General features: G+C 37.1%; 45 protein-coding genes, 1 rRNA gene and 1 pseudogene. 18 read left to right on the top strand and 29 right to left on the bottom strand.

Annotation, left to right across the window (positions count from 1 at the left end; translation table 11 throughout):
- A partial coding sequence (locus M1V25_RS08220; protein ID WP_498842964.1) for a hypothetical protein occupies positions 1-259 on the bottom strand: 259 nt, incomplete at its 3' end.
- Positions 260-384: 125 nt separating this feature from the next.
- Here M1V25_RS08220 and M1V25_RS08215 point away from each other — a divergent pair.
- Positions 385-486, top strand: a complete 102-nt coding sequence (locus tag M1V25_RS08215; RefSeq protein WP_420810631.1) for a type II toxin-antitoxin system HigB family toxin — start codon at positions 385-387, stop codon at positions 484-486.
- Between the two features lie 50 nt (positions 487-536).
- Here M1V25_RS08215 and lolD read toward each other — a convergent pair whose 3' ends face one another.
- The 7 genes from lolD to rpmH form a co-directional block, all read right to left on the bottom strand.
- Positions 537-1,226 (bottom strand): lipoprotein-releasing ABC transporter ATP-binding protein LolD, encoded by a 690-nt coding sequence (gene lolD / locus M1V25_RS08210; RefSeq protein WP_116964447.1) that lies wholly within the window; start codon positions 1,224-1,226, stop codon positions 537-539.
- Entirely contained in the window at positions 1,219-2,469 is a 1,251-nt protein-coding gene (locus tag M1V25_RS08205; RefSeq protein ID WP_116964446.1) for a lipoprotein-releasing ABC transporter permease subunit, read from the bottom strand. Before M1V25_RS08205 ends, lolD begins: the two co-directional genes overlap by 8 nt.
- Before the next feature lie 89 nt (positions 2,470-2,558).
- Positions 2,559-2,673, bottom strand: a 5S ribosomal RNA gene (rrf, locus tag M1V25_RS08200).
- A gap of 131 nt (positions 2,674-2,804) precedes the next feature.
- Complete coding sequence (gene yidC / locus M1V25_RS08195; RefSeq protein WP_498842963.1) at positions 2,805-4,481, bottom strand: membrane protein insertase YidC; 1,677 nt, start codon at positions 4,479-4,481, stop codon at positions 2,805-2,807.
- 4 nt (positions 4,482-4,485) lie between these two features.
- Complete coding sequence (gene yidD / locus M1V25_RS08190) at positions 4,486-4,752, bottom strand: membrane protein insertion efficiency factor YidD (protein WP_116964444.1); 267 nt, start codon at positions 4,750-4,752, stop codon at positions 4,486-4,488.
- Positions 4,707-5,054, bottom strand: a complete 348-nt coding sequence (gene rnpA / locus M1V25_RS08185; protein WP_498842962.1) for a ribonuclease P protein component — start codon at positions 5,052-5,054, stop codon at positions 4,707-4,709. The genes yidD and rnpA overlap by 46 nt, the downstream gene beginning before the upstream one ends.
- The gene (rpmH, locus tag M1V25_RS08180; RefSeq protein WP_116964442.1) at positions 5,044-5,178 is read right to left on the bottom strand and encodes a 50S ribosomal protein L34; all 135 of its coding nucleotides are present in this window, start codon (positions 5,176-5,178) and stop codon (positions 5,044-5,046) included. The genes rnpA and rpmH overlap by 11 nt, the downstream gene beginning before the upstream one ends.
- A 237-nt stretch (positions 5,179-5,415) precedes the next feature.
- Between rpmH and M1V25_RS08175 the strand changes: the two genes are divergently transcribed.
- Positions 5,416-6,732, top strand: coding sequence for an MFS transporter (locus tag M1V25_RS08175; RefSeq protein WP_116964441.1), 1,317 nt, complete (start codon positions 5,416-5,418; stop codon positions 6,730-6,732).
- Positions 6,733-6,740: 8 nt separating this feature from the next.
- The gene (gene zapE / locus M1V25_RS08170; RefSeq protein ID WP_116964440.1) at positions 6,741-7,802 is read left to right on the top strand and encodes a cell division protein ZapE; all 1,062 of its coding nucleotides are present in this window, start codon (positions 6,741-6,743) and stop codon (positions 7,800-7,802) included.
- Between the two features lie 27 nt (positions 7,803-7,829).
- Here the strand turns inward: zapE and M1V25_RS08165 are convergent, their stop codons facing one another.
- The 7 genes from M1V25_RS08165 to M1V25_RS08135 form a co-directional block, all read right to left on the bottom strand.
- Positions 7,830-8,495, bottom strand: a complete 666-nt coding sequence (locus M1V25_RS08165) for a phosphoribosyltransferase (RefSeq protein WP_116964439.1) — start codon at positions 8,493-8,495, stop codon at positions 7,830-7,832.
- Between the two features lie 110 nt (positions 8,496-8,605).
- On the bottom strand, positions 8,606-10,390 hold the full coding sequence (locus M1V25_RS08160) for an SET domain-containing protein (protein ID WP_116964438.1): 1,785 nt from the start codon (positions 10,388-10,390) through the stop codon (positions 8,606-8,608).
- 185 nt (positions 10,391-10,575) lie between these two features.
- Entirely contained in the window at positions 10,576-11,979 is a 1,404-nt protein-coding gene (locus M1V25_RS08155) for a nicotinate phosphoribosyltransferase (protein WP_498842961.1), read from the bottom strand.
- Between the two features lie 145 nt (positions 11,980-12,124).
- Positions 12,125-12,724, bottom strand: a complete 600-nt coding sequence (locus M1V25_RS08150) for a DUF3261 domain-containing protein (protein WP_116964436.1) — start codon at positions 12,722-12,724, stop codon at positions 12,125-12,127.
- Positions 12,724-13,638 carry a lysophospholipid acyltransferase family protein gene (locus M1V25_RS08145; RefSeq protein ID WP_116964435.1) on the bottom strand — a complete coding sequence of 305 codons (915 nt, stop codon included), beginning with the start codon at positions 13,636-13,638 and terminating at the stop codon, positions 12,724-12,726. Before M1V25_RS08145 ends, M1V25_RS08150 begins: the two co-directional genes overlap by 1 nt.
- 143 nt (positions 13,639-13,781) lie before the next feature.
- The gene (locus M1V25_RS08140) at positions 13,782-15,059 is read right to left on the bottom strand and encodes an LbtU family siderophore porin (protein WP_498842960.1); all 1,278 of its coding nucleotides are present in this window, start codon (positions 15,057-15,059) and stop codon (positions 13,782-13,784) included.
- Positions 15,060-15,208: 149 nt separating this feature from the next.
- Entirely contained in the window at positions 15,209-15,814 is a 606-nt protein-coding gene (locus M1V25_RS08135) for a peroxiredoxin (RefSeq protein ID WP_116964433.1), read from the bottom strand.
- A gap of 143 nt (positions 15,815-15,957) precedes the next feature.
- Between M1V25_RS08135 and M1V25_RS08130 the strand changes: the two genes are divergently transcribed.
- The gene (locus M1V25_RS08130; protein WP_116964432.1) at positions 15,958-16,590 is read left to right on the top strand and encodes an HAD family hydrolase; all 633 of its coding nucleotides are present in this window, start codon (positions 15,958-15,960) and stop codon (positions 16,588-16,590) included.
- Here M1V25_RS08130 and M1V25_RS08125 read toward each other — a convergent pair.
- Positions 16,587-17,321: a hypothetical protein gene (locus M1V25_RS08125; RefSeq protein WP_157966649.1), complete on the bottom strand. Its 735-nt coding sequence runs from the start codon at positions 17,319-17,321 to the stop codon at positions 16,587-16,589. The genes M1V25_RS08130 and M1V25_RS08125 overlap by 4 nt on opposite strands.
- Before the next feature lie 120 nt (positions 17,322-17,441).
- On the opposite strand from M1V25_RS08125, the gene M1V25_RS08120 reads away from it, so the two are divergent.
- Positions 17,442-18,029, top strand: coding sequence for a D-sedoheptulose-7-phosphate isomerase (locus M1V25_RS08120; RefSeq protein WP_116964430.1), 588 nt, complete (start codon positions 17,442-17,444; stop codon positions 18,027-18,029).
- 26 nt (positions 18,030-18,055) lie between these two features.
- A complete protein-coding gene (locus M1V25_RS08115; RefSeq protein ID WP_116964429.1) occupies positions 18,056-18,406 on the top strand; it encodes an outer membrane protein assembly factor BamE in 351 nt (116 codons plus the stop codon).
- A 62-nt stretch (positions 18,407-18,468) separates the two neighbouring features.
- Here the strand turns inward: M1V25_RS08115 and M1V25_RS08110 are convergent, their stop codons facing one another.
- The 6 genes from M1V25_RS08110 to M1V25_RS08085 all read right to left on the bottom strand — a co-directional run bounded on the left by M1V25_RS08110 (position 18,469) and on the right by M1V25_RS08085 (position 22,744).
- Positions 18,469-18,741 (bottom strand): hypothetical protein, encoded by a 273-nt coding sequence (locus M1V25_RS08110; protein ID WP_116964428.1) that lies wholly within the window; start codon positions 18,739-18,741, stop codon positions 18,469-18,471.
- Positions 18,742-18,876: 135 nt separating this feature from the next.
- Positions 18,877-19,764 carry a succinate--CoA ligase subunit alpha gene (gene sucD / locus M1V25_RS08105; protein WP_116964427.1) on the bottom strand — a complete coding sequence of 296 codons (888 nt, stop codon included), beginning with the start codon at positions 19,762-19,764 and terminating at the stop codon, positions 18,877-18,879.
- Positions 19,761-20,936, bottom strand: a complete 1,176-nt coding sequence (gene sucC / locus M1V25_RS08100; RefSeq protein ID WP_116964426.1) for an ADP-forming succinate--CoA ligase subunit beta — start codon at positions 20,934-20,936, stop codon at positions 19,761-19,763. Before sucC ends, sucD begins: the two co-directional genes overlap by 4 nt.
- Before the next feature lie 242 nt (positions 20,937-21,178).
- Positions 21,179-21,808 carry a DNA-3-methyladenine glycosylase gene (locus M1V25_RS08095; RefSeq protein WP_498842959.1) on the bottom strand — a complete coding sequence of 210 codons (630 nt, stop codon included), beginning with the start codon at positions 21,806-21,808 and terminating at the stop codon, positions 21,179-21,181.
- Positions 21,809-21,853: 45 nt separating this feature from the next.
- A complete protein-coding gene (locus M1V25_RS08090) occupies positions 21,854-22,105 on the bottom strand; it encodes a hypothetical protein (RefSeq protein ID WP_116964425.1) in 252 nt (83 codons plus the stop codon).
- 9 nt (positions 22,106-22,114) lie between these two features.
- Positions 22,115-22,744, bottom strand: coding sequence for an LOG family protein (locus M1V25_RS08085; protein ID WP_116964451.1), 630 nt, complete (start codon positions 22,742-22,744; stop codon positions 22,115-22,117).
- A 288-nt stretch (positions 22,745-23,032) separates the two neighbouring features.
- Here M1V25_RS08085 and M1V25_RS08080 point away from each other — a divergent pair, with 288 nt between their 5' ends.
- The 7 genes from M1V25_RS08080 to M1V25_RS08050 all read left to right on the top strand — a co-directional run bounded on the left by M1V25_RS08080 (position 23,033) and on the right by M1V25_RS08050 (position 28,947).
- Positions 23,033-23,818 carry an enoyl-ACP reductase FabI gene (locus M1V25_RS08080; protein WP_116964424.1) on the top strand — a complete coding sequence of 262 codons (786 nt, stop codon included), beginning with the start codon at positions 23,033-23,035 and terminating at the stop codon, positions 23,816-23,818.
- A gap of 241 nt (positions 23,819-24,059) precedes the next feature.
- Positions 24,060-24,755: a protein TolQ gene (gene tolQ, locus M1V25_RS08075; RefSeq protein ID WP_498842958.1), complete on the top strand. Its 696-nt coding sequence runs from the start codon at positions 24,060-24,062 to the stop codon at positions 24,753-24,755.
- Positions 24,755-25,186: a protein TolR gene (tolR, locus tag M1V25_RS08070; RefSeq protein WP_239986775.1), complete on the top strand. Its 432-nt coding sequence runs from the start codon at positions 24,755-24,757 to the stop codon at positions 25,184-25,186. Before tolQ ends, tolR begins: the two co-directional genes overlap by 1 nt.
- Positions 25,170-26,162: a hypothetical protein gene (locus M1V25_RS08065; protein WP_116964422.1), complete on the top strand. Its 993-nt coding sequence runs from the start codon at positions 25,170-25,172 to the stop codon at positions 26,160-26,162. The genes tolR and M1V25_RS08065 overlap by 17 nt, the downstream gene beginning before the upstream one ends.
- 3 nt (positions 26,163-26,165) lie before the next feature.
- Positions 26,166-27,485 (top strand): Tol-Pal system beta propeller repeat protein TolB, encoded by a 1,320-nt coding sequence (gene tolB / locus M1V25_RS08060; RefSeq protein ID WP_498842957.1) that lies wholly within the window; start codon positions 26,166-26,168, stop codon positions 27,483-27,485.
- Between the two features lie 60 nt (positions 27,486-27,545).
- Positions 27,546-28,226: an OmpA family protein gene (locus M1V25_RS08055; RefSeq protein WP_498842956.1), complete on the top strand. Its 681-nt coding sequence runs from the start codon at positions 27,546-27,548 to the stop codon at positions 28,224-28,226.
- A 13-nt stretch (positions 28,227-28,239) separates the two neighbouring features.
- Positions 28,240-28,947 (top strand): tetratricopeptide repeat protein, encoded by a 708-nt coding sequence (locus tag M1V25_RS08050; protein ID WP_498842955.1) that lies wholly within the window; start codon positions 28,240-28,242, stop codon positions 28,945-28,947.
- Positions 28,948-29,286: 339 nt separating this feature from the next.
- On the opposite strand, the gene tdh is transcribed toward M1V25_RS08050, so the two are convergent.
- Positions 29,287-30,336, bottom strand: a complete 1,050-nt coding sequence (gene tdh / locus M1V25_RS08045) for an L-threonine 3-dehydrogenase (RefSeq protein WP_498842965.1) — start codon at positions 30,334-30,336, stop codon at positions 29,287-29,289.
- A 12-nt stretch (positions 30,337-30,348) separates the two neighbouring features.
- Positions 30,349-31,542, bottom strand: coding sequence for a glycine C-acetyltransferase (locus tag M1V25_RS08040; protein ID WP_498842954.1), 1,194 nt, complete (start codon positions 31,540-31,542; stop codon positions 30,349-30,351).
- Between the two features lie 279 nt (positions 31,543-31,821).
- On the opposite strand from M1V25_RS08040, the gene M1V25_RS08035 reads away from it, so the two are divergent.
- A complete protein-coding gene (locus M1V25_RS08035; protein ID WP_498842953.1) occupies positions 31,822-32,751 on the top strand; it encodes an RluA family pseudouridine synthase in 930 nt (309 codons plus the stop codon).
- On the opposite strand, the gene aroE is transcribed toward M1V25_RS08035, so the two are convergent.
- From aroE to ocd, 4 genes are read right to left on the bottom strand one after another with little or no spacing between them, the layout of a single operon-like run.
- Positions 32,748-33,545, bottom strand: coding sequence for a shikimate dehydrogenase (aroE, locus tag M1V25_RS08030; RefSeq protein WP_498842952.1), 798 nt, complete (start codon positions 33,543-33,545; stop codon positions 32,748-32,750). The two genes, M1V25_RS08035 and aroE, sit on opposite strands and share 4 nt — an antisense overlap.
- Positions 33,546-33,562: 17 nt before the next feature.
- Positions 33,563-34,480, bottom strand: coding sequence for a citrulline utilization hydrolase CtlX (gene ctlX, locus M1V25_RS08025; RefSeq protein WP_116964415.1), 918 nt, complete (start codon positions 34,478-34,480; stop codon positions 33,563-33,565).
- A 17-nt stretch (positions 34,481-34,497) separates the two neighbouring features.
- On the bottom strand, positions 34,498-35,778 hold the full coding sequence (locus tag M1V25_RS08020; RefSeq protein ID WP_498842951.1) for an arginine deiminase: 1,281 nt from the start codon (positions 35,776-35,778) through the stop codon (positions 34,498-34,500).
- A 41-nt stretch (positions 35,779-35,819) separates the two neighbouring features.
- Positions 35,820-36,902: an ornithine cyclodeaminase gene (ocd, locus tag M1V25_RS08015; protein ID WP_116964414.1), complete on the bottom strand. Its 1,083-nt coding sequence runs from the start codon at positions 36,900-36,902 to the stop codon at positions 35,820-35,822.
- Positions 36,903-37,177: 275 nt separating this feature from the next.
- Here ocd and ubiG point away from each other — a divergent pair, with 275 nt between their 5' ends.
- Genes ubiG through M1V25_RS07995 form a run of 4 tightly spaced genes read left to right on the top strand, consistent with a single transcriptional unit; the run spans position 37,178 to position 40,330 of the window.
- Positions 37,178-37,876 (top strand): bifunctional 2-polyprenyl-6-hydroxyphenol methylase/3-demethylubiquinol 3-O-methyltransferase UbiG, encoded by a 699-nt coding sequence (gene ubiG / locus M1V25_RS08010; protein ID WP_116964413.1) that lies wholly within the window; start codon positions 37,178-37,180, stop codon positions 37,874-37,876.
- On the top strand, positions 37,839-38,525 hold the full coding sequence (locus M1V25_RS08005) for an HAD family hydrolase (RefSeq protein WP_157966648.1): 687 nt from the start codon (positions 37,839-37,841) through the stop codon (positions 38,523-38,525). Before ubiG ends, M1V25_RS08005 begins: the two co-directional genes overlap by 38 nt.
- Positions 38,501-39,265, top strand: a complete 765-nt coding sequence (locus M1V25_RS08000; RefSeq protein WP_116964411.1) for a hypothetical protein — start codon at positions 38,501-38,503, stop codon at positions 39,263-39,265. Before M1V25_RS08005 ends, M1V25_RS08000 begins: the two co-directional genes overlap by 25 nt.
- 60 nt (positions 39,266-39,325) lie before the next feature.
- Positions 39,326-40,330 (top strand): hypothetical protein, encoded by a 1,005-nt coding sequence (locus tag M1V25_RS07995; protein ID WP_498842950.1) that lies wholly within the window; start codon positions 39,326-39,328, stop codon positions 40,328-40,330.
- 349 nt (positions 40,331-40,679) lie between these two features.
- On the opposite strand, the pseudogene M1V25_RS07990 reads toward M1V25_RS07995, so the two are convergent.
- Positions 40,680-40,786: pseudogene (locus tag M1V25_RS07990) on the bottom strand (IS5/IS1182 family transposase); the annotation flags it as partial.

Raw genomic sequence — 40,786 nt, 5'->3', positions numbered from 1 at the left:
GACTTTCTGTCTGATTGGCATGTTCATTTTCGGCAAGCGCCGCTAACACGTAGTTTTGTTCATCGGCGTTTACTCCATCCATGATATCGACTGTGGCAATTGCTGCACCATCAAACATAATGCGAGGTTCTAACTCTTGCAACAATGAAGGCTGAGGTTGATAGAACATCATATTATCTTTTTTATTTTTATTGGTTTTATTTGCTGAAACAAGCGTATGTAATTGGCTCTGTACGACTTTATATAATTGCTTAATCATGATAGGTTATCCTTTTTCTTTTCTTTTTAAGTCTGCATTAAGGATAGTCCATCACTAAATTTAAGAATTAAGACAATCTATAATTTAGCGGTAAGCTTTTTCGCTTTTTTTGTGAGAGTTTTGATATTATGAGAAAAACATTCCCTAGTGTCGACAAAATTAGAAAATACTATGTGTTTAACATTGGTGGAAATAAGTTAAGACTAATAGATTCAACGTCAGCATAGATACTTTTTTATGACCTTCCACTTAAGAACAGGCAAAATGGTAACTACTTTTAAAAATTTAGCTTTCCATCTTCTATGCGATAAATATAGTCCATTTCTTTAGCAAACTGCTTATCATGCGTGACGACCACAAATGCCGTTTTAAATTGTGTGCTTAATTCGTGCATAAGTCGCAAAATATTTTCAGAATTATGTGCATCTAAGTTTCCCGTTGGTTCGTCTGCCAATATACAGCTTGGCTTTGTGACCAATGCTCTTGCAATAGCAACACGTTGGCGCTCACCACCTGAAAGCGTACCGGGTTTATGCTTGACACGATGCGCTAATCCTACGGCACAAAGCATATCAATTGCAGCTTGATGGGCTTCTTTTTTAAGGATTTTCTTACGCATCATCATCGGGAGCATCACATTATCCAAAGCACTAAACTCTGGCAACAAATGATGAAGTTGATAGATAAAACCTAAATGAGTATTACGCATTAAAGCTCGCTTATTCGCCGATAGACAATCTATACGCTTTCCAGCCAGATAGACCTCTCCTTTTGTTGGTGAATCAAGACCTGCTAACATATTCAAAAGCGTTGTTTTTCCAGAACCAGATTGTCCCAAAACTGCTACTTTTTGACCATGCTTAACTGCAAAGTTAATCTCGTGCAACACCTGTGTTTGAAGCTTACCGTCTTTGTAGGTTTTATCTAAATTTCGACAGCAAATCGCGTAGTTATCTAGATTACTCATAGCGCAACGCCTCCGCAGGTTGAACGCGCGATGCGCTCCATGCTGGATACAAAGTCGCCAAAAGACTCAATAAAAGCGAAGCAATCCCAACATGGAGAATATCATTTGAAATAAGCTTGGAGGGAATAAAGTCAATTTGATAGACGCTTGGACTTAAGAATTGAACGTGAAAGACAACTTGGATCCAGTTGACAATTTCAGTCGCATTTATTGACAAAATTACACCCAAAATGACGCCAATTAAAGTCCCAATGATTCCTATTGCTAAGCCTTGAATGATAAATGTCATAATAATCTGCCTTGATGACATGCCCAAGGTGCGCATAATGGCAATATCAGAACGCTTATCAGTCACCACCATTACCAAAGATGAAAGGAGATTAAAAATTGCCACTGCGATAATCAGCATTAAAATAAAAAACATCATCGTTTTTTCCATCTGTAGAGCTTGGAAGAAGCTTTTATTTTCGTCCGTCCAGTCTCGTGCAATATAAAAGTCAGATAGTATGGAATGATTTAAAGTTTGCTTTAAAAAAGGCGCTTGGTAAATATCTTTAACACCAAGTTGTAATGCGCTCACTGCATTTCCCATTTGAAAAAGCTTGGCTGCATCTTCAATATTAACAAGTGCATAGTAACTGTCGTATTGATAGCTCACCGAAAAAATACCTGATACTTTAAATTGTTTTAAGCGTGGCATCATTCCCGCCGGTGTTAAATTGGCTTGTGGTACAATCAATGTCACCTTATCACCGACTTTTACATCAAGCGACTGTGCTAAATATTTGCCCAAGATGATATTGAATTTCCCTGATTGTAATGAATTTAACTCTCCCTGTTCCATATGATCGGCAATCGGCACAACTGAGTTTTCATACTGTGGTTCAATTCCTTGAATTGCAGCAAAAGCATTAGTGTCATTAACTGAGAGCATTCCTTGACCTTCAATAATCGGTGCTACACCTGAAATACGTTTATCTTTTTGTGTCAAGTCTTCTGAAAATGCTTGCCAATAATAGAGTTTACCGCCTGCTTGATAGACTTTAATCGGTGGAACCATCATTAAAATTCTATCCTTTATTTGCTCATCAAAACCATTCATCACCGACATAACGGTAATCAAAACAGCAACACCCAGCGCAATCCCAATAAATGAAATCGCAGAGATAATAGAGATAAACTGATTACGCTTTTTTGCTCGCAGGTAACGCAACCCAATAAATAGGGGTAATGGTCGATACATCTAGCTAAAATCCTTAAAACAAAACTCGCCGTATCATAGCATAATTCTGCTTGATCAAATATTTTAAAAACGGGAAATTATACATAGATGCCTGACGATGTCTTACTTTCACATAGCGAATACTACACTATCATCAGCGCTCAGTTGTTTCACTTCTGAGTTCGGAATGGATTCAGGTGGGACCAACTTGCTATTATCGTCAAGCAAGCGGCATTTTAACTACTGCCATGACGAATGTCCATTATTTTTTTAACTGATTTTTTGGATTTCTCTATTATCATTCAAAAACAGAAGCTATTAAGTAAGCTTTGATTGTATTAGGCAAATGTTTGGAATTAAGCACGCTTTGCTTTATAGATTGCGGTATATTTTCTTGTAATATACCATTGTTGCGCAATACTGATCACATTGTTGGTTAACCAATACAATACTAAACCTGATGGGAAAGAAGCAAAGAAAACTGTAAAGATAACAGGCATCAACATCATGATTCTAGCTTGCATTGGATCGGCTGAAGTTGGGCTAATTTTTTGCTGCACAAACATCGAAATACCCATTAGAATTGGCAAAATAAAGTATGGATCTTTCGATGCCAAGTCATGTAGCCAGAAAACAAATGGTGCTTGACGCAATTGCACACTTTCCAATAACACCCAATAAAGTGCAATGAATACTGGAATTTGAATCAGAATAGGTAAACAACCACTTGCTGGATTGACCTTTTCTTCTTTATACATCTCCATCATTTTGCGACCAAGCTTTTGGCGATCTCCTTTATAAAGCTCTTGTAACTTCTTCATGCGTGGTTGAAGCATACGCATTTTTGCCATAGATTTATAGCTTTTAGCAGATAATGGATAAAACAGCAGTTTGATTAAAACAGTAACAAGGATAATTGCGACACCCCAGTTATTAACAACATTATGGATAAGAGTCATAAGCCAGAAGATAATAACTGAAATAAAAGACAGCATCCCATAGTCAACAAGCTTATCTAAACCATCGGGTCTATTTGCACCAAAGTCCTTAACCATTCCTTCAAGGTTCTTAGTAATGGTTGGTCCAGTATATAGAATATTGGTATTTTCTATGCTTTGACTACTTTCAACAACGACGGGTTGAGTTTTCACACCTGATTGATAAGTGTTAGTTGCGAGTTTATTTGCATAAACGTTAAAGCTTGTATTTGGATTGTTAGGCAGCCATAAGCTTACAAAATAATGCTGAATCATTGCTGCCCAGCCTTTGTTGGTAGTCACCCCTACTGCTTGAGTTGATTTAGCAAGATCGCTAAACGATTCTTTTTGAAAAGGTTTTTGATTTGAAGATAATCCTACGCCTTGGAAAGAATAAGAATGCGCATCGAACAAGCTAAAACTATGGCTTTCTGGTATGACTTCACGAGTTATTTCATTATCAAAAGTGATACTTACTGGTACGTTTGTGGTATTTTTAATGCTTTGTTTAACAGTGATTGCATATGCCGTATCGTCAATAATGTATTGGCGAACAACTTCAATACCTTGTGTTTGTGCGCTTAAAGTTACGATTGTTTCAGTAGTCTTTTTGTCAACGCTGTGTTGAGTGAAGATTATTTTTTGTGGTTGATTGTTAATGTAAATAATACTTTGTGCAATGTATTTACTGCCAGTTTTATTGTTTAAAAGCGGCATTGGGCTTTTATCGGTTAGGCTCACATCGTAGTCTTTTAAAGCAGCATTGATAATTGCGCCATTTAGCGGACTAATTTCTAAATTAGCAAAAACTTTGGTATCGAGTGAAATAGGTTTAATGTTATCACTATTGAAGTCTTGCTTAGTTGCATCAACTGTTACAACAGGTTGTTTCGTATCACTTGCCGTAGTTGACATTTGTTGTGAGCTTGTTTGAGATTGATTTTGAGGCGTTAGCGTTTGTTTTGGTGAAAACATTTCTTCCCAACGCGCCATAAGTGACATAAAAATCACAACAATAAGCGCTATTAAGAATATTCTTATATAGTTTGACTTCATGAGTTTAAACCTTTTCTTTCTTTGGTACTGGATCATATCCGCCTTGACAGGCTGGGTGGCATTTTATCAGCCTTTTTGTAATTAGCCAAAGCCCAATCAGTAAACCATGCAATTTAATTGCTTCTAGTGCATATTGCGAACAACTAGGGTAAAAACGACAACGCATCCCTAATAAGGGGCTAATAAATATCTGGTAGCTACGAATAAGTACAATAAAAGGTAGTGCTATAATTGTGCGTATTGTGCGAGAAAACTGTTGATAGAACACCATAAATCTTCCTTCGTTGCTGCATCTGCATGTTGGCTTACAATGACGATTAACATTGTGTTGGTAAATTTAGCTTTGTTATGACGAAACATTTCCTTATTTAAGCGTCGGCATAAATTGCGTTTAACTGCTGTTTTTACTTTCTTTTTACCAGCGATAATACCGATGCTTGTGCTAAGGTCTTCGCCTTGAGCGATAAGATAAGAAAAATGTTTGGTATGAATTTTTTGGCAGATGCGTGAAAAGCCAAGATTAAATCGCTTGGCATTTAATATGTTTTCTTTTTTAAGTGCATTAAGCGGCAAGCTTATGTCTGCCTTTAGCACGCCTATTACGCAATACTTTTTGACCACTTAAAGTTTTCATGCGCGCACGAAAGCCATGCGTTCTTTTTCTTTTTAAGTTGCTTGGTTGAAACGTTCTTTTCATATTTATTATCCTCGTTTAGATTATTTAAAATTAAAGTATAAAAGTATGTAATGCTATTTGTGCAAAGCGCAGATTCTAAGCGAAAAAAAATTATTGGTCAATAAAATACCCATCATTCCAATAAAAATTCACTGAGTTTTCTTTAATCAGTCATGACTAAAATTATTTCTTTATTTTGTCATTTAAACGGTTAAGATGTTGGTTATCAATGAATTACAAATTTAAACTGTTTGCTTTATGTCTATTCATAAAATAAAAGGCTATGTTATCTTAATTGTGTTGTTTAGCGCATTCTTATTGTTTTACAAATATATCATGCAAGTTTTTCCAGGACTTATCGCCAATGATATTATGTCATCCTTTAGTATTTCGGCTTCCGAAGCCGGCTCGCTTGTTGCGATTACCTTTTGGACAATTGTCATTACGCAATTATTTTCTGGCGTTATTTTGGATCGATTTGGTTTTAGACTCATTAGCGCCTTGTCATTGATGACTTCGGCTTGTGGTCTTTTACTTTTTGTCTATGCCGCAGATATTAGCAACTTACCGTTAGCTTATATTGGTCGGATCATGATTGGTGTGGGTATTTCTTTTGCAACCGTCAGTTACATCAAAGCAACTTCGGTATGGTTTTCACCTAAGCAATTTGCCTTTGTTGCAAGTTTTCTAGCAACTGCTGCCATGTTAGGTGCCATTGTGGGTCAAGCGCCGCTATCTTATTTAATTAGCTCCACTGGATCGTGGCATAAGGCTCTTGCCATTTGTGCTTGTATTGGTATTGTTGGTGCAATTTTATATTTTCTGATTGTTCGTGATCATAACCCAAAGCAAAAAGTATTATTTTCTGAAGGCGTAAGCTTAAAATGGTCTTCGATTAAAACTGTACTCACTAATCGTGATAATTGGTTACTTACACTTTATTCTGGCTTAAGCTTTACTGCAATTGATGCTTTTGCCGGTCTATGGGGAAATAATTATTTCAAAGAGCAATATCAAGTCTCAACCGAATATGCAGCAGGAATAATTTCGATGATTTTCTTGGGCATGGCGATTGGTTCTCCTATCATTGGTAAGCTTTCTGAGAACTTTAATACCAAAAAGTTAATGCTAAGCTTTCACGTTGTTGCAACTATTAGTCTTGCGATTGTGTTGACTTTTAAAACCTCACCTCTAATTTCATCCATTTGTTTGTTTGTATTTGGTTTTTGCTTAGGTATATATATGCTAACTTTTGCCATTGGTAGACGCATCAACTCACTTGCTGTTACTGCAACAGTCGCAGCGCTTATCAATACAGGTGAGCCTGTGTTAGGTGCAATCTTCGACCCACTGATTGGATACTTCTTAGAGTTGACATGGACGGGTGATTATATCAACAGTACAGGTCAAGTCATCCATTATGCTCAAGGCATGGTACCTGTTAATGCCGTTAAGCATTTTGCGGTTTCCTCTTATCATATGGCGTTCTCCATCCTTACCTTGAGTATGGTATTAGCCTTTATCTTATTGTGTTTTGTCAAAGATAAAGACAATGAATTTGAACAAACAGTTTAATTGTTTATATGAGCCTTATTGATCGTTATCAAGAATACATTACAATACAAAACTTCCAACAAGATAGTCTTCAATTGCAAGCAATAGAGAAACTGGAAAGCATTGGGAACATTTTAAATAATGTAAACCAAAAAAACAGGTGGTCATTGTTTAGAAAAAAAGTGCAATCAGTCAAAGGGTTATATATGTGGGGAGGTGTTGGGCGTGGTAAAACTTTTATTATGGATTTGTTTTATGAGTCTCTCATCTTATCGTCTAAGCGCCGCCAGCATTTCAATCACTTCATGAAAGAAGTTCACACCTTATTAAAACAATTTCAAGGTCAGAAGAATCCGCTTTATGAGACTGCCAAGGACATTGCCAAACAATCAAAAGTCATCTGTTTCGATGAATTTTTTGTTGAAGATATTGCCGATGCTATGATCTTAGGCAATCTTTTTAAAATGCTTTTTAGTCTTGATGTCACCCTTGTTACTACTTCGAATATTCCGCCTGAAAGGCTTTATCAAGGAGGATTGCAACGCGAACTTTTCTTGCCTGCAATAAACGCACTTACTGAACATGTGGAAGTGTTCAATCTCGATTCAGGAGTAGATTATCGCCAACAAATCTTGCAAAGTGTACAACGTTATTTTTATCCACTTACTCAGGGAACAAGTACCTTAACTTTACTATTCAAAAAACAGGCATCTTCCTTCGCAATCTATGACACTGAAATTATTCTTGAAGATCGCTTGGTCAGGGTCAAAGCAGTCGATGAACAAATGATTTGGTTTGATTTTTTTGCCATTTGTGGTGATACACGTGGTGTCAATGACTACATCGCACTTGCTAAGCGTTTTGATTATATTTTTATCAGTGAGATGCCTATTTTGACGACAAAGTTTGAAAGCGAAACAAGGCGTTTTATCGCTATGATTGATGAATTTTATGATGAAGGAAAGTATGTGATTATCTCAGCAGATAGGCATTTCGATGACATATATCAAGGTGAACGTTTAAAGTTTGAGTTTCAACGTACGAAAAGCCGCTTGCAGGCAATGCAAAGTGATGATTATTTCAAGCGTTAAAGGCAAGACGCATATGTCTTACCATATTTATTTTTGCTCTAAATGATCGAATTTCACAGGTGAGGTTTGAAGTAAATTTAAAACTTCTTCATCACTGATTTGATCAAAGCGTTGATACCATTGTCCAACGCCGTAAAAAGGTTCTGGGGTAACTAAACAAACGGATTCATCGACTAATGAAGTAATTTCTTGAAAACTACTATGACTTGCGACAGGTGTTGCGATAACTAATTTTTTAGGGTTTGAAGTTTTTAACGCTTGAATGGCAGCTTTAAAGGTAGCGCCTGTAGCAATACCATCATCAACTAAAATAATAGTTTTGTTATTTAATTTAAGTAATGGTTTCCCCTGACGATAACGTTGTAAGCGTCGAGCCAATTCTTGTTGTTCTTTTTGCAACACGTGTTGAATCTGTTTTTCACTAATATTAAGGTGTTGGATTAACTCTTGATTGAGGATACGAACGTTACCTTCAGAAACAGCACCCATAGCGAGTTCTTCCTGTCCAGGGATACCTAATTTTCTGACAAGAACAACACTCATTGGCACATGCAATATATTTGCAATTTCAAACGCAACGGGGACTCCTCCACGAGGCAAAGCTAAAACCAAAACATCCTTTTTGTTTTGGTAACTTAATAATTTTTCAGCTAATTGTTGTCCTGCATCGGCACGGTTTTTAAAAACTCTCATCGGGAATGCCCTTGATAACCTTATTGGTTTAACTTCAGATGGATAATGTTATGAAGGCTTTCAGGCTCGCACAATGAGCGATAGGTGACATCTTACGATAAACACCAAATTTATAAGTCATCTTTCGGTGCAATAGGCGATTCATTAAACATATCGTTAAAATTAACTTCTCGTATATACTGCTTATAACTATTATCAAGTCGACTATTAGCAAGAAAGACCTGTTGCATACCAATAGCAGTTTCTATTAGATTTTCTTCCTTTTGGTGTTTTTCTTCTATTGTAATAAAGAAGTCATTGTGGTTGAGGAAGTTAAGGTAGCTCAGTACAAAATTCATTGGCATCGCTTTTTTTAAAAGCCATTTAAAACTTCGATGTACAGAATTTTGTTCTTCAATTTTACCCGTCTTTTCTTTTTCTTTTAAAAAATAATCAGACAAATTGAAGAGTAGGTTTAAATAGTTTATATGATAATAATTTAACATTAATTGAGGAGAGATCCTTACGTCTAGTAGTCTTAATTGGTAACGGGTTATTTGTTTATTAAGCAATAGATTTAAAAGAACATATGGGCTATTTAAAATATGGACTAAAAGGGAGCGATTATAGATCGACTCTAAGTCTTGTTCCCCTTCATTAAGTAATAAACGAACAAGAGGATCATAGTTATCAGTTGATATGTGAGCACTATCCGAGCCATTACTCACATATTTATTTAATTTACGCCATGTCTCAGGGTTGCTCATTATTGAGTCTAACCTTTTCTCATTAAAGTTTTCATATCTCAACCTTTTTATATCATGCATACCATAGTCTGAGCATAACTGTTCTCCTTGCTTTATCGTATCTATTGCCACCATCACCCCCCTGATAGCACCCTTATATAATACGTCAATCTTTGTTACATTTGGGGTACAGTCATTTATATATGAAGCAATACCCCTAATCTTGTTTCCATTTTGATAAGCATACGAATACTCTCTGCTTGAATCTTCAGTCTCGTACTCAGTCAATGAGCTGGATTTACCAGGATATTCCAGAATTACCTCACCAGGAGATATATCCTGCAACGCAAAACTACCTTTGATTTTTGTATTGGAATGAGTGGTGTAGAAAGTTTCTATCGTTGTATATTCCCTCTCGTCTTTAAATAAATGCTCTAACTTTGGTTGCATTTTTTTTCTTTGTTTTTTATTCGGTAAAAATAAACAGATATTGTGATTTATACAAATTTCCTTGAGCGATTCGTTATTTAACTTTAGTTGATAATTTAACCCAAAATTTTTAGATAGCACATTATTTAAATCATAAATTATATTAGTATAATTACTATGCCAGCTATCAATAATATCAGAACATGATTTTTTAATGTGATTACTATAAAGTACACCATCTTCTACCTGACCAATTTTTGAAGTATCAATAAAAACTAAATTTCTAATATCTTCTGGCGTTGCCCCTGTTATATCTTCAATTGCATCAGCATCTAATCTTATTAAATTTAAAATTTCTTCATAGAGTTTATGTTTTGGAAATAGTGCTGCTATATGCAACATTGTGATTTCCGAATACCCTCGATCTAAAATCATTTTTTTTATATCGTGCGTTGACACATGGCATATGTCTTTCTTCTCTAAGGCGTTCTCAAAGTTCGATATTATTACATTAGGGTCATTGGAGCGTATAAGATTTATGTGAGTACATTTTTCATATAATGAAAACAGCTGACGCTCATATTTTTCTACTATGACTTTAAATTTTGAATTGTTTTGTTCCTTGCATCCATAATCGAAGATAGTTGAGTTATCAAGGCTCAAGTCATTAGAATTTGCATATTTGACTAAAGATATAAAAAAAAGAGAAACAAAAAAGATCAAACGACCAAAATTCTGCATAAAGTTCACCTTATATTTCTGTTGGAAAGTCTTGCCGAGCAAGCAGAAAATTGAAGTTAACAGAATTTTGCGCAAGAAAATATCTATCTTATGTATCAAGCTGTATGTAGTAGATTACAAATTAGGAATCGTTAGGGAATGTAAACGTAAGCTTGTTTACACCATGTGTTAGGGTGAGGCGATGGCTATATATGATATTGCTCAATCAATTGATCACGCTTTTGTTTTAAGGCATCACTCATTCCAACTTTATATAAATGCGGGTTTGTTGTTCGTTTATATTCTGATGGCAGTTGTGCCAAACGCTGACGACAATATTGTGCAATCATATTTAAATCTTGCTGTTTTGATAAAACCTTCCCTTGCTGCATTACTTTATGTAATAAAGGTTCTTTTGCAATACCATCAATATTCAAATGCTTGAAAGCTTCAAATGGGTGATGCATTTGGGTAATCGATTTTTCATCAAAAAACGTTATAACATCACCACCATAAAACTGGTTGTTATGATCCAGAAGACGGTATACTTGTTTATGTCCTGGCAAAGTGGTTTTTGTGATGCTTTCAGAAATCTTAATACATAGACGATCATCAATTTGTGCCAATTTATAAACACCATCTAAAGCAGCATCTGGGTAACCAATTGCCAAAGACGTCCCAATGCCAAAACTATCAATAGGTGCATCTTGTTCGATTAAGCTTTTCACAACAGATTCATCTAACTGATTAGATACGGTAATACCAACATATTGCAAGTCTTCGGTATCAAGCATGTGCCTTGCTTTTTTTGATAAATATGCTAAATCACCGCTGTCCAAACGAATACCCTTTAGTCTTAACCCCTGGCTTTCCATTTCTTTGGCAACTGTAATTGCATTGGGAATTCCACTTTTTAATGTATTATAGGTATCTACCAATAAAGTGGTGTTGTGAGGAAAACTTTTTGCATATTGACGAAAAGCTTCGAGCTCATTTTCATAGCTTTGAATAAACGAATGCGCCATTGTCCCAGCAACGGGAATATTATGTACTCGACTTGCTTGAACGTTGCTTGTAGCATCAAATCCCCCAATAATTGCGGCGCGTGATGCAAAAAAACCACCAGGACCTTGAGCACGTCGAAGACCAAATTCAAGTAGCCGTTTATCCTTGGCAACTTGGCGTATTCTACTTGCTTTCGTTGCAATCAAGGTTTGAAAATTTAAGACGTTTAAAAGGATTGTTTCAACGATTTGGGCTTCAATAATATTCGCACAAACTGTTAAAATTGGCTGATTGGGAAAAACAATATCTCCTTCTTGGAATGAGTAGATATCTCCTTGAAAACTGAAATCTTGTAAATAATTTAAAAAATGCTGATTAAAACCTTGTCTTTGTAAAAATATCAAATCTTGTTCGGTAAAGAGAAAACCATCCAATATCTCCAATAAGCTTTGTAATCCGGCAAATATAGCATAACCACCATTAAAGGGATGTTTACGAAAAAAATAATCAAAAGTGGCAGTTTGAAACTTTCTACCTTCTAAAAAATAGCATTGCGCCATTGTCAATTGATAAAAATCGGTATAAGTTGCACTAAATTTGAACATTTGGATTCTCCTTTCTCAAAAGCTATTTGAACAACAAGTTAATTAAAATAACTCTATATGCTCCATATATCCATAGATTTCATGTCTAATAAATTCAAAAAATACCCTCTTGAGTTTCAAAGCATGTAACAAAGGAATCATTCATCTATAATAACGTCTTAATCTTAATTTGATAATGATATTGATAGTTATAGAGGTGCACAACTGAATATAAATCTTGTTGATTTTGATAATCAATCTTCATGACCAGCTGAGTACCAATATAGAATAAGCGTCTGTTGGGTTCAACCTCAAGAGTTATGTGGCTATCAGCAAGCATGGTTTTTAATACATTTGTTGGAGCATAAGTAAAAATAAAATCAATTAGACTTTGCTTAACTCCCATATCGGCATGTGGCATCGGTAAGCTACTACTTTCAATGGTTTTACCATCATATAACAATGAAAATATCGACCCTCCCCAACCAGCTGCTGCAACCAAAACGATTTTATTGCGTGCTACTTCAACTTGCACTTCTGTTATATAGGATTCTGCTTTGCCTTTAATGCTGTACGTTGCACTTAGAATTTGAGTTGCAGTGAAATCTAAATCCAGCATCTGTGGCGTTGGTAGCGTAATCCATTGGTTTTTAAACACTTCTACTCTAGGTGTGTTAATTGCACGTGTTTTAAATAGGGTACAAGCAGTTAATGATAAGATACAAACCATAAGTAAAATCAAGCGTAATTGGCGCCATGTAGTCATCAATATACTCCTTCTTCACCTGGCGGGCGCGACTTATAACGCCTATGTTGCCATAGATATTGGTCTGGAAACTCACAAATTGCTTTTTCTAAGATCTGGTGATAACGAAGCGCATCTTGATAATCGTCACCTGAAGGGAAATTTTCAAGCACAGGCAATACATAAATGTCATAACCTGAGAAATCTACTTTACGTGTATAATAACAGGGGATAACCTTAGCAGATGTTTTTTCTGCAAGCCACGAGGTTGCAACTAAAGTCGAACAAGTCTTGCTAAAAAATGGCACAAATATACTACGCTCAGCGCCAAAATCTTGATCTGGGGCATACCACACCGAAGCATTGCGCTTAAGCATCTTAACGATTGAGACAACATTTTTGCGCTGTAAACATTGTGTTACATACTTCTCACGCGCTGTTGTCATCGTATGCTCAAAAAGTGTATTTTTATGCTTTTGGTATACCAAATAAAAAGGAGAGTAGTTTTCCCCAATGTATCGCCCAATGATTTCCATACAAGTAAAATGTGAGCCCAGCATCAATGCCCCTTTTCTAGGATCATTATGCACGTTTTCAAAATGTTCCATACCATGTGTATCAATTTTGATCTTTTGAAATTGATGCTTAGGCATAAACCAGGCAATCATCGTTTCAATCCCAGAAACCGCAATCGAATCAAAGCATTTTTTACACAATACAGTAAGTTCATGTGTACTTTTATTTGGAAATGCAATTTTAAGGTTAATCATCGTAATATGTTTACGTCGCCTTAAAAAGGGATATATCATTCGCCCAAGGCGCACACCAAAACGCATTTGCCAGCGATAGGGTAATCGCACAAACAACCGCGCGAATAAGAAAAATAATTGTAAGCCCCAATATTTAGGAGCGTAAAAATGTGACTTTTCAGTCATATCATTTCCTTCAACCAAAGAAAGTGTGATCAAGGTTGTGCCATACTAACAAGGTATTTTTGTAAAATCACTTTTTGCTTAAACTACAAAATAAAAAAGGCCGCATCAGCGACCTTTTAATATATCTAAACTAATCAGTCAGATTAGAAGTAAACAGTTGCATCCAACATAATTGTGTTGAAGCTACCCACTTTGGTACCTGTTGATTTACCAGACATATAGTTATAAGAACCACCAAGCCAAACAGTGTCGACAATGTTATAACGCGTACCAAGTTCTAATTGATATAAGTTATTGTCAGAGTTTTGTGCTACTTGACTATAAGATACATAAGGCACCATGTCTTTACCAGCAACAGGTATCGTGTAAGAAGAGTCTAAGCTCCACGCTTTAACCGTACAATTAGATGCACCCGCTGTTGTACCGCCAAAAGTAATTAACGTTGGAAGTGCATTAATAGCAAACGCTGTTGCCCCTGCTGTATCAGGATGAGATGCAACGCCAGGAATGGTATTAGAACCAAATGCAGTCTTATTCATACCATGAACGCCAGAAGTTGTTACTAAAAACTCACCATTAACTGCAAGACCTTGGATGTTGAAACCAGCGTTAAAATCTAATGCACCCACCATTTTGTTATTTGCACCAGTTGGATTACCAGAGAAACCTGTTGCATTAATATAACCCGCACCTGCATAGTAGCCTAAGTTACCTGCTTTACCGTTATATGAAGCATTAATTGCAAAATCATTAATTTGTTGTGCACTTGATGCTTGAGAGTTCATCATTGCAGTGCCTTTACCATTCATTAAAGTAGCAACAACGTCTAAACCATTCATAGTAAAACCAGCACCGACTTGACCACCATAAGCCATAAAGTAAGCACGGGTTAAGGTTGGCATAAAGTTAGTGACTGAATCAAATTTACCAAATTCAACTACTTTTTTACCACCAAATGCGTAGAATGGAGACTTAGACAAGTTACCAAAAATAAAATAAGCACTTGGCAATATTACACTACTACTAGCAGCATTATTAACTTGAATATCAGCAAAACCACTTACCCAATCACCAATAGTTGATGTAAATGCTAAATCAGCATAAGGCATTTTAATTTCAGTTTTACTGTTATTGTTTGAATTAGGGGCACTTGAAGTATTCTGATATTGCGCGTAAATCTCACCTTTTCCACCAATATAGATAGCGTTAGAGGCTAGATCACCTGATTGACGTGCATTCAAAATATTCAATACAGAACCAGTTACCTGCTGGTTGTTTAGCATTTGTTGCGCATATTGCGCATCTGTACGAACGTTAACGATACCGCCACCGTTTTGTACTTGATCATTCATTGAACCAGCTGCAAAAGCTGAAGCGCTTGCAGTTGCAGCAACCGCTGCTACGATCATCTTAAGTTTCATTAGTTTCTCCTCAACTGTTTTAAAACTTATTTTTATTAAATTTTTATTCCTTTTCTCGCGGTATTCTAACCGTCTTAAAAACTACACCCCGACAAAGGTAACACTTTATTTTAAATTTTCAAGCAATTCATATCATTTTTTAATAAAAATTACAAAGATTCTGCATTTTCTGCCAAATAACTGGCAACGCCCTCAGGTGATGCACTCATCCCTTTATCACCTTCCTTCCAACCAGCAGGGCAAACTTCACCATGCTTTTCATAGAATTGGAGTGCTTTGACCATACGTATTAATTCATCCATATTGCGACCAAGTGGAAGGTCATTCACTACTTGATGTCTAACTACACCTTCTTTGTCAATTAAAAAAGTACCACGGAAAGCAACAGCAGCTTCGGGATGCTCAACACCATAGGCTTTAACAATGCTATGATCAACATCAGCAACCATTGTATAGTTAACCGCACCAATACCACCTTGGTTGATTGGGGTATTGCGCCAAGCGTTGTGAGTAAATTGAGAATCAATCGACACTGCAAATACTTCCACACCTAATTTTTTAAGCTCATCAACACGTTTATCTAAAGCAATAAGCTCAGATGGACAAACAAATGTGAAATCCAATGGGTAAAATACAACGGCGGCATATTTGTCATTACGCGCCTTACTAAACTCAAGAGCATTGACGATTTCACCTGAAGCCAATACGGCTGCTGCTGTAAATTCTGGCGCTTTGCGCCCTACTAAAACACTCATTTCTTTCTCCTTGTTTTCGTATGCCATGTATAGTTAAGCTTTATTTCAGCCTATAAGTAAGCTCAAGGCTTATATACAGGTCATGGCAAATAAAGTTATTGAATCAAATTCAGTGCGCAAAAGTTTGCTAAAGCTTGATAATTATGTCAATAATGGTACAGCAAAATTTATCAAAATCTGTGAGAAATACCATGATCTACATCCATCCCAAAACTCAAGCACTTATTTTTGACTGCGATGGCACCATTGCCGATAGCATGATTATTCATAACGAAGCATGGCATACTATTGCCAAACGGCACCAATTTAATTTAAGTACGGATGAGCTTACCCACTATAATGGCATTCCGACGTTACAAATCTTAAAAAAGCTCACCTCACACATAGATCAAACACGTTTTGATCTACATAAACTTGCGCATGAAAAAGAGAGCCTTGCTGAACAAAGTATCAACAAAGTCATTCCAATCACTCCAATAGTTGATCTTATAAAAAGGTACCACGGTAAACTACCAATGGTTGTCATTTCAGGAGGATCATGTCAAAACGTTCTTAAAACGCTTGATACACTAAACATAAAAAATTTATTCGAGTTCATTATTACCGCAGATGATGACCACCCTACCAAAGAATACCCTGAAGCCTTTACTTTAATAGCTGACAGGCTTGGTGTTGAATGTGATAAGTGTCATGTTTTTGAGGATGGTAAACCAGGATTAATTAATGCCGTTAAAGCCAATATGATGGTCACGGATATGCGGACGATTTACCCTTAATTTTCTATTGGCAAATCATCTTTCGCATTTAACTCATAAAATGCTGCCACCATCACCATGACGATGAACGCTAAGCTAAAAGCATCAATAAAGATAATTACGACATGATTAATACCAAAACTAACGCCATCGCCAATTGCAGCAAATAGCGCATAAACTACGTATTTAATTAGCAATATGGCAACTATAATAAATCCCAATTGCAGCGCATATAATACGTTGCTACCTAGCAAGCGAAAATTTTCACGAAAGCTCATCCACACACCGACATTACCGAGTAAAACAGTGGGTAATAATATAAGCGTGAAGCTCGTTACCAACCAAAATCCAAATATGCTTAAAAAGCTAGCTAAAAACCACAGAAATCCATTTAAAATGCAAACAAGCAAAAACAAACCGAAACGCTTTCTAAATATTGCAAAGGCATTTTTCATAAGCTCAGGTTTTATGACACCTTCTTTAAAATACTCTCCTCCAATACAAATCAACAATCCATAAACACACATTGTGATAAACATCGAACTTAAACCCAACAGTGCTAATACTTCGGCATCAGGTAGTGTGGCTGGGATTTGCCCACTTTGCATATAAGCATGGATAATTTCTCCAACGCCAGCGTTTAGTGCATAAAGCTTAAAATATTCAGCAATAACCGCACTGACAAGCGCAAATATGAAGCATACTTTCAATGTAGAGCGGTACAAATTCCATGCAACATTAAGTGTATTCATAATTGCACCTCTATTTCTCATATCAATAATTCCTGCAAAGCCATTTGACCTAAAAATTTTATTGTGGCAGATTAATCAAATCTATAGTTTATAGCAATCCTTAGATAGCAGGAATTTAGCATGGATTTATCTGAACGTGTCAAAGATCATTTTAGTCATTCAATTCAAACCAGCATCCTAATTGCCGATAGTCTAGCTGACGCTATTGCACATGCAGGTCAAATGCTGGTTTCAACCATTGTAAATGGAAAAAAAGTCCTTACCTGTGGCAATGGTGGCACAGCGGCTTTAGCTAACTACTTTAGCACTCAGCTGATCCACCGTTTTTTGATGGAGCGCCCTGCACTGCCTGCAATTTCACTTGCGTCTAATAGCACAGTTTTAAGTGCCATTGCCAATGATCAAGCTTACAAGTCGATTTTTGCTCAGCAAATCAGTGCACTAGGGCAGGCTGAAGACGTTTTGCTATGTATTACTACGAGTGGCAACGCGGAAAACATTATTGAAGCAATTAAGATTGCACATGAAAAAAATATGCATATCATTAGCTTAACCGGCAAAGATGGTGGTAAACTACGCCACATGTATCAGCCCAGTGATGTTGAAATTCGCATCCCCTCCGATAAGACGACTTGTATTCACGAAGGACAGCTAATCGTTATTAACTGCCTATGTGATACCCTTGATCGCGGACTTTTTGGAGTATAAAAAAACATAAATAGATAGATTAAACGATGCAAAATAGATTACTTATTTCAGTTTGTTTACTAAGCGTCTTGGCGTTTTCGGGGTGTAGTATTTTCAGTCCTTATACCCCACCAATACAACAAGGAAAGATCTTGCCACAAAATGTAATGCAGCAGATCAAGCCAGGTATGACACCCGAACAGATCAAATACATCTTGGGCTCACCTGATATTATTGATCCATTTGACCAAAATCAATGGAATTATATTTATAGTTACCAACAATCGTATGATGCACCACGCAATGACAAACAACTTATTTTGACTTTTAAAGACAATAAATTGATTAGCGTCAGTGGTGATTATTCCCCTCCTGGAACTATTTATGTGAGTAACTAACGGTTTTTACCAGTTTGTTATAAAAATTCATAAATAACTAAAGGTGTTGTAAAGAACCCAAATCATATATAAATAACCCAAATCGTATATAAGCAATCAACAACGAATAACACTAATACCGCAATCGAAAACCTGTTAACTGAAAAAACCAATCGTAATGATGCACACGTTGAACCTAGTTCAAATATTCGTAAAACTGATAAAACAATTGCCGCAATCAAAATAGAAGGTAATCCAAAGTATAGACCAAACCAAGTAAGCGGAATCCATGCACTTAACGCTCCAATTACGGTGTAATAAACAAAATAAACAGCAAAAATTCGAATTTTTTCCATTTTTATTCCCCCTATCTTTTAGGTGGATTCTTTTAAAGTTTGTTGCAAAGTTGCTTAGAGTATTTAGGGCTCAAATAAAAAAGTCTTGCTGTTGTTTGACAGCAAGACTTTTCGAGACTTCCTTCAACTAAATATTTAAACCGTTTCAACTGTCCAGCCAGTTACTTGTTGCAGAATTTTACCCATTTCAGCTGGCGATTTACTCACTGCAACACCTGCTGCCTCTAATGCAGCAAATTTCTCAGCGGCTGTACCTTTACCACCAGAGATAATCGCACCAGCATGCCCCATACGTTTACCAGCAGGAGCAGTAACACCTGCAATATAAGATACCACAGGCTTGGTAACATGGTGCTTGATATATTCAGCTGCTTCTTCTTCTGCTGAACCACCGATTTCACCAACCATGATAATTGCTTCAGTTTGTGGATCGTTTTGGAACATTGCTAGCGCATCAATAAAGTTTGTACCAGGGATAGGGTCACCACCTATTCCGATACAAGTTGACTGACCAAAACCAAGCGCGGTAGTTTGATTTACGGCTTCATAAGTCAATGTGCCGGAGCGAGAAACAATCCCCACTTTACCTGGCTTATGAATATTGCCTGGCATAATACCAATTTTACATTCACCTGGTGTGATCACACCAGGACAATTTGGACCGATTAAACGTGACCCTGAGCGTTCTAGGTAGACTTTTGTTTTAAGCATATCCATAACTGGAATGCCTTCTGTAATACAAACGATAAGTTTAATGCCTGCATCTGCAGCTTCTATGATAGAATCCTTACAGAAAGGCGCTGGCACATAAATAACAGTTGCATCTGGTTGCACTACGTCAACAGCTTCTTGTACGGTGTTAAATACTGGCAAACCTAGATGGATTGTTCCACCTTTACCTGGAGTTACACCGCCCACCATTTTTGTCCCATAAGCAATTGCTTGATCAGAATGGAAAGTACCTTGCTTACCTGTGAAGCCTTGGCAAATAACTTTTGTGTTTTTATTAACTAATACGCTCATACGTGAGTTACCTCTTTAACTGCTTCGATGATTTTCTTCGCACCATCTGTAAAACCTGTAGCTGCAATGATATTCAAGCCACTTTCTTTTAATTTTTTTGCACCTAGCTGTGCGTTTGTTCCTGCCAAACGGACAACCACAGGTACTTTTACCCCTACTTCTTCAACAGCAGCTATAATGCCTTCTGCGATCATGTCACAACGAACAATCCCACCGAAAATATTAACAAAAACACCTTTAACTGCTGAATCAGACAGGATGATTTTAAATGCCTCAGCTACACGTTCTTTGGTTGCACCCCCGCCAACATCTAAGAAGTTAGCAGGACGTCCACCATGAAGTTTAACAATATCCATTGTTGCCATCGCCAAGCCCGCACCATTAACCATGCAACCGATGTCACCATCTAGTGCCACATAGTTAAGCTCCCATGCAGCTGCACGCGCTTCACGCTCATCTTCTTGAGACAGATCGCGCCATTCCGCTAATTGCGGTTGGCGATATAAGGCATTGTTATCAACCGATACTTTTGCATCTAAACAATGAAGGTTAGCTTCATTTGTAATAACAAGTGGGTTAATTTCTAAAAGCTCTAAATCTCTTTCTTGGAACATCTTGGCAAGACCTAAAAAAATCTTAACAAACTGCTTGATTTGATTGCCGTCAAGACCAAGCTTAAATGCAAGCTTGCGACCTTGATATGGTTGTGCACCGACAAGCGGATCGACGATCTCTTTGAAAATTTTATGAGGTGCGTGAGCAGCAACTTCTTCAATCTCAACGCCGCCTTCAGTTGAAGCCATAAAAATAATGCGACGTGTACCACGATCAACCACGGCACTTAGATATAATTCTTTGGCGATATCGGTGCAACTTTCGATAAGAACCTTGCTGACGGGTTGACCTTTTTCATCAGTTTGAAAAGTAACAAGGCGAGTTCTCATCATGCGTTTTACAAAGTTTGCAACATCTTCTTTGTTAGAAACAAGCTTCACACCACCTGCCTTACCACGACCACCAGCATGAACCTGTGCTTTAACCACCCAAGTATCACCACCAATTTTATCAACAGCAACCAACGCTTCTTCAACACTTTCTACCGCATAACCCTTAGAAACGGGTAAGCCATATTCAGCAAAAAGCTGTTTTGCTTGATACTCATGTAAATTCATATCTTTCTCACTATTTTTACTATTATGGTTTGTTTAACAATATTTTTGCGCGTTTATTCACACAAAGGGCAAAACATGGGCAAGTATACCTTATAATCGATTTGGGGTTAAGCAGCAATTGGCAAAGTTTTTTTATGGTCTCCAAATCAATAATAATTTTCCTATTTCGAACTGGCTTTTAAGCGTATCCAAATTTAAAGCAATTGACGAAGAGTAAAAAGAGTTTTTGAGATGGAATACATTTATTTTTTAACCGTCAACGGATTTTTGGTAGACAAATGCGCATAAGCCTTGTCAATAAAACGATAGGGTAAATCTGGATCTCGATGCTTGGGAATCCCTAAGCGCGTAGTTTGAATGATCTCATTAGGTGTGTAACCAACGTCAACGATATAAAAAACATCATCGAATTGTTGTTGATCCCAGTCGCACACTTTCAGGTTCAAAGCCTTACACAACAGGGTTTGACCAGATAATAAACGCTTAGTTTGACGTGGTTTACCACCTCTTAATGGATTTAGTTTAAGCATACATTGCAACATAACCGAAGTATCTTCTCTGTCATCCAAAAAAGCCACAGCCGATTTTATTAACACGGCATTACCTTTACCTGCTGCCGATATATTAAATGAATCTCCACCTCTGGCATAGTACATATAGATCGTACCAGCCGGCATGAACAAGGCTTTACGCTTTTCTGTATAACCCAATGAGGCATGACTTGCTTTATCTTCTAGTTCATAGCTTTCAGTTTCAATGATTTGTGCTTTAAGCCATATACCTTGATGATAACGGTAGATTACTTTCCCCAACAATCTCTTTGCCAATGTAATGGCATCTTTATCAAAAAACGTTTTATCCAATTTTTGCATTTATTCATCTTGGTTTGTATATATTAAAATCTGTTTCACATATGGCTACGAGCGTCTGCATAAACTCGAATGATGCATTATCCAGTAGATAAATAATCCCCAAATGCCACTGATTAATACGGTAATCACCCATGCAAAATTAGGCAGCATTTGTGGGGTAACGTTATGCTTTGTGAAATTATTCAAATCACGAATCACTGCAAGTGTACAAACAAGATGGACAATAACAGTAAAGGCTGCAATCAAATAGTAAATATTCTGAAAAAGATTCGTGATTGCTTGATGGAGGTAATCCATTAATACTCCTTAAAAAATAAATTCTGCTTTTTTATCAACTTTTTTGTTTTGGTTTTCTTCGTGATGTTTGCTGATAATATCAACAACCTCATCTATTGAGTCTGTTGTAAGCAAAAGATTGGGATCGTTTTCGCCAATCACGCCTTCCTCAATAAGCTTAGTATTTACCCAGTCCAATAATCCTTTCCAAAAACGAGTGTTAAATAGAATAATTGGCATATGGCGTTTTTTCTTGGTTTGCACGAGCGTTGCAATATCAAAGAGCTCATCAAGTGTGCCAAAACCACCAGGCATGCTAATGTAGGCCATTGAATGTTTAACAAACATTGCTTTGCGTGTGAAGAAATAGCGATAATGAAGTGAGATGTCTTGATGTTGGTTCGGAATTTGTTCAAACGGTAATTGAATGTTTAAACCTATGCTTACTCCTTCCCCCCTTGAGGCACCGATATTACCAGCAGCCATAATCCCGTGTCCGCCGCCAGTAATAATACTAAAACCTTTGTCTGAGAGCCTGCGTGCAATTTCCTCAGCATCGCGAAAATGCTTGGAAGAGCTAGGCAAGCGCGCAGAACCAAAGATGCTAACAGCAGGTTGTATGTCATCTAAGCGTTCATATCCCTCAACAAGTTCTGACATGACTTTAAAAATATTCCATGTGGCTCGCGATTGATCAAAGTGAACGTTACCATAAGTCGTGGCCTCAGTATGCGCACGTGGGTGTAATGTTTTTCGTGTTTTATTCATTTTCTTTCTTTTAGTTTCTGTTGTTTTTGCTTTTAGATGATTCACAATTACTATGGAGTAAGTCAGTGGGTATGGTAACACAATCTAGCATTCATGCTATGTTAGTTGCTGCAGCAAATGATAAATTATTGCATAATAAATAGGTGTATCGGTTTGTTAATTAAAAATTAAGGAAAATCAATGGGTTTTTTAAAAGACAAAAAGGTTCTAATCGTTGGGTTACTAAGCAATAAATCGATTGCTTATGGTGTGGCAGAAGCGATGCACCGTGAAGGTGCTGAACTTGCGTTTACTTATCAAAATGAACGTTTCAAAGAGCGTATTGAAAAGCTCACGGAGCATTATCATCCTGCTGCACTGATTGAATGTGATGTGACAAGTGATGAGCAAATTGAAAATGTCTTCACAATTTTAGGACAAAACTGGGAGGGTTTGGATGGAATCGTTCATTCGGTCGCATATGCACCTGCTGATCAGTTAGAAGGAGATTTTATATCGGCTGTAACACGCGAAGGATTTAAGATTTCACATGATATTAGTGCATATAGTTTTGCAGCACTAGCAAAGGCAGGGCGTAAAATGATGCAAGGTAGAAACTCCTCCGTTACAACCTTAACCTATTTAGGTGCCGAGCGTGCTATGCCAAGCTATAACACAATGGGAGTTGCCAAAGCAGCTTTAGAGGCAACCGTTCGCTATACAGCACTATCTTTAGGTGCAGAAGGTATTCGTGCTAATGCAGTTTCAGCAGGACCAATTCGAACGTTAGCAGCATCAGGGATCAAAAGTTTTAGAAAAATGTTGGATTATAATGCACAAGTCGCACCGCTTAAAAGAAATATTGATATTTTGGAGGTTGGAAACACAGTTGCATTTTTAGCGTCTGACTTAGCAAGTGGAATTACTGGCGAGGTGATTCATGTCGATGCTGGTTACCATTGTGTCAGTATGGGTGCAATTAATTAGTTAATGCTTCAAAGGAAAGGAAGAGTGAAATATGGCAATTAGCATTCTCAACACTTACTTGCTTTTGGAATAGCAAGCATTTGTCTTAATGCAATGTCAGTGAGGATCACTTAAATTTTATTGATTTTGATTAAGCAAACAATCCTACAGTGTTTTTGCAATTTCGCCGTAATAGGCTTTGGTAATTTATGTAATCATCATATAATAAAGCCATTGTATTAATAGCAATAGCGGGGTTTGTGTGTCCAATAATTTATCTTTTTGGCATTTGGTTTTAAATGCAGATATTGTGGTGCAGCTTATTATATTAATTTTAATTGTGGGTTCAGTTTGGTCATGGGCGATTATGATCCAACGTTATCATGTGATTAAAAGCGCAAGGCTTGAAGCAAAATCATTTGTAAAGGAATTTTGGTCAAGTGGTAACATCAGTAAAGTCTATCAGCAGTTACAGCATAATAAGCAAAAAGCACAGGGCATGTCGTATTTATTTAGTTGCGGTTTTCGTGAGTTTATGCGTTTACGTAAACAGTCAGCTTTGCATGGTGATATTGTATTGGAAGGGGTTGAGCGTTCAATGCGTGTTGCCATGATGCAAGAAAGCCAAAAGCTTGAACATCAAATTTCACTTTTAGGCACGATTGGTTCGATTGCGCCTTACGTTGGATTATTAGGAACTGTGTGGGGAATTATGGCTTCCTTTACCGCGCTAAGTGGCGTTGAGCAGGCTACTTTGTCAATGGTGGCTCCTCATATTGCTGAAGCCTTAATTGCCACTGCATTGGGTTTATTTGTTGCGATTCCTGCGGTTGTGGGTTATAACCGCTATTCGCGTGCAGTAGATGCAATGTTATTGGAATATGAGAATTTTCAAGATGAGCTTTGTACTTTGCTTTATCGTGAAGCATATAAACCAGGTATCAGCGAGGAACTATAATGCGTCGTAAACACTCTCGCCGTACCACAGGTAAGGCGATGGTTGAAATTAATGTTGTTCCTTATATTGACGTGATGCTTGTGCTTTTGGTTATTTTTATGATCACTGCACCAATGCTCACCCAAGGGGTCAAGGTCGATTTGCCACAGGCTCAGGCACAGAAGATTCCACCAACTGATCAAAAGCCCTTGATTGTTACCGTCAATCAGCAAGGGCAATATTTCTTAAATCGTAACAATGAGAATACCGCGCTTACAGCAGCGCAGCTTACAAGTATTATTAGTACTACCTTATCTCAAGATAAAGGTAAACAGGTGTATGTGCGAGGCGATAAAAATGCAAGCTATGGACAGGTTGTAGAAGCAATGGTGTTATTGCAAAAAGCGGGTGTAGCAAGTGTGGGATTGGTAACCGATGACTCGCAACGATAGTCATATGCGTAAGGCAACAAAAAAAGCAGTATTTGACCAAATAAAACTAATCTATGTAAGTGTCACAAAAACGTTTGAGCGTCGTAGTTTCGTTTATTCCGTGTTATTACATATTGGTTTGCTGATTGGTTTGGTGGCATTAAAGGCAATATTGCAGAGTAATAAACAAACCTTAAACCTAACTGCTAATCTTCCGCTTGTAAACATCTCAAATAAAGAGATTGTGCAAGCTCAAGCGATATCTAGCGAAGACTTAGATAAAGAGTTAAAAGCCTATCAAGCTGTGCAACAAGTTTATGAGCAACAACAAATTCAAGCGCGCAAACGCCAGGATAAAATAAAAGAAATGGAAGAAAAGCTGACTCAAGCAAAACAAGAAGCCGTACGTCAAGAACAGCTAAGGCTTGCTGAAGAAGCAAAACAAAAAGCACAAGAGGAAAAACTCAAGATTCAAGTAGAAGAAAAAAAGCAACAGGTGTTACGTGAAAAAGCACAAAAAGAGCAGAAAGAAAAAGAACAAAAACTAAAGCAAGAAGCACAATCTAAAGCAGCTGAGCTTGAACGCCAAAAAGTGCTCAAATTAGAGCAACAAGCACAAGCCAAAGTTCGTCAGCAAGAGGCATTAAAGGCTTTACAGCAATCAGCATTAAATGATTTAAATGCCCAAAGCGCTGAACTAGCCGCACAAAGTGCAACGCAAAAAGCTCTACAGACTTATGCTCAAGCGTATAAGGCACGTATTGAAGCCGTATGGATAATGGATGATTGCCGTAAAATCAGTGCAAATCAGTTGCCTACAGTGACGGTTATTCCAGGACGCACACCAACGATTTTCGTTTCTAGTGGTAATATGCAATGTGATCGGTCATTATTATTAGCATTTAAAAACGTACAAGCACCTACTTTACCAAACGATATTGGTGCAAAAAAACTCATATCAGAAGGTATTGATTTTCAATTTGGTGAACAAGGATAAACAATGCAAAAACTATTCCAAGCTTTGACAATGATTTTTTTAGTTGTGTCGACAGTAGCAATACAAGCAAGGCTTACGATTAACATTACCCAAGGCGTCTCACAGCAAATTCCTGTGGCGGTAATGCCATTTAGTGGTGCCTACCCTAAAAATACTGAAGTACCAGATGGCATTTCTTACGTGATTGCAGATGATTTAAGAAACTCAGGTCGTTTGGCGCCACAAACAAAGGATTTTCGGCAAAAACTTAATCGTGTGAGTGAGATCAATTGGTCCAAATGGTCGGCAGATTACATTGTGATTGGGGAGGTTCAAGATAATGGTGGTAGCTATGATATAAGCTATGAGCTAGTCAGTAAATTAAGTAACAGTGTGTTAAGTGCACGTAAATTTAACAATATCAAAAGTAATCAACTACGATCGGTTGCCCATACAATTAGTAATTTCATTTATGAAGCAATCACAGGTAGCAAAGGTTATTTTACTTCTAAGCTTGTCTATGTAGACGTTGAAAATCCTTATGATACAAAAAAAGCCGTATATCAGCTCATTGTGTCAGATTATGATGGTTTTAATCCCCATGTATTGTTACGTCAAACAAAAGAACCGATCATGTCACCCAGTTGGTCAAAGGATGGCAAAACTATTGCTTATGTAAGTTATAGCAGAGGAAATATGGCGATTTATACGATTGAGGTGTACACTGGGCAACGCAAAAAAGTGGCAAGTTATCAGGGTATTAATAGCTCACCTGCGTTCTCACCAGATGGAAATACACTAGCTATGGCCTTATCACAAGGGTATTCGGAAAACACGAATATTTATTTGATGAATTTGAATAATGATAAGCTTTATAAGAAATTAACCTTAAATGGTATCAATACCGCACCTGCCTTTTCACCCTCAGGCAAGCAGTTAGCATTCGTTTCTAATCGGGGCGGGAGTCCGCAGATTTATATCACTGATATTAACAGTAAATACCCTTCATCTGAGCGCTTAACCTATGGACCAAATCAAGCTTTTGATCCGCAGTATACGCCAAATGGTCAAAACATTGTATTTATGTATCAGAAAGATGGTAATTCGGGTACTCAAATCGCAAAAGTTGATCTAGCGACTCAAAAAATTACAGTACTCACACAAGGACAAATGGATTCTTCGCCAAGCGTTTCCCCTGATGGCAATATGATTATCTACAGTCAAGGGCAAGTAGGGGGAGGGGCAAATCTAGCGATGGTATCCATTGACGGCAAGGTGCAAATTACCTTACCATCCAATACCGTAGGAGCAGTGCAATCTCCTGCATGGTCACAGATGATATAAATTATAGTATTCTGATTTTCTAAAAATCACGGGTAGTAAAAAAATAATTAAGGACTAAAAATGGCAAATAAACAAACAAAAAAAAATCTTTTGGCAATGGCTAGTTTATTATCGATATTATTCGTTGCAGGTTGCGCTTCACAGAGGCAGGCTCCGATTGAAGGAATTGGACCCGAAGGTGGTTTGGGGACAAGTGCAACAAATTCTGACGTTGAAACAAATGCACTAGGTCAAGCTGGTAGCTTGGATAGTCAAAGTATTGCTGACTTGCAAAGTCAAATTGCTAATATTGGTCAATATACCCCTAAACAGCAACAACAAATGATGGCAGCATTAAATAGTATGTCGTCATGTCAGCGTGTCTATTTTGCGTTTGATAGTACAGAGCTTACCGCTGATGCAAAAAGCTGCTTAAATCAAGTAGCGAGTTATTTATTGAAATACAATCAACCGATTCGCTTAGCAGGTCACACTGATCCACGCGGAAGTGAAAAATATAACTTAAACCTTGGTCAGCGTCGCGCCGATAATGTGCGTCAATACTTGTTACAACAAGGTGTAACAGGAGGAGATGTTTGCACGGTGAGTTACGGTAAATCACAACCTGCTGCGGCTCCTTCTCAATTTTATGCACAAATGTGTGGATCCACTGAAAATGTGGCATGTAAAGCCAAAGCACGTCAGCATGCTTATTATTTGGATCGCCGCACTGAGCTTGAATTTGGTCAACAATGCGGTTAATGGATAAGTAGTTATGACAAAAGTAAGAAAGCTAGGCATGTGCGGGGTGTTGTTTGTTTTTGCGCCAGGTTTAGTGTTTGCAAACTTAAATGCGGATGTTGCAAACCTTAAACTTGAAACTACTAAGCTGAGCAATCAAGTGCAATATTTGATTAATCAACAAAATAAGGTCAGTAATCAAGATTTTCGTCAACAGCTCAATGACTTACGTGGTCAAATTGAGCTCAATAGCTATAAAATCAATCAACTTAATGTGTTGATAGATTCCAAGCTTGCGACTTTTGAAAAAGAGTTAAATGCGCTTAAAAAAGAAATCAATAAACCCTCACCCAAGGAGTTAAGGTTAGAAAATGATAACGCTGCGTTTGACAAAGCAAGTAAAGCACTACTAGCGAAAAAGTATAAAGATGCTGAGGGCTTATTTAAGCAATATCTTAAAGATTATTACAATGGTGAGCACTATTCAGAATCTTTATATTTGTTGGGGCAAATTTACCTTATCAATGGTGACATAGATTTTGCTTATCAACAGTTCAAAACGATTGTAACACGATATCCTAAAAGTATTAAAATCGCCGATGCAACGTATGCCTTGGCATTACTGGAAATAAGTAAAGGCAACAGCAAAATAGCAAAAAAATACCTTGATGAAATCATTGCAAAATACCCACATTCAGATCTGATAGCAAAAGCACAAGAGCAGTTGAAGGAAATTAGATAAATTTAAGGAAATATTCAAATTTTAATTCACTTTGTAAAGCGCATTCAATTAACCCTTATGTGAGTTGTTTTAGCAAACCTTCTGATTTAAATAAATTTGACAGATCAGCGCCTGAATCAACAATCAGATCACGCGCTTGATTTAAAGCTTCATTTTGTTTTCTATTTCTCGTCTTTCGTTCCTAGATTATATGTTTTTATCATCATAACCTAGGAATGAATTTACACAATTATTTGAATACTCCCAATTGGAGTGAAGCTATGTCTCATTTTTTAATCAAATTTGAAGGCAGAATTTGGAATTATGAAAAATTTACACAGTTAGATGGAGAGACAGACTCTAGCTCCAATTCAAAATTACTTTACCACACTGACCAGACTTCATTAATTCAAATCCTTTGATAAAGTCATCTATATGAAACTGGTGTGTAATGACAGAACTAATATTTAAACCTGAGCCCACCATACTTGCCATTTTGTACCAAGTTTCATAAATTTCACGTCCATAGATGCCTTTTAAATGCAAGCCTTTAAATACAATATCGTTCCAAGGTACACTGAGCTCTCCCTTACTGATGCCAAGCATGGCAATACTGCCACCATTATTCATTGTTTTAATCATTGCTGGAATAGCACTTTGATTACCAGACATTTCCATGCCAACGTCAAAACCTTCTGTCATACCTAATTGCTGCATACATTTTTTAAGTGCATCAGCTTGTTCTTGTGCTGATTTATACACGCTTACGTTAAATGCGATATCTGCACCCAATTGCTTTGCCAGATTTAAGCGATATTCGTTCACATCGGTGATGACAATATGTTTAGCTCCGACATGGCGCGCAATGGCTACAGCCATAATACCTATTGGACCAGCACCGGTGATTAATACATCTTCACCTATTAAATCAAATGATAATGCCGTATGTACCGCATTACCAAAAGGATCAAACATGCTGGCAACATCATCATTCACATAATTTGGCACTTTAAAAGTATTCTCAGCAGGGATGACTAGGTACTCTGCAAAAGCTCCTTGGCGATTAACACCCACCCCAACCGTATTACGGCATAGATGACGCTTACCTGCGCGACAGTTGCGACAAAAACCACAAGTAATGTGTCCTTCACCAGATACGCGATCACCTACTTTAAATCCTTTTACTTCACAGCCTACTTCAATGATTTCACCAACAAATTCATGTCCAACTGCCATGGGGATTGGAATTGTTTTTTGTGACCACTCATCCCATAAGTAAATATGTAAATCTGTACCACAAATCGCTGTTTTTTTGACTTTTATCAATACATCATTATGTCCAACCTCGGGGATGGGTAATTCTGTCATCCAAATCCCAGGTTCTGCTTTTAGCTTTGATAGTGCTTTCATTGTTTTTTGCATTTAAATCACACCCATTTTTTTACCAACTTCAATAAAGGCAGCTACAGTTTTATCGATTTGTTCAACCGTATGTGCTGCCGACATCTGCGTCCGAATACGTGCTAAGCCTTTTGGTACCACAGGATAAGAAAATGCGATGACATAAATAGCTTTTTTAAGTAGTTGTTCTGCCATTTGCGCTGCTTTTTTCTCTTCATATAACATTACAGGAATAATAGGATGCTGTCCTGGAATAAGGTTGAATCCTGCTTCGGTCATCTTTTGTCTAAAATACTTTTGATTACGTTGTAAGATTTCTCTGCGTTCATCTGAATGTATTGCTAACTTAATCGCTTCAATTGAGGTTGCTGCAATCATCGGTGCCAGAGAGTTTGAAAACAAATAAGGGCGTGCTTTTTGTTTTAGCATTTCAGCAATTGGTGCGCGTGCTGCAACAAAACCACCTGAAGCGCCACCTAATGCTTTACCAAGTGTACTAGTGATAATATCAACTCGACCTTCAACCCCACAAAAGCTTGGTGTGCCCCGTCCCTTTTCACCAATAAAACCAGTGGCATGTGAATCATCAACCATGACAAGTGCATGATATTTATCGGCTAAATCACATATGCCCTTTAAATTTGTGATAATACCATCCATTGAGAACACACCATCAGTTACGATCAGCTTAAAGCGCGCACCTTTTTCATCTGCTGCTTTTAACTGCGTTTCTAAATCTGCCATATGATTGTTTTGATAGCGAAAACGCATTGCTTTGCATAAGCGGATTCCATCAATAATACTAGCATGATTCAATTGATCACTAATAATGGCATCCTCTGTATTTAATAGTGATTCAAACACACCACCATTTGCGTCAAAGCAAGATGGAAAAACGATGGTTTCGTCCATCTTCAAATAATCACTAATCAACTCTTCCAGCTCTTTGTGCGGTGTTTGAGTCCCACAAATAAAGCGTACAGATGCTGAGCCATAGCCATATTTATCTAATGCTAACTTAGCTGTTTCAATCAGTTTTTTATTATCTGCCAGTCCCAAATAATTATTGGCACAGAAGTTAATGACATGCTCTCCATTTTTTAAGGTAATATCTGAAGACTGAGGAGAGTTAAGAATACGCTCAGCTTTATAGATACCAGCGTCTTTAATTTCTTGAATGCCTTGTTTAAGGTAATCGTAAAATGCTTTATTCATTATGCGTCCTTTTTGATAGTCTAAATAAAACCAGACTATTGTAACCAACCACGCTTAAAAGTCGAAGAATTTACGAGCACTCCATCGCTTTATGAGTAAATATCACAGCATAATTACCTTCGCGATTTTTAAATCTTGATCACAATCTGCTTTTGGACAGATTTCAATTTTCTCAGCATTTTTGTTATTTTTTTTGGTACACTTAACTAAAGTTTTTCATCAGCAAGACACTTACCAACAACGTCAAGCGTTTATGTCGGAGTAAATAAAGGCACTAATATGACTTCAGTTCAATACCTAAATGTTGATCCAGATCGTAATGGTCAGCGCATTGATAACTTTTTAATCGGTCAATTTAGCAAATTGCCAAAAACTTTGATTTATCGTTGGATTCGTAAGGGTGAGCTGCGGGTGAATAAAAAACGCATCAAACAAACCTATCGTGTCCAAATAGGTGATATTATCCGCATTCCACCGTTCACATTAGAAGATGATCACAAATCAATAAAAATCAGCGCAGATCATCTGAACTTCCTTGAGTCGCTTATTTTATATGAAAACGACGATTATATGATTATTAATAAACCTTCAGGCGTTGCGGTACATGGTGGTTCAGGCGTGAGTTCTGGCTTGATTGAACGCTTAAGACAATTACGTCCATACGCTAAAAAACTGGAGCTTGCTCATCGGTTAGACAAAGAAACATCAGGTTGCATGATCATTGCTAAAAAATATAGCATCCTAACATATTTCCATGAAGCTTTGAAAAAACGTGAAATACAAAAAACTTATCATGCATTAGTGCACGGTACGTGGTCGAAAAAAGTCAAGCAAATTGATCTACCACTTAAACGCCACCTTTTGCCGCATGGCGAGCGTGTAGTCAAAGTTGACAAAATACAAGGCAAAGATGCTCTAACAAGCATTCGCATTTTACAAAAATTTGATGACTACACACTTGTTGAGGCAACTCCTCACACAGGACGTACCCACCAAATTCGTGTTCATTTAGCCGCATTTGATCATCCAATTGTTTGTGATAAAAAATATGGGGTAGAAGAGCAAGATAAAAAACTTTATCAACAAGGATTTAAGCGCCTTTTTTTACACTCTGCCAAACTTGAATTCAGTGATCCTAAAACAGGCGAAAGACGAGAGTTTACAGTGAGTTACGATAATGAATGTACTAGACTCATCTCATCTTTTTAAATTCTTACACCTCGCCAGCAATAAAAGGCAATCTTACTTAACTCCGTGAGCATACCTTTCCCATCTACTGCATTAATGCCATTTTGCTTACACCAGTGTGTAAAAACCGTACCATTTTGCGCATACATCAAATCATAACCTAAGGCACCTTTATTAAAGTTTGTCAAATCGAGTGGTAGCTGCTGGTTATCGATACTAGCTGATGTAGCATTGATTACAAGGTCATAGCTACCGATAATATCATCTAAAGCTTGGACTTCTAGCTGTGTATTATGTAACTGTATACGTTCAACCAATATTTGTGCTTTAGCTAGTGTGCGATTAGCAATCACAACTTTACTTGGTCCCTCTTGCAATAATGCACCTAAAATACCCTTTACTGCTCCTCCTGCGCCTATAATTAATATCGTTTTAGCGTAAATCGGAAAGTATAAATTGTTTTTAATATCATTAACTAACCCCAACCCATCAAGATTTAAACCAATAAATTCTCGCTTATTATTGATAATCACGTTGCTGACTGCTTGTGCTTGTTCTGCCAACGGCTCTAAGTGATCACAATATTCATATAACCTTTCTTTAAAAGGTAGAGTTATACTTAGACCTTTAACAGTCTCATCTAATTTAAGCATATTCAGCGTTTGTTCAAGATTATCAGGATAAACCTCAAGTGTTCCATAACACATATTTTGCTTCGTTTGACTGGCAAACTCATTATGTATTTTGGGTGATAGAGTGTGTTTAACAGGATAACCAATCACGTAATATTGATCAAGCATGCTTTGTATTGCCATTGATCCCCCATGGATTTTTAGAAAACTTCTGCCAACATACAGCGCACACTACCGCCACCAACCGTTTCAATAGTGGGGATATCAAACGATAGGCGGTGGCAATATTTATCAATGAGTTGTTTCTGCGCTTCAGTCAACACATTTTCTGCTTGTTTAGACATCAGCAAATATTTCTCATGTTTTTGATTTGTAAGTTGCAATACATTTCCAGCCATATGGTAAAGCTGCTCAAAAGAAATATCGATTAGCTCTTTACCAATTGCTTGAAGCTTCTGTTGTACCATGAGGCGCTCTTTTTGCTCAGAAATTGCCTCTAAACAAATAACCGCAAATTTGTCGGCAATGGCAAGCATGACATTAGTATGATAAATTGGCTTGCCATTTTTGTCTGTACTGCTAAAGGTAACAAGTTTATAACCTAATTTTTCAACAACCTTGCGTGCAAGCTCAATATCCGCTCGCTCAGATAAGGCAAGAAAAGCCGTTTTACTTGTATGATCAAATATAAACACTCCCGTTCCTTCTAAGGCGCGTCCATTTGCTAAAGCTCTTATATCCTGAATGATATATTTACGCCCCGTCTTTTGTAGCAAAGCATTTTGTAATGCTTCAACTTGCACTTCAGCTTGACGATTCTTGCTAAACATAGGGTAAATATAGAGGTATTTCTGGTCTTTGATTTCATGCGTGCTAAACCAATTATTGGGAAAGACCGCATCAGGAGTATTTTCTTTAGGTGATGGTAATACAATTACTTCAATTCCATAACAACGAATTTTATTCACCATATCATTAAATTCAGTCATTGCTTGCTGAGTAAGCTTTGATTCACTTAAGTTCAGTTTATTCTGAAACGTATTGTTCACAGCAGTTTGCTCATTAAAAGCAAAGTGTGTTGGCGGAACCATGACAACTGTATTTGCAATTCTATTCATATAATATTAACCTTTGACTACATCTCTTTACGCACGAGTGGCATCGACATACAGCGTGGCCCCCCCCTTCCTCTAGATAATTCTGAACATGGGATTTCATAAACTTTAATCCCTTTCTCTTGTAATAGTCTGTTCGTTGCAGCATTACGCTGATACACAAAGACTTCACCTGGTCTAAGTGCCAAAGTGTTTGCGCCGTCACTCCACTGTTCGCGTGAACCTGTAATTGTATCCTCGCCTCCACAATAAATAATTTCGATCTCTCTACTGAGCTCTTCCGACAAAATTTTACCGATATCACCTGTTAATTCATCACATTTAACCGTTTGGGAATCTCCAGCAGAAAGACGGTATATAGTTGTTTTATGTACAATTCCTCTGTGCATCGTTACTTTATCGTAATCAATCTGAGTCAATACTGTATCTAAGTGCATAAATGCACGACTTACTGGAATTTTGAATGCTAAGATTTTTTTAATAGTGTGTGAGGTTTTCAGTCTATCATCAAAAAATAGTTGATGGCTTAATTGTTCAATCGCTTGTGCTGATGTGCGTTGTGAAACACCAATAGCCAGTGTATTTTTATCTAAAACAATTATATCACCACCTTCTATTGATCCATGATTTAAGCGCAAATCTAGTGTCAGGTTTCTACTGAACCGTGAATGATGTTTAAGTACACTTTCAATAAAAATACTTTCTCTTCTTCTTGTTTCTGCATACATGCTATTTAGGCAAGCCATGTTACTAAATACTACTCCAGGATCACGTGTAAAATATAAATTTGGAATTGGATGAAGCCAAAAGTCATCCTTACGTGCGATTTGTGTGCTTAACCCCATGTCTGATAATTTAATTTCATTGCGTTTTAAACCAGACATAAGTTGTTGACACAACTCTTTTCCAGAATACTGACTAAGGTATGCCCTTAAACCATCTACAATATTTACGTTTCTTATCCCTGATAGCCCAAGAAAAGTATTGATTATCTCTGCTTTTAGTATTTGATTATCTAAAACCTCTCCTGCTAAATCTTCTAGATATAAAACCTCTACACCTTGCTGCCTTAATATATTAGCAAATACATCATGCTCTTTTTGTGCATTTTCTAAATAAGGGATATCGTCAAAAAGCAATTCTTCTAAATTATTAGGAGTTAAATTACATAATTCTTTTCCAGGTCTTTTTAATAAAATCGTTTTTAATGGTGCAATCTCACTAGATATAGTTAAGTCAATTTTGGTATCTGGCATACTCACACCTTCCAAACCTTGACTTGTAGCGGTTTCATAAAACATACTTTCTCCAATTTTTCTTAATATTTAATTATCAAAAAGGTTTATATTGAGCCAACTGTTTGTGCTGTTTGATGTATTTGAAGTGCCTGATTATCTCCATAGTCATTAAGCACCGAGAATAAATCTTTTGGATCTTTTAAAACTGGAATCATGTTTATTGGCACGCCAATATCATATTTTTCTGCTAATTGGTAAGTGAGTTTTAACACCGAAAAATCTTCCAAGGCAAAGCCAACCGAATCAAAAACTGTAATTTCATCGGCTGAAGTTCGTCCTTGTTTTTGTCCTTCAATTAATTCCCACAGCTCAGCATAAACAACTTTTTTAGCCTCTTGCTCAGTAAAGCACTGAATTTCACCTTCAATAAAAGATTGTTCAAAAAACTCAACTACGACTTTAGCACGTGTTAAGATGGATTTATCTAGCTCAGTTTTGCCTGGACAATCTCCACCTAAACCATTGATATGCACGCCAGGTCTAACCCAGTCATTTTCAATCACAATAGCGTGCGCCTTGCATGCTGTGCACACAGTAACGATATCTGCACCTTTAATGGCTTCTTCATTGCTTTTACATGGAACCAATTCAAAATTATAAGTCTGCATATTTTTCTCAAAGCGACACATCGCTTTTGGATCGATATCATGATAACGAATCGTTTTGATATCTCGTACAAGAGCTGTTGCCAAGGCTTGAAAGTCACTTTGCGCACCAGTACCAATAAGTGCTAGGGTTTTAGCATCTTTACGTGCCAAATAATCAGTAGCTAGGGCTGCTGTTGCTGCTGTTCTTAAACCAGTTAAAACTGTCATTTCAGAAATAAGTAATGGATGTCCATCAGAAACTTTCGACAACTGTCCCGTTGCAATAATGGTTTGCTTGTTCTGTAATGGGTTTTTAGGGTGACCATTGACATATTTATAGGCAAACAGTTGTTTGTCTGCCGTTGGCATAAGTTCTATCACCCCATCTGGTACATGGAAAGCTGGGCGTGGGATTTTGTCAAATTCTTGCCAACGCAAAAAGTCGCCTTTTAAGGTTGCCATTAAATCAATAAAATATTGCTTTAACCCATGTTTATGTATGAGCTCAGCAAGCTTTTCAACTGAAATAACTTTAATCATTTTGTTCCTCCTTTTCCTTATTTACTAGACTTACGCACTTTAAAATTTTAAAGAGGTGAACTTTTTAATCGTCCCATCACAGTCATTGTAATTTTATAACAAAGGAAACTATAAATTTAATAATTTAAAATAGCAATTAGAATTAAGCAAATGAAGCCCACTGTAGCATTCTTAACAATAAAATCCAACACTGATAATAAAAAGTTGGTGATGGGTATCCCGTAGCTATTTATTTTTGTTATGATGGCATATATTTTGCAAACACACCTTTGTTTATGAATGTAGATCAATCTGAAATTAATAAGTTTAGCGCATTAGCGCATCAATGGTGGTGTGAAGATGGCGAGTTTAGAACCTTGCATCAAGTCAATCCATTGCGACTTCAATTTATAGAGCAATGCGTTGGCAAGCTGAATGATTTAAGGGTTGTTGATATCGGTTGTGGTGGTGGGATTTTGACTGAGAGCTTGGCTTATAAAGGTGCTTATGTAACAGGCTTAGATTTAGCAGAAGCTTCATTAAGCATAGCTAAATTACATTTATTGGAGTCTGGTTTAGACATTCGTTATTTGCAGCAAACGGTGGAGAGCTTAGCCCAACAAGAAACCAATAACTTTGACGTTGTTACTTGTATGGAAATGCTAGAGCATGTGCCAGATCCAGAAAGTATCATTGCATCATGTGCGAGGCTTGTAAAAAATGACGGTTGGTTGTTCTTTTCTACTTTAAACCGCAATCTAAAATCCTATTTGTTATCGATCGTCATGGCAGAATATGTAATGAATTTAATCCCCAAAGGTACTCATGAATATGCCAAGTATATCAAACCGATGGAGCTTATTAAGGCTGCAAGAAAATATGGTTTGCAAGCAATTAAAATCAAAGGTGTTCATTACAATTTTTTGACAAAAACGCTGTCACTTGGAGGAGATGCCGATGTCAATTATATCATCGCATTTAAGAAACAAGCTTAAGCTTATATTATTTGACTTAGATGGGACATTATTAGATTCTTCAACCGGCATTTTCAATGCCATTCGTTATGCATTTATAGCACACAATTTGCAAGTGGCATTTGAAGAACAAACACTTCTTAAACATGCAGGCAGAGGAGTTGAGTTTTTGTTTAAAGAAATCAATGGTAAATTGACAAAAGATGAGCTTATAAGCTTAAAAGAAACGGCATTTTGGCACTATCAAACTCATGCACAAGATACAACAGAAAGTTACCCCAACGTGCGTGAATTGTTTGAAACTTTACAGAAAAAAGCAATCAAATGGGGTGTGGTAACAAGTAAAACAAGGGTTTTGACCGAAGCTGTGTTACCCAAACTCCCCTTGTTTGAAAGCGCTGCAATTGTAGTATGTGCAGATGATTTGACATATAAAAAACCACATCCAATGCCATTGTTATATGCAATGCAAAAGCTTAATGTCTCACATAGGTGCACAGCATATGTTGGCGATGCGAAAACCGATATGTGTGCAGCTAAATACGCAGGATGCTACCGCATCTTTGCTAATTACGGTTATGAAGCAGTTAAATTGACTGTACAGGAATATGATTTAAAAATTTCAAACGTGGAGCAGTTAATCACGTGGATTACTTATATGAATGCCTAGAGGGGAATAAACCCGTTTATGGTAGTATTTACTATTATGCCTATCGACGGCTTGATAACGAAAAAATTGAGGTTTTGTATGCACTTGACCAATTAAAACACCAATGGATCAAAGCGTCAGAGTTTTATCAAGAACCCTATCCTGCTTTGAAAAAACTACAGTGGTGGCAAACTGAGCTAGAAAAACTTAAAACAGGTAAGATGCTAAATCATCCATTACTCAATTTTGTTGTAAAATATTTTAGAGCGGAAGATTTAGTATTGTGGTTAAACCATGACTTAAACTACGCACTGCAAACAATTGCTAAAGGGCGACAACAACAACTTGAAAATGACTTAAGCGACAGTTTTTTAGGAGTAGCAAGCCTTAAAGCAAAATTGCTTGGTTGTATTGATCGACAAAAAGTCAGCACCCTCAACGCTTCGGATCAATTAATCCGACATTTATTATTAATTGGAAAGCATTACTCAAGAAACATAAGCTTAGACGCAAGACTTACGCCACAAGTTGATCAAGGTGTGTTTCGTGAAATTGCTCATAATGTATTAACTAAAGCCAAGTTATTACGACAACAGCTAAAACCCTTTGATAAATCCCTCATGCCATTTATCACCCTCAATAAACTACAATTAGTGAGCGCCCAAAAATTTATTAAAAAAGTAGACAATCCGTTTAGGCAAAGTATTGTTATTTCGCCTTTATTATTGTTATTTACTGCAAGTTTTGCATCAAAGCTTTGATCTGTAGCGCTGTTCTTGTACAATTAAATCTACCTTAGCCCTTTTTATAAGGTAGTGATTGTGAAAAGAATAAGTTGGATGCTGCTATTAAGCTTTTTGATGAATTTAGCTAATGCTGAAAGTCAAGCAATTGCAGCTACACAAAATACTAAAAGTATAGATATTGCACTGGCAGCAAAAGAAAAAGAACAGATTTTGCAATTGCAAAAAATCAACCAAGAAATAGAAGCCTTAACTCAGTCATTAAAATTGATTCAGTTGTCCAAACCAAACGTAGCTACTCCTCAAATGCCTAAGACTATACAGAACTTACTCCCACTGGATAGAGAAGCAATGAATAGTCCGATCTTTGTCCCAGGAGGTGCGCCTATCTCTGATCAAAGCAATAATCCTTATAGCCAACAAGCTAGCGTCGATAAAAGCACTGAGAATTCAGACAACCCATACCTTAATAAAGATCAAAATAGTGAGCAAGATCAAAAAATAGCTAATGACACCTTATCATCTGGTTCAAACTCAAGCTATTCCAATCCCTATAATAATACTAATTATGGCGGCTACTATCCAATAAGTAGCACGAGTTCATCTACTAAGTTTCAAGCTACTTTAAAAGCAGTAAATTCAAAGGGTTATGTCTATGGTATTGCCAAAGAAAACAATGCTTTCATTGATCCTTTTGCCAATATTTCCTCCGATAATGCGATTAACCTTAGAATTATAGGTAGTAGCAGTGGTACAAGTCCAACTTACACTTCCATTAAATTCTGTAATCAAAACTATGTAAATTGTGGTAGTGTTTTGACCATGTCCAGTAACGCGACAAACCTTTCAACTGACCAACTAACTGGTGGTTCTTCTAGTTACGCATTAACGAGCATCACCGTTGATGGTAAAGCTTCAAACTATCAAATAGCTAGGCTTTATGCCCAAATTACAAATTCCGTTAATACCACTACAAATATTAGTTTCTCGTTCCCTATATCAAGTTGTCAAAGTGCACAAAATAGTGATTTAATTTGTACGCTTTCCGTTAGTGGTGCGACGGTTTCAGTTGCAAATAATTAAAACTTATAAAACAGTTACTTGGATATTCCAATATCCTGCCTTGTTTCAGAAAGATACTGCTCCCACTTTGAAAGCAATCTTGCTTTATTCTCTTTAATGCTGTGCCGGCTTGGATCATACCCATCGATTGCTGGTTTATAGTACACGAAGCAATTCTCCGACCTGTTGAGTTTTTAACTTTCCTAAGCAAACAAGAAATCTCTATCGGATTATCTGAACCAAGCAATAGCCGATTCTCGGCAGTGGCAACAATGTCTGACTAGCCAATCAACTGACGCTCGTACCCCCAAAGTGCATCCCGCCATGACAATAAGACACACTCACGAATGAATAGAGTTCTTTCCAAACCTCAATTAGTCAATTCAAAGTTGTAAATTCCCGTTATTAAATTAAATCGAAGTCCAAACCTTTTTCGTCTATTCCGATATTTGTCGGCAATAATTTTAAAACGTTTTA

This window comes from Candidatus Nebulibacter yamunensis (assembly GCF_024208055.1).
Taxonomy (GTDB): Bacteria; Pseudomonadota; Gammaproteobacteria; order Francisellales; family Francisellaceae; genus Caedibacter; species Caedibacter lacustris.
This window is presented reverse-complemented; position numbering and strand designations above follow the sequence as displayed.

Coding starts and splice junctions, on each gene's coding strand:
- lolD (WP_116964447.1), bottom strand. CDS start 1,226: ATGAGTAATCTAGATAACTACGCGATTTGCTGTCGAAATTTAGATAAA.
- M1V25_RS08205 (WP_116964446.1), bottom strand. CDS start 2,469: ATGTATCGACCATTACCCCTATTTATTGGGTTGCGTTACCTGCGAGCA.
- yidC (WP_498842963.1), bottom strand. CDS start 4,481: ATGAAGTCAAACTATATAAGAATATTCTTAATAGCGCTTATTGTTGTG.
- yidD (WP_116964444.1), bottom strand. CDS start 4,752: ATGGTGTTCTATCAACAGTTTTCTCGCACAATACGCACAATTATAGCA.
- rpmH (WP_116964442.1), bottom strand. CDS start 5,178: ATGAAAAGAACGTTTCAACCAAGCAACTTAAAAAGAAAAAGAACGCAT.
- M1V25_RS08175 (WP_116964441.1), top strand. CDS start 5,416: ATGTCTATTCATAAAATAAAAGGCTATGTTATCTTAATTGTGTTGTTT.
- zapE (WP_116964440.1), top strand. CDS start 6,741: ATGAGCCTTATTGATCGTTATCAAGAATACATTACAATACAAAACTTC.
- M1V25_RS08165 (WP_116964439.1), bottom strand. CDS start 8,495: ATGAGAGTTTTTAAAAACCGTGCCGATGCAGGACAACAATTAGCTGAA.
- M1V25_RS08160 (WP_116964438.1), bottom strand. CDS start 10,390: ATGCAGAATTTTGGTCGTTTGATCTTTTTTGTTTCTCTTTTTTTTATA.
- M1V25_RS08155 (WP_498842961.1), bottom strand. CDS start 11,979: ATGTTCAAATTTAGTGCAACTTATACCGATTTTTATCAATTGACAATG.
- M1V25_RS08150 (WP_116964436.1), bottom strand. CDS start 12,724: ATGACTACATGGCGCCAATTACGCTTGATTTTACTTATGGTTTGTATC.
- M1V25_RS08145 (WP_116964435.1), bottom strand. CDS start 13,638: ATGACTGAAAAGTCACATTTTTACGCTCCTAAATATTGGGGCTTACAA.
- M1V25_RS08140 (WP_498842960.1), bottom strand. CDS start 15,059: ATGAAACTTAAGATGATCGTAGCAGCGGTTGCTGCAACTGCAAGCGCT.
- M1V25_RS08135 (WP_116964433.1), bottom strand. CDS start 15,814: ATGAGTGTTTTAGTAGGGCGCAAAGCGCCAGAATTTACAGCAGCAGCC.
- M1V25_RS08130 (WP_116964432.1), top strand. CDS start 15,958: ATGTCAATAATGGTACAGCAAAATTTATCAAAATCTGTGAGAAATACC.
- M1V25_RS08125 (WP_157966649.1), bottom strand. CDS start 17,321: ATGAATACACTTAATGTTGCATGGAATTTGTACCGCTCTACATTGAAA.
- M1V25_RS08120 (WP_116964430.1), top strand. CDS start 17,442: ATGGATTTATCTGAACGTGTCAAAGATCATTTTAGTCATTCAATTCAA.
- M1V25_RS08115 (WP_116964429.1), top strand. CDS start 18,056: ATGCAAAATAGATTACTTATTTCAGTTTGTTTACTAAGCGTCTTGGCG.
- M1V25_RS08110 (WP_116964428.1), bottom strand. CDS start 18,741: ATGGAAAAAATTCGAATTTTTGCTGTTTATTTTGTTTATTACACCGTA.
- sucD (WP_116964427.1), bottom strand. CDS start 19,764: ATGAGCGTATTAGTTAATAAAAACACAAAAGTTATTTGCCAAGGCTTC.
- sucC (WP_116964426.1), bottom strand. CDS start 20,936: ATGAATTTACATGAGTATCAAGCAAAACAGCTTTTTGCTGAATATGGC.
- M1V25_RS08095 (WP_498842959.1), bottom strand. CDS start 21,808: ATGCAAAAATTGGATAAAACGTTTTTTGATAAAGATGCCATTACATTG.
- M1V25_RS08090 (WP_116964425.1), bottom strand. CDS start 22,105: ATGGATTACCTCCATCAAGCAATCACGAATCTTTTTCAGAATATTTAC.
- M1V25_RS08085 (WP_116964451.1), bottom strand. CDS start 22,744: ATGTCAGAACTTGTTGAGGGATATGAACGCTTAGATGACATACAACCT.
- M1V25_RS08080 (WP_116964424.1), top strand. CDS start 23,033: ATGGGTTTTTTAAAAGACAAAAAGGTTCTAATCGTTGGGTTACTAAGC.
- tolR (WP_239986775.1), top strand. CDS start 24,755: ATGCGTCGTAAACACTCTCGCCGTACCACAGGTAAGGCGATGGTTGAA.
- M1V25_RS08065 (WP_116964422.1), top strand. CDS start 25,170: ATGACTCGCAACGATAGTCATATGCGTAAGGCAACAAAAAAAGCAGTA.
- tolB (WP_498842957.1), top strand. CDS start 26,166: ATGCAAAAACTATTCCAAGCTTTGACAATGATTTTTTTAGTTGTGTCG.
- M1V25_RS08055 (WP_498842956.1), top strand. CDS start 27,546: ATGGCAAATAAACAAACAAAAAAAAATCTTTTGGCAATGGCTAGTTTA.
- M1V25_RS08050 (WP_498842955.1), top strand. CDS start 28,240: ATGACAAAAGTAAGAAAGCTAGGCATGTGCGGGGTGTTGTTTGTTTTT.
- tdh (WP_498842965.1), bottom strand. CDS start 30,336: ATGAAAGCACTATCAAAGCTAAAAGCAGAACCTGGGATTTGGATGACA.
- M1V25_RS08040 (WP_498842954.1), bottom strand. CDS start 31,542: ATGAATAAAGCATTTTACGATTACCTTAAACAAGGCATTCAAGAAATT.
- M1V25_RS08035 (WP_498842953.1), top strand. CDS start 31,822: ATGACTTCAGTTCAATACCTAAATGTTGATCCAGATCGTAATGGTCAG.
- aroE (WP_498842952.1), bottom strand. CDS start 33,545: ATGGCAATACAAAGCATGCTTGATCAATATTACGTGATTGGTTATCCT.
- ctlX (WP_116964415.1), bottom strand. CDS start 34,480: ATGAATAGAATTGCAAATACAGTTGTCATGGTTCCGCCAACACACTTT.
- M1V25_RS08020 (WP_498842951.1), bottom strand. CDS start 35,778: ATGTTTTATGAAACCGCTACAAGTCAAGGTTTGGAAGGTGTGAGTATG.
- ocd (WP_116964414.1), bottom strand. CDS start 36,902: ATGATTAAAGTTATTTCAGTTGAAAAGCTTGCTGAGCTCATACATAAA.
- ubiG (WP_116964413.1), top strand. CDS start 37,178: ATGAATGTAGATCAATCTGAAATTAATAAGTTTAGCGCATTAGCGCAT.
- M1V25_RS08005 (WP_157966648.1), top strand. CDS start 37,839: ATGTCAATTATATCATCGCATTTAAGAAACAAGCTTAAGCTTATATTA.